Annotated in this window: 49 protein-coding genes, 1 pseudogene and 1 riboswitch; of the genes and pseudogenes, 33 read left to right on the top strand and 17 right to left on the bottom strand. The window is 39.0% G+C overall.

What is annotated here, in order from left to right:
- The first annotated feature begins 135 nt into the window (after window positions 1-135).
- Entirely contained in the window at window positions 136-1518 is a 1383-nt protein-coding gene (locus tag A3O17_RS00240) for a class II fumarate hydratase (protein WP_064213102.1), read from the top strand.
- 328 nt (window positions 1519-1846) lie between these two features.
- On the opposite strand, the gene A3O17_RS00235 is transcribed toward A3O17_RS00240, so the two are convergent.
- Window positions 1847-3019: an SAM-dependent methyltransferase gene (locus tag A3O17_RS00235; RefSeq protein ID WP_064213101.1), complete on the bottom strand. Its 1173-nt coding sequence runs from the start codon at window positions 3017-3019 to the stop codon at window positions 1847-1849.
- A gap of 186 nt (window positions 3020-3205) precedes the next feature.
- On the opposite strand from A3O17_RS00235, the gene A3O17_RS07850 reads away from it, so the two are divergent.
- From A3O17_RS07850 to A3O17_RS00190, 11 genes are all read left to right on the top strand, one after another.
- The gene (locus A3O17_RS07850; protein WP_155728916.1) at window positions 3206-3379 is read left to right on the top strand and encodes a hypothetical protein; all 174 of its coding nucleotides are present in this window, start codon (window positions 3206-3208) and stop codon (window positions 3377-3379) included.
- Between the two features lie 19 nt (window positions 3380-3398).
- On the top strand, window positions 3399-3890 hold the full coding sequence (locus tag A3O17_RS00230; RefSeq protein WP_064213100.1) for a hypothetical protein: 492 nt from the start codon (window positions 3399-3401) through the stop codon (window positions 3888-3890).
- A 69-nt stretch (window positions 3891-3959) separates the two neighbouring features.
- Window positions 3960-4053, top strand: a riboswitch (SMK box riboswitch).
- The gene (metK, locus tag A3O17_RS00225; protein WP_057827456.1) at window positions 4051-5247 is read left to right on the top strand and encodes a methionine adenosyltransferase; all 1197 of its coding nucleotides are present in this window, start codon (window positions 4051-4053) and stop codon (window positions 5245-5247) included. (Overlaps the previous riboswitch by 3 nt.)
- Before the next feature lie 178 nt (window positions 5248-5425).
- Window positions 5426-6730, top strand: a complete 1305-nt coding sequence (locus A3O17_RS00220; protein ID WP_064213099.1) for a uracil-xanthine permease family protein — start codon at window positions 5426-5428, stop codon at window positions 6728-6730.
- A gap of 183 nt (window positions 6731-6913) precedes the next feature.
- The gene (locus A3O17_RS00215) at window positions 6914-8146 is read left to right on the top strand and encodes a NupC/NupG family nucleoside CNT transporter (protein WP_064208759.1); all 1233 of its coding nucleotides are present in this window, start codon (window positions 6914-6916) and stop codon (window positions 8144-8146) included.
- 109 nt (window positions 8147-8255) lie between these two features.
- Window positions 8256-9632 (top strand): DHA2 family efflux MFS transporter permease subunit, encoded by a 1377-nt coding sequence (locus A3O17_RS00210; protein WP_064213098.1) that lies wholly within the window; start codon window positions 8256-8258, stop codon window positions 9630-9632.
- Window positions 9633-9653: 21 nt separating this feature from the next.
- Window positions 9654-10271: an NADPH-dependent FMN reductase gene (locus A3O17_RS00205; RefSeq protein WP_064213097.1), complete on the top strand. Its 618-nt coding sequence runs from the start codon at window positions 9654-9656 to the stop codon at window positions 10269-10271.
- A gap of 206 nt (window positions 10272-10477) precedes the next feature.
- A complete protein-coding gene (locus A3O17_RS00200) occupies window positions 10478-13327 on the top strand; it encodes a DUF3427 domain-containing protein (RefSeq protein WP_081255652.1) in 2850 nt (949 codons plus the stop codon).
- 167 nt (window positions 13328-13494) lie between these two features.
- Window positions 13495-13695, top strand: coding sequence for a helix-turn-helix domain-containing protein (locus tag A3O17_RS00195; protein ID WP_057827462.1), 201 nt, complete (start codon window positions 13495-13497; stop codon window positions 13693-13695).
- A 134-nt stretch (window positions 13696-13829) separates the two neighbouring features.
- On the top strand, window positions 13830-13997 hold the full coding sequence (locus A3O17_RS07845; protein WP_155519394.1) for a hypothetical protein: 168 nt from the start codon (window positions 13830-13832) through the stop codon (window positions 13995-13997).
- A gap of 88 nt (window positions 13998-14085) precedes the next feature.
- On the top strand, window positions 14086-14589 hold the full coding sequence (locus A3O17_RS00190; protein WP_064208755.1) for a YbhB/YbcL family Raf kinase inhibitor-like protein: 504 nt from the start codon (window positions 14086-14088) through the stop codon (window positions 14587-14589).
- Between the two features lie 179 nt (window positions 14590-14768).
- Here A3O17_RS00190 and A3O17_RS00185 read toward each other — a convergent pair whose 3' ends face one another.
- From A3O17_RS00185 to A3O17_RS00175, 3 genes are all read right to left on the bottom strand, one after another.
- On the bottom strand, window positions 14769-15662 hold the full coding sequence (locus A3O17_RS00185) for a DMT family transporter (protein ID WP_225354709.1): 894 nt from the start codon (window positions 15660-15662) through the stop codon (window positions 14769-14771).
- A 76-nt stretch (window positions 15663-15738) separates the two neighbouring features.
- Window positions 15739-15969, bottom strand: a complete 231-nt coding sequence (locus tag A3O17_RS00180) for a hypothetical protein (RefSeq protein ID WP_064213094.1) — start codon at window positions 15967-15969, stop codon at window positions 15739-15741.
- 67 nt (window positions 15970-16036) lie between these two features.
- On the bottom strand, window positions 16037-17659 hold the full coding sequence (locus tag A3O17_RS00175; protein ID WP_064213104.1) for an APC family permease: 1623 nt from the start codon (window positions 17657-17659) through the stop codon (window positions 16037-16039).
- Window positions 17660-17896: 237 nt separating this feature from the next.
- Here A3O17_RS00175 and A3O17_RS00170 point away from each other — a divergent pair, with 237 nt between their 5' ends.
- The 3 genes from A3O17_RS00170 (at window position 17897) to A3O17_RS00160 (ending at window position 21090) form a co-directional block, all read left to right on the top strand.
- Window positions 17897-18580, top strand: a complete 684-nt coding sequence (locus A3O17_RS00170) for a response regulator transcription factor (protein WP_064213093.1) — start codon at window positions 17897-17899, stop codon at window positions 18578-18580.
- 126 nt (window positions 18581-18706) lie between these two features.
- On the top strand, window positions 18707-19393 hold the full coding sequence (locus A3O17_RS00165) for a PepSY domain-containing protein (RefSeq protein ID WP_064213092.1): 687 nt from the start codon (window positions 18707-18709) through the stop codon (window positions 19391-19393).
- Window positions 19394-19851: 458 nt separating this feature from the next.
- Window positions 19852-21090, top strand: a complete 1239-nt coding sequence (locus A3O17_RS00160; protein WP_064213091.1) for an L-lactate MFS transporter — start codon at window positions 19852-19854, stop codon at window positions 21088-21090.
- 53 nt (window positions 21091-21143) lie between these two features.
- Here A3O17_RS00160 and A3O17_RS00155 read toward each other — a convergent pair whose 3' ends face one another.
- Window positions 21144-21578 (bottom strand): hypothetical protein, encoded by a 435-nt coding sequence (locus tag A3O17_RS00155; protein WP_143453708.1) that lies wholly within the window; start codon window positions 21576-21578, stop codon window positions 21144-21146.
- 131 nt (window positions 21579-21709) lie between these two features.
- On the opposite strand from A3O17_RS00155, the gene A3O17_RS00150 reads away from it, so the two are divergent.
- The 11 genes from A3O17_RS00150 (at window position 21710) to A3O17_RS00100 (ending at window position 32643) form a co-directional block, all read left to right on the top strand.
- The gene (locus A3O17_RS00150; RefSeq protein ID WP_064213089.1) at window positions 21710-22111 is read left to right on the top strand and encodes a GNAT family N-acetyltransferase; all 402 of its coding nucleotides are present in this window, start codon (window positions 21710-21712) and stop codon (window positions 22109-22111) included.
- Between the two features lie 189 nt (window positions 22112-22300).
- On the top strand, window positions 22301-23602 hold the full coding sequence (locus A3O17_RS00145) for an ammonium transporter (RefSeq protein WP_064213103.1): 1302 nt from the start codon (window positions 22301-22303) through the stop codon (window positions 23600-23602).
- A 93-nt stretch (window positions 23603-23695) separates the two neighbouring features.
- Entirely contained in the window at window positions 23696-24259 is a 564-nt protein-coding gene (locus tag A3O17_RS00140) for a peroxiredoxin (RefSeq protein WP_064213088.1), read from the top strand.
- Between the two features lie 131 nt (window positions 24260-24390).
- The gene (locus A3O17_RS00135; RefSeq protein WP_064213087.1) at window positions 24391-25590 is read left to right on the top strand and encodes an MFS transporter; all 1200 of its coding nucleotides are present in this window, start codon (window positions 24391-24393) and stop codon (window positions 25588-25590) included.
- Between the two features lie 135 nt (window positions 25591-25725).
- Window positions 25726-26670, top strand: a complete 945-nt coding sequence (locus A3O17_RS00130) for a glycosyltransferase family 8 protein (protein WP_064208746.1) — start codon at window positions 25726-25728, stop codon at window positions 26668-26670.
- 106 nt (window positions 26671-26776) lie between these two features.
- Entirely contained in the window at window positions 26777-27445 is a 669-nt protein-coding gene (locus tag A3O17_RS00125) for a response regulator transcription factor (protein ID WP_064213086.1), read from the top strand.
- Entirely contained in the window at window positions 27433-28395 is a 963-nt protein-coding gene (locus A3O17_RS00120) for a sensor histidine kinase (protein ID WP_064213085.1), read from the top strand. The genes A3O17_RS00125 and A3O17_RS00120 overlap by 13 nt, the downstream gene beginning before the upstream one ends.
- A 95-nt stretch (window positions 28396-28490) precedes the next feature.
- Entirely contained in the window at window positions 28491-29258 is a 768-nt protein-coding gene (locus A3O17_RS00115) for an ABC transporter ATP-binding protein (protein ID WP_064213084.1), read from the top strand.
- Window positions 29245-31167 carry an FtsX-like permease family protein gene (locus A3O17_RS00110; RefSeq protein WP_064213083.1) on the top strand — a complete coding sequence of 641 codons (1923 nt, stop codon included), beginning with the start codon at window positions 29245-29247 and terminating at the stop codon, window positions 31165-31167. Before A3O17_RS00115 ends, A3O17_RS00110 begins: the two co-directional genes overlap by 14 nt.
- A gap of 71 nt (window positions 31168-31238) precedes the next feature.
- Window positions 31239-31898: an HD domain-containing protein gene (locus tag A3O17_RS00105; RefSeq protein ID WP_064213082.1), complete on the top strand. Its 660-nt coding sequence runs from the start codon at window positions 31239-31241 to the stop codon at window positions 31896-31898.
- Between the two features lie 19 nt (window positions 31899-31917).
- Window positions 31918-32643, top strand: coding sequence for an alpha/beta fold hydrolase (locus tag A3O17_RS00100; protein ID WP_064213081.1), 726 nt, complete (start codon window positions 31918-31920; stop codon window positions 32641-32643).
- A gap of 42 nt (window positions 32644-32685) precedes the next feature.
- Here A3O17_RS00100 and A3O17_RS00095 read toward each other — a convergent pair whose 3' ends face one another.
- Window positions 32686-33573 (bottom strand): cation diffusion facilitator family transporter, encoded by an 888-nt coding sequence (locus A3O17_RS00095; protein ID WP_064213080.1) that lies wholly within the window; start codon window positions 33571-33573, stop codon window positions 32686-32688.
- A gap of 184 nt (window positions 33574-33757) precedes the next feature.
- Between A3O17_RS00095 and A3O17_RS00090 the strand changes: the two genes are divergently transcribed.
- Both A3O17_RS00090 and A3O17_RS00085 read left to right on the top strand, forming a co-directional pair.
- Entirely contained in the window at window positions 33758-34861 is a 1104-nt protein-coding gene (locus A3O17_RS00090) for an ATP-binding protein (protein WP_064213079.1), read from the top strand.
- A 51-nt stretch (window positions 34862-34912) separates the two neighbouring features.
- Window positions 34913-36340 carry a C69 family dipeptidase gene (locus A3O17_RS00085; protein WP_064213078.1) on the top strand — a complete coding sequence of 476 codons (1428 nt, stop codon included), beginning with the start codon at window positions 34913-34915 and terminating at the stop codon, window positions 36338-36340.
- Between the two features lie 86 nt (window positions 36341-36426).
- Here the strand turns inward: A3O17_RS00085 and A3O17_RS00080 are convergent, their stop codons facing one another.
- A complete protein-coding gene (locus A3O17_RS00080; protein WP_064213077.1) occupies window positions 36427-37803 on the bottom strand; it encodes an MFS transporter in 1377 nt (458 codons plus the stop codon).
- A 90-nt stretch (window positions 37804-37893) separates the two neighbouring features.
- Between A3O17_RS00080 and A3O17_RS00075 the strand changes: the two genes are divergently transcribed.
- Window positions 37894-38289 (top strand): MarR family winged helix-turn-helix transcriptional regulator, encoded by a 396-nt coding sequence (locus A3O17_RS00075; protein ID WP_064208739.1) that lies wholly within the window; start codon window positions 37894-37896, stop codon window positions 38287-38289.
- Window positions 38290-38540: 251 nt separating this feature from the next.
- Here A3O17_RS00075 and abc-f read toward each other — a convergent pair whose 3' ends face one another.
- From abc-f to A3O17_RS00060, 3 genes are all read right to left on the bottom strand, one after another.
- Window positions 38541-40040, bottom strand: a complete 1500-nt coding sequence (gene abc-f, locus A3O17_RS00070; RefSeq protein WP_064213076.1) for a ribosomal protection-like ABC-F family protein — start codon at window positions 40038-40040, stop codon at window positions 38541-38543.
- Between the two features lie 290 nt (window positions 40041-40330).
- Entirely contained in the window at window positions 40331-40687 is a 357-nt protein-coding gene (locus tag A3O17_RS00065) for an arsenate reductase family protein (protein ID WP_064213075.1), read from the bottom strand.
- An 18-nt stretch (window positions 40688-40705) separates the two neighbouring features.
- Window positions 40706-41545: an SDR family oxidoreductase gene (locus A3O17_RS00060; protein ID WP_064213074.1), complete on the bottom strand. Its 840-nt coding sequence runs from the start codon at window positions 41543-41545 to the stop codon at window positions 40706-40708.
- A gap of 157 nt (window positions 41546-41702) precedes the next feature.
- Here A3O17_RS00060 and A3O17_RS00055 point away from each other — a divergent pair, with 157 nt between their 5' ends.
- Both A3O17_RS00055 and xerS read left to right on the top strand, forming a co-directional pair.
- On the top strand, window positions 41703-42365 hold the full coding sequence (locus tag A3O17_RS00055; protein ID WP_064213073.1) for a hypothetical protein: 663 nt from the start codon (window positions 41703-41705) through the stop codon (window positions 42363-42365).
- A 110-nt stretch (window positions 42366-42475) separates the two neighbouring features.
- The gene (xerS, locus tag A3O17_RS00050) at window positions 42476-43528 is read left to right on the top strand and encodes a tyrosine recombinase XerS (RefSeq protein WP_064213072.1); all 1053 of its coding nucleotides are present in this window, start codon (window positions 42476-42478) and stop codon (window positions 43526-43528) included.
- A 99-nt stretch (window positions 43529-43627) separates the two neighbouring features.
- Here the strand turns inward: xerS and A3O17_RS00045 are convergent, their stop codons facing one another.
- Window positions 43628-45007, bottom strand: a complete 1380-nt coding sequence (locus A3O17_RS00045) for an MFS transporter (RefSeq protein WP_064213071.1) — start codon at window positions 45005-45007, stop codon at window positions 43628-43630.
- A 182-nt stretch (window positions 45008-45189) separates the two neighbouring features.
- Here A3O17_RS00045 and A3O17_RS00040 point away from each other — a divergent pair, with 182 nt between their 5' ends.
- A complete protein-coding gene (locus A3O17_RS00040) occupies window positions 45190-46419 on the top strand; it encodes an MFS transporter (RefSeq protein WP_064213070.1) in 1230 nt (409 codons plus the stop codon).
- Between the two features lie 40 nt (window positions 46420-46459).
- On the opposite strand, the pseudogene rihA reads toward A3O17_RS00040, so the two are convergent.
- From rihA to A3O17_RS00010, 6 genes and pseudogenes are all read right to left on the bottom strand, one after another.
- Window positions 46460-47384 (bottom strand): annotated as a pseudogene (gene rihA, locus A3O17_RS00035) (pyrimidine-specific ribonucleoside hydrolase RihA).
- 151 nt (window positions 47385-47535) lie between these two features.
- Entirely contained in the window at window positions 47536-48126 is a 591-nt protein-coding gene (gene lepB / locus A3O17_RS00030) for a signal peptidase I (RefSeq protein ID WP_064208731.1), read from the bottom strand.
- A 25-nt stretch (window positions 48127-48151) separates the two neighbouring features.
- Window positions 48152-48544 (bottom strand): hypothetical protein, encoded by a 393-nt coding sequence (locus A3O17_RS00025; protein ID WP_064208730.1) that lies wholly within the window; start codon window positions 48542-48544, stop codon window positions 48152-48154.
- Between the two features lie 19 nt (window positions 48545-48563).
- Window positions 48564-49397, bottom strand: coding sequence for a TIM barrel protein (locus tag A3O17_RS00020; protein WP_064213069.1), 834 nt, complete (start codon window positions 49395-49397; stop codon window positions 48564-48566).
- A 94-nt stretch (window positions 49398-49491) separates the two neighbouring features.
- Window positions 49492-50358, bottom strand: coding sequence for a DegV family protein (locus A3O17_RS00015; protein ID WP_064208729.1), 867 nt, complete (start codon window positions 50356-50358; stop codon window positions 49492-49494).
- 22 nt (window positions 50359-50380) lie between these two features.
- Window positions 50381-50818, bottom strand: a complete 438-nt coding sequence (locus tag A3O17_RS00010) for a MarR family winged helix-turn-helix transcriptional regulator (protein ID WP_057828066.1) — start codon at window positions 50816-50818, stop codon at window positions 50381-50383.
- Between the two features lie 160 nt (window positions 50819-50978).
- On the opposite strand from A3O17_RS00010, the gene A3O17_RS00005 reads away from it, so the two are divergent.
- Window positions 50979-52697, top strand: coding sequence for an NFACT RNA binding domain-containing protein (locus A3O17_RS00005; RefSeq protein WP_064213068.1), 1719 nt, complete (start codon window positions 50979-50981; stop codon window positions 52695-52697).
- Window positions 52698-52748 lie beyond the last annotated feature (51 nt).

Genomic DNA, 52748 nt, shown 5'->3' with positions numbered 1-52748 from the left:
TAGAACAATCCCATTTAGGATTTCCTATATGACTATTATCTCAGGTACCACACAGTACTAAAACAAAGAATTTAATTTTTAAGGAAAATCATCGTGAGATGATTACAAAATATATATTACGAGGGAGAATTGAAAATGACAGACTATCGAATTGAGGCCGATACGCTTGGTGATGTTAAGATTCCGCAAACGGCATTGTGGGGTCCGCAAACTGAACGGAGCCGGCATAACTTTCCAACAGGAGCTTTAATGCCGTTGGACGTGATCAAGGCAATGTTAAACATCAAGAAAGCCGCCGCCTTGGCCAACCTTGAACAGGGAAATATTGAAAAGGAAAAGGCAGATTTGATCGTTAAGGCCGTGGACGCTTTACTGGCCCAAAATGATGCTGAATTACGGCAAGAATTCCCGCTTCACGTTTACCAAACGGGTTCCGGAACACAAACGAACATGAACGTTAATGAAGTCGTAGCGCATAAAGCGGCTCAAATTGACGATTCAGTTGAAATTTTGCCCAACGATGATGTTAACCGCAGTCAAAGTTCAAATGACACGTTCCCAACCGCAATGAATATTGCAGCGCTTGAAAAGGTTAGTGAGCTTGAAAAAGCTGCGCACCACTTGATCACGGTGTTGGACGAAAAGCAACGTGAATTTTGGGACGTTGTTAAAATCGGGCGGACGCACTTACAAGACGCAACCCCGTTAACGTTTGGCCAGGAAGTCAGCGGCTGGAAGAGTATGGTTCAGCATGACGTTGACTACTTATCCGAATTGAAACCAACCTTGAACGAATTGGCAATTGGCGGAACGGCGGTGGGGACCGGTTTGAATACCCCAGACGGGTTTGCCGATCAAATTACTAAGCACCTGAATCAGATCTATGGCGGTAACTTAACGGCCAAGTCCAACAAGTTTTATGGATTAGCCGCTCATTCGGGACTTAACGTTGTTCATGGTGCAATTAAGACATTAGCCAGCGATCTATTGAAGATTGCAAATGATGTTCGCTTCCTCGCAAGCGGTCCGCGCGCGGGTTACAATGAATTAAATATTCCAGCAAACGAACCGGGATCATCAATTATGCCCGGAAAGGTCAATCCAACTCAAGCTGAAGCCATCACGATGGCTGCTGCGCGGGTCATGGGCAATGATACGACGATCACGATTGCTTGCTCGCAAGGTAACTTTGAAATGAACGTTTATAAACCGGTTTTGATTGCCGCATTCCTTGAATCATGTGAGATTCTTACCGGAACGATCATGGGCTTTACGGACAAGATGGTTGCCGGATTGACGGTCAACCGGGAACGGATGCAAGCCTTAGTCGACAACTCGTTGATGACTGTTACCGCATTATCACCGCATATCGGTTACCATGCAAGTGCTGAAATTGCCCAAATGGCAGAACGCGAAGGAACCACTTTGCGGGAAGCCGCATTGAAGTCTGGCAAAGTAACCGCTGAACAATTCGATCAATGGGTCGATCCGTTGAAGATGACGAATTATGATAAATAAAAATTGAGAAAGGAATCCATTGAGGATCGAACAGGCAGCGATCGCACCCGTGAGGTATACAAAAAGAGATGTGGGCGGGCCGTCCACCAATGGATTGCTAATGAAGGAGGTTGTGATATAAGTCGCAACCTCCTTTGCTATATTCGCATAATCGGGTTCCAAAACAAACGAGCTGAGTGGAAGTTCGAAAATCTCCGAATCTATGCTGACGCGATTCATTCGCTTTTCTGCTTCCACCACGCTCGTTTTTAAAGTTTTGTCACACCTTCCTTTTAGTATAAAAAATGACAAGGTTCTTGACCTTGCCATTTTGTTATTTTTATTCAGTTTAGTTCATGTATTCGCGGGTCATTGGCATGTTGATTCCGCTTGGCCCCTTGGTTAATTGGAACTGCATGACATCAATGTTGCCGGATTCAAATGAAGCGGCACATGCTTGCAAGTACAAGTCCCACATCCGTGCAAACCGTTCACCCATTTTCGCAACAATTTCTTCACGGTGCGCGTTAAAGTTCTTGTCCCAGATTTCAAGCGTCTTTTGATAATGCCGCCGCAAACTTTCAAGATCAGATAATTGAAGTTCGGCTTCGACAATGTTAGTCATGTTTTCAACCAATCCTGGAATGTAGCCGCCAGGGAAGATGTATTTATCAAGCCAGGCATTGGAAGCCCCGCCTTGTTGCCGCGTGATTCCGTGGATCAAGGCGATTCCGTCATCTTTAAGGTACTTATTGATGATCTTGAAGTACCGCGGTAACTCATCATGGCCGACGTGTTCGAACATCCCGACGCTTGTAATGTAATCAAACGGTTCGTGTTTCAGCTCACGGTAGTCTTCAAGGATTACTTCAGCTTGACCTTCAAGTCCAAGTTCCTTGATTTGTTGGTTAACGTAGTTGTACTGTTCCTTACTCAAGGTAATCCCAGTAACTTTCAGGTTATATTCCTTGGCGGCCGTCAACATCAATGTTCCCCAGCCACAACCAATATCAAGCATGGTCTTGCCCGGTTGCGGATCGAGCTTCTTTAAAATGTGGTGAACCTTATTCATTTGTGCTTGTTCCAAGGTATCATCTGGATTTTCAAAGTAGGCACATGAGTAAGTCATCGTTGAATCCAGCCACAACTTGTAAAAGTCATTTCCGATGTCGTAATGGCTTTGAATATCCGCCTTATTTTTGTTTTCAGAATGATCTTGGTGAGGGTGGTACTTTTTCAGTTTGGCACTGCGCAAAAAGCTGCCTTCTGAACGATATGCAGAGGCAATGATCTTTTGGATCGAGCCTTGGATATCAATAATGCCATCCATATATGCTTCGCCAAGACAGACGGATGGATTCTTGATCAATTCCTTAACAGGGATATTATCACGAAAGGTAATCACTGCTTCGGGAGTTCCATCGCCACCGTATTGTTTGCTTGAACCATCAGCATAGTTGACTTTGACCGGAAAATCAAAGGAATGCTTCAAAATGGTTTTAAAAAGCATGCTATCAAGCATATAAATGCCCCCAATATATAATAATTAGCAATTATAGATATCAAGATATATCTAATAGTTTAAATTTTACCATTCCTGACATTTAGATACAAATTGATTGATTTGTTTGTAGCTTGCCAAATTAAAAAATATATGCTAAGAATACAATTAAATTTGGCACTGTACGTTTAAATAAAGGGGAAAACGATGAAATTAATTCATAACCACACTTCATTAGACGAAACAGCATATTTATTAGAAAATAAGCAAAGCCGTGAATTTTTACGCGAATCAATTCAACAACTTCAAGATGGAAATGTGAAGATTCTTACTCCTGATGATTGGGAAAATTTAAAAAATACTTGGAATATAAATGAGTAGAATTGGAGACGTTACTTAGTTGATTAAAAAGATAGGTACATGGATCAAAAAAATAATCAAATGGGGATTTATACTATGGCTAATGTTTGATTTGATTGCTGGTGGAGTCAGAATTGTTTTGTTTAACAATTTTTATAATGTTGAACAAAAAATGACATATTTATACAAAAATTGTAATTGTGGTCTCCCACAATCAAACTATGATTTAATTGAAAAAAGTGGTGGAAGTTCTGAAGAATACGAAGATACTTTTTGGTATTCATATACGATTAAGGTTAATTCCTCTAGATATCTCTATGTTATGAGTGACACCCCTAAAAATGCTGGGGGTTGGGAGGTAATTGATAAAAGGAATCATCAGGATTATTTTTATGACATCGAACAAAAAGACTATGAAACGGAGTCAGGGAAAAAGGTTAGTTTAAGTAAAGATAAAGATATAAGGCGGCAATTAGACTTAACCCTTAATAAAATTGGCAAGAAAATGAATTATCAGTTTAAGTTGTTTTAATTGATTTATCTTATCGCACATTCTTATTGCGCGTTTTGTTAAAAATGATAGAATAGCATAGTACACTTAAATAGTTACAATTCATTCCCGATAGGATTCACGTTTGTGAAGATGCCTTGTAACCATTTAAAATTATTAATTCAAATGGGGGACGTTTTTTATGTCAGAAAAATATTTATTTACTTCAGAATCTGTATCTGAAGGGCATCCAGATAAGATTGCTGACCAAATCAGCGATGCCATTTTAGATGCTGTTTTAAAGCAGGACCCGCAAGCCCGGGCTGCGATCGAGACGACTGTTACAACTGGATTAGTCGTTGTTGTCGGTGAAATGTCAACTTCCGCATACGTTGACATTCAAAAGATTGCCCGTCAAACGATCAATGATATTGGTTACGTTGATGGTAAGTTTGGGTTTGACGGTGATTCATGTGCGGTCTTGACGGCCATTGATGAACAATCACCTGATATTGCGCAGGGGGTTGATGAATCAATCGAACGGCGCGAAGGCGATCAAGATGAATTTGATGAAATCGGTGCCGGCGACCAAGGAATGATGTTTGGTTACGCCATTAACGAAACACCGGAATTAATGCCAATGCCGTTAATGTTAAGCCACAAGTTGATGCGTAAACTTGCTGAAATCCGGAAGAACGGGATTTTAACTTACCTTGGACCGGATGCTAAAGCCCAAGTTACGATCGAATACGATGAAAACCACAAGCCAAAGCGGGTTGACACGGTTGTTCTTTCAACCCAACACTTGGCTGATGCATCACTTGAACAAATTCGGAAAGATGTTATTGAAAAGGTAATTAAGAAGGTTATCCCAGCTGACCTGTTGGATGACCAAACCAAGATCTACGTTAACCCAACTGGCCGGTTCGTAATTGGCGGTCCTCACGGGGATTCAGGATTAACTGGCCGGAAGATCATCGTTGACACGTATGGTGGAGCTGCTCACCATGGTGGCGGAGCCTTCTCTGGAAAAGACGCAACCAAGGTTGACCGTTCAGCAAGTTACGCTGCCCGGTACATTGCCAAAAATATCGTTGCTGCCGGCTTCGCTGACGAAGTTGAAATTCAACTTGCATACGCGATTGGGGTTGCTCGTCCGGTTTCAATTTCAGTCAACACCTTTGGCACCGGCAAAGTCAGCGAAGACAAGTTAGTGGCTGCAATTCGCAAGGTCTTTGATTTACGTCCAGCCGGCATCATCAAGATGTTAGACTTGCGCCGGCCAATTTACAAGCAAACCGCTGCTTACGGCGCATTCGGCCGTGATGATCTTGACCTTCCATGGGAAAAGACAGATAAGGTCGATGAATTAAAGAAAGTAATCGCTAACGAAAAATAATTGATTTGACAATCGCTCGAATGCCAAGTATACTGAATGACAGTTTAAAAGAGTCCTTTAATTTGGTCCTGTGAGGCCACAAAAGACATTCGGGTTTATTTGAGAAAATCAAATTTGAAAATAGCTTTTGTGTATCACAGGATATGCAAAGGCTATTTTTTGTTAGGAGGAAGTTTTTATGGCTGAAAAGAAACACGATGTTGTCTTAGATGTCAATGAACGGCCGAAACCAGGGCAATGGGTCGGACTGTCAATTCAGCATATGTTTTCAATGTTTGGCTCAACCGTTTTGGTTCCAATTCTGGTTGGACTAAATCCAGGAATCGCCTTATTCAGTTCCGGGGTCGGAACGTTGATGTATATCCTGATTACGAAAGGCAAGATCCCCGCATATATGGGATCGAGTTTTTCATTCATTGTGCCGATGGTTGCCTTAATGAAGACGGTCGGTTATCCGGGAATCGCCCAAGGAACGATTGCCGTTGGGTGTGTATACCTGATCGTGTCGCTGATCGTCAGCAAAATCGGTTCGGATTGGATCGATAAGATCTTACCGCCGATCGTTGTTGGGCCGATCATCATGGTAATTGGGTTATCGCTCGCGGGAACAGCTGCAAAGGATGCAACGATCAACGCTGCTGGTCACTATGACTTGCGGTACTTCTTAGTTGCATTGTTAACCTTAATGATTACGATCTTCTTTAACATGTATCTCAAAGGATTCATGGGATTGATTCCGATTCTTTTAGGAATCGTCTTCGGTTACGGAATTGCATGCTTATTCGGTCTGGTCAACTTTGCGCCGATTGCCAAGGCACACTGGATCAGTTTGCCAGCATTCCAAATTCCATTTGTGACGTACCACCCGCATATTTTCTGGGGTGCGATCTTAAGTATGGCGCCAATTGCGTTCGTTACCATGACGGAACACATGGGGCACATTATGGTCTTGAATGAATTGACTGACCGGGATTTCTTCAAGGATCCGGGATTAAACCACACACTTGCTGGTGATGGGACGGCTTCAATTATTGCCGGGCTTGTAGGGGGTCCGCCGGTTACAAGTTACGGTGAAAACATTGGGGTTCTTGCAATCACTAAGGTTCACAGTGTTTACGTTCTTGGCGGAGCGGCATTATTTGCAATCCTGTTCAGTTTTATCGATAAGTTAAGTGCGTTGATCCAATCAATTCCAAGTCCGGTAATCGGTGGGATCTCATTCCTGCTTTTCGGGGTAATTGCCTCAAACGGATTAAAGGTTTTGATCGATAACAAAGTTGATTTAGGAAAGAAGCGTAACTTAATGGTTGCCTCAACGATTTTAGTTATTGGGATCGGAAATGCTTACCTTCAACTTGGGCAATATCAATTCTCTGGCTTAGCTGTTGCATCAGTCATCGGGGTTATTTTGAACTTGATTTTGCCAGATAAAGCCAATAGCGAAAAAGAAGTTGAAGCCAAAGCGGCCAAACGCAATGACTAAAAATTAAATTGGAGCTTACCAATTAATAAAATTAAACGAATGATTTTAGATATTAGAACCGATTTACAAACAATAAGGTATTATTTTTAATTAATGTTAATATTTTGATTGAATTATCGAATTTAATTGGGTACAATTAGATTGTTATAAATTTACTAGCAATTATATTGAGGAGGAGAACAATTGTATCTCGCAGTTAATATTATTGGTTTACTTATATTCCTTCTGATCGGCTGGCTCTTTTCAAAGGACCGCAAGAAGATCGATTGGAAGGGTATCGGCATTATGGTAGTCTTCAACCTTTTGATGGCGTTCTTCTTGGTTAAGGTTCCGTGGGGACGTGACATCGTTAAGGGCTTAGCTGCCGGATTCGACACATTGATTCAAGTCGCATACAAGGGGATTGCATTCTGTATCCCAAGTATGGTTCACGTGAAAAACATGGACTTCTTTGTCAGCGTCTTATTGCCAATTCTTTTGATCGTTCCATTATTTGACATCTTAACTTACATTGGTTTCTTACCATGGGTTATCAAGTGGATCGGAAAGATTTTGGCATTCATCACCCGGCAACCGAAGTTCGAATCATTCTTCGCTGTCGAAATGATGTTCTTAGGAAACACTGAAGCCTTAGCTGTTTCATCTCTTCAATTGAAACAAATGAAGGCATCACGGAACTTGACCCTTGCGATGATGTCAATGAGTTGTGTTACAGCTTCAATTTTAGGTTCATACATGCAAATGATGCCGGCTCAATTCATTTTGACCGCTGTCCCGATCAACGTGATCAACGCTTTGATCGTCACTGCAATGCTTAACCCGGTTGAAGTTTCAGAAGCCGAAGATACAATTGCCACAATGAAAGGCTCAGCAGCCAAAGAATCAGGCGATGTTGAAGCTGACGGCAAGAAAGAACCATTCTTCTCATTCTTAGGCGACTCAATTTTGGGTGCTGGCCGTTTGGTATTGATCATCGCTGCCAACGTTATCACTTTCGTTGCTTTAGCTGCTTTGATCGATAAGATTCTTTCATTAGTACATATTTGGTCAATGGAAAAGATCCTTGGCTACATCCTTTATCCATTTGCATGGCTCTTAGGGGTCGGTGGCGATCCGCACACTGTCTTGCAATTAAGTCAGTACATGGGAACAAAGCTGATCACCAACGAATTTGTTGTTATGGGTAAGGTTTCACCAATCATCCATACTTTTGCACCACACTTTAGAGCTGTCTTGACAGTCTTCTTAACATCATTTGCTAACCTTTCAACAATCGGAATGATCATCGGTTGCTTCAAGGGAATCGTAAATCGTGAAAAGAACGACTTGATCTCAAAGAACGTTGGATACATGCTTCTTTCAGGAATTCTTGTATCCCTTCTTTCAGCTGCAATGGTTGGATTATACGTTTGGTAATATTTTAAAAAAAAGCTTGAAGAAGGTCGCATTGAGTGGCCTTCTTTTGTTTTAACCGCTTTGTTTGCTATAATAATCAACTGTGATATTTTTTACGGAGGATTATTGAATGAATTCGAAAACTTTACGAGCGGTTACCGCAACGGGGATTTTATCGTTTGCTGGAATTGTCGTTGAAACCGCGATGAACGTTGCTTTTCCAACGCTCATGCGGGATTTTCACGTTTCAACATCTGCGGTTCAGTGGTTAACGACCGGGTACTTACTGATTCTTGCACTCGTAATTCCAACATCGTCATTTTTAAAACGCAGCTTTAAGACAAAAAGTTTATTTGTAATTTCAAACTTATTCTTTATTTTAGGAACGGTAGCAGCCATGATTGCGCCATCCTTTGCAATTATTTTGCTTGGACGGTTGATTCAAGGAATTGGAACCGGAATCGCATTGCCGTTAATGTTTAACATCATTGTTGAACAGGTACCGATTTCCAAGACCGGAACGGTAATGGGGTTTGCGAACCTGATCATTGCAATCGCGCCGGCAGTTGGACCGACAATGGGCGGTTTCATTGTTAAAATGTTTGGTTGGCGGGTCATTTTTCTGGTATTATTACCATTGCTAGTGATTTCATTGATTCTTGGAATAACATCCATTACTCAAAAATCAGCGATTGAACATTTGAAATTTGATTTTGTCAGTTGGATCATTTTGGCAATTGCGTTCAGCAGCCTCGTGTTTGCAACGAACCAGGCTTCAATTTCTGGGTGGCTTGACTGGCGCGTAATTGTTCTATTGCTGGTGAGTGGGTTTGCCATTCTTGGATTCTACAAGTATTCAAAGAAGCCGCATCATCCATTGATTCGGACCAACGTATTCCTAAATTGGCGGTTTGATTTAAGCACGATCGCACTGATGATTTCCCAGTTCAGTATCCTCGGAACAAGTTTCTTGTTACCAAACTTTGCGCAGTTGTCACTTCATCGAAATGCCTTCGTTGCTGGTTTACTGCTTTTGCCAGGGACAACACTAGGAATTTTCCTGTCACTGCTTGGCGGAAAATTGTACGATGTTTGGGGAGCACGGAAACCGATTATGCTTGGATTCAGTTTGTATGCAATTGCAACCTTACTTTTCAGCATCTTCATGCCGCAAATGACGATTTGGATGATCGTTATCTTCTTTGCGATTGCAATCATGGGACAGGCATTTAGTTCCGGAAACACGATGACAAGCGGGCTTCATCAAGTTGAAGACCAATTCAGTACCGATGCAAATGCGGTTTTGAATACCGTTCAGCAATTAGCCGGCGCATTGGGAACCTCAATTGTTGCGACGATCGTTGCCGAACATCAAAGTGCAGCGCACCGAATTGCCTTGGGGACGATGACCGGTGTACGGACTGCATTTTGCCTGCTGTTTATCCTGCAGTTAATTGCATTGTTATTTACATTTTTAGTTACTCAAAAATCAACAGCAAAAAAATAAAAATCGAAATGAGGCGATAAAATGGTTACAGTTAACGTTATTTTAGGAAGCAACCGTCAAGTTGCGATTGGTAAGCGGTTGTTTAAATACCTTGAAAATCAAATTGCACCATTGGTCGGTGAACGTGATGAAATCAATTTCAAATTCATCACGTTAGATCAATATCATTTGGATTTCTTCCATGAAGATTTACCCCCGATCAATAATCCAGAACGGGAACTTGCGCCCAATGAGCAACAATGGATTGATGACATGCAAGCCGCTGACGGATACATCTTCATTACTCCGGAATATAATCATTCAATTCCAGCGGTTTTAAAGAATGCAATTGATTATTTAGCATTTGAAGGCAATCGGAAGCCGACTAAAATTATCAGTTATGCCGATAGTATGCGCGCTGGTCAATTTGGCGGCGAAGCTTTGCGTGAAGTGATTAATCGGTTAGGCTTTATCACATTGCCAATGATCACCACGGTCGGTAAGGTTACAGCAAACTTTTCAGCAGATGGCTTTTTGCTTGAAGACGCGCCATCTGGAGCATATTACCAGAAGAAGTTACTTGAAACTTTGCATGAAATTGGCTTTTACAGTCGCATTTTAAAGGACCATCCATACCAGGAATTTAATAGCAAGGTGTGAAAAAACAATAAAAACGAGCGTGGTGGAAGCAGAAAAGCGAACGAATCGCGGAGCATAGATTCGGAGGTTTTCGAACTTCCAAATAGCTCGTTTGTTTTGGAATCCGATTATGCGAAAAAGACAAGGAGGTTGTGATATAAATCACAATCTCTTTCTTACTACCATGAGGAGTGATTGAGTTGGAAAAACAATTTTTTAACCAAATTTTGACTAACAGTTTGATTCAAGAAAATTCAAATCATTCTAACCAGTACCTTGCGCCGCAAATTATTACTAATCAGCCGCATGATTGTTTGTGGCAGCACCTTAAATACGAACTGCTGCACTGTAAAGAATTTAAATGGGCGGTCGCTTTTATTACCCGTGATATGCTGACGCCGTTAAAAGTGATTTTAAAGGAACTGGCAGATAAAGCCGTACATGGAACTTTGATCACGGGGACATACTTAGGGTTTAATGAGCCCGCTGCTTTTCGCGAGTTAATGAAGATCTCTAATCTTGATGTTCGCATTGTGAATACTCCCGGATTTCACGCGAAGGGATATTTCTTTGATTATGATGAATACCAAACGGCGTATGTTGGAAGTGCAAATTTTACACGCAGTGCATTGATTCAAAATCAAGAATGGAACTTACGGCTGACTTCAATGCATCAGGGGCAGTTTGTTAACCAGCTCAACCAGGAATTTGACCGGTTATTGCAGCAAAGTTTCCCGTTAACGGATGATTGGATCGATGAATATCAAGAAAATTACGTTAAACCGCAGCGGCCGGGTTCATCATCACGAACCGGTCAGCCAGCGCCGATTGCTCCTAATAAAATGCAAACAGTAGCGCTGAGTGAATTAGAAGATTTGTATTATCAGCAACATGCTTCTCGGGGACTGATCGTTTCAGCGACGGGAACGGGGAAAACGTACTTAGCGGCTTTTTGGACGAAAAAATTTAAGCCGCACCACTTTTTATTTGTCGTTCACCGTGAACAGATTTTGTTAAAGGCTAAGGAAAGTTTTTATAAAGTAATCGGCGGAGCGAAATCTGATTTCGGAATTTTGAGCGGTAATCAGCACCATGCAGAAGCCAAATACGTTTTTGCAACGGTCCAAACCATTTCACAAATGGAAAAGATGAAGCAGTTTGCTTCTGATGAATTTGATCTTATCATTATTGATGAAGCGCACCATGCCGCTGCCAAGAATTACCAAGCATTATTAAATTACTTCAAACCGCAATTTTGGCTGGGAATGACCGCAACGCCTGAACGGATGGATAATCAGGACGTTTTTCAGCTTTTTGATTATAACTTAGCATATGAAATTCGCTTGCAAGATGCCTTAGAAAATAACATGCTATGTCCGTTTCACTATGTTGGCGTTGCAGATTATGAAATCAACGGCCAGTTGATCGATGATACGACATCATTAAAGCATTTAACGGCAAATGACCGGGTCGATTATGTTTTAGATCAGTTGAACTATTATGGTGATACCGGGCAACCGATTGCCGGATTAGTTTTTTGCAGTCGCACGGCTGAAGCCACCGAACTGGCGCAGATTTTTACGCAAAAAGGCCATCCGGCAGCGGCATTGACGAATCAATCAAGCGCAACGGAGCGGGCAAAGGTGATTGCATTGCTTGAAAACCATCAGATTGAATATATCATTACGGTCGATTTATTTAATGAAGGAATCGATATTCCGTGCTTGAATCAAATCGTAATGCTGCGCAGCACGCAATCAAGCATTGTCTTTACTCAGCAACTCGGCCGTGGTTTGCGAAAGTATCCCGGAAAAAATTTCGTAACGGTCATTGATTTTATCGGCAATTACCGAAATAACTATTTAATTCCGATTGCTCTTTATGGTGATAACGACGGTGATCCGGACCATTTGAGAGCTGAACTGCTGACTGAAGATCTTGTCGGCGTTTCGACGATCAATTTTACGTCAATTTCAAAGCAGGTTATTTTGGATTCGCTGGCAAAGGTCAAACTAAATTCGCTTCAAACGTTAAAGGGTGAATACTTAAACTTGAAGCACCAACTTGGACGCCCACCGTTATTGATGGATTATCAAAAATTTGGAACCGTTTCGGCTCGTCCGTTTATTGAAAATCCACGGCTAAACAACTATGCGGAATTTTTAGAGAAAATGGGTGCAAAAATTCAGCTTTCAGAGTACCAAAATCAGGTTTTGACGTTCATCACAAAAGAACTGGCCAATGGGAAGCGACCGCATGAACTGATCGTGTTGCAGGAATTGATCGAGCATGGGCATATTGCATTTGATCAGTTGAAGCAAATTTTCAATTCGCGGCATATTTATGTCAACGATGCGGTCATTCAATCGATTATTCAGGTCCTTTCATTAGCGTTCTTTGACGTTAAGGCTGGAAAGACGACCCGCAAAGCGCAATACGGGAACCATTCATTGATTCAAACTGACTTATTGGAAATCAGTTTAAGTTCAACATTTAAGCAGGCATTAACTCAAAACGCATCTGATTTTAAGTGTCTTGTAAGCGATGCAATCAATGTTGGATTAGATTTCAATCAGCATTACGCCAACCAGAAACAATTCACGCTGTATCAGTCATACTCGCGCAAAGATGTTTGTCGGCTTTTGAATTGGGAAAAGGATGTCAGTGCACCGCTTTACGGTTACCGGGTAACGGATGAAGTGTGTCCGATTTTTATTACATATCATAAAAGTGATGACGAACATCAACGCAGTGCCCGTTATCAAAATGATTTTACGGCAAATTCCGTAATCAAGTGGTATACACGCAGTCCGCGGCATTTAACCTCAGAAGAAGTTCAAAAGTTATTGCGAGGAGTCGATCAAGGAAAGCAGCAAACGCGGATTGAAATTTTTATCAAACGCAATGACGCAGCGGGAAAAGAATTTAGCTATGTTGGTGAAGGGGAAATCATTCCAGGCTCCGCGCATGAAGAAAAAATCGCTTCAAATCGGGGGCGTGAAAAGGCGGTTGTTGCGATGGAAATTCGATTAAAAACGCCGTTAACACTGGCCGCAGCGCAGAAAATAACCGATTAGTCTATATTATTTATGAGCAATTATCCATAATGAAATTCATATAGAAATTATAATAATAATTTTTGACGCAATTTAAAAAAATCGATACAATGAAGATGTTGATAGGAGATCGGTGATGATAGCAAAGAACTACAAAGCAATCTTAAAAAGAAAGGCGATGTAGGAGGATGCAGTTAGGTAAAAACCTGAAAATTGCTCGTCAAAATTCGGGATACACCCAAGAAGAAGTGTCAAATATCTTATTTGTTTCCCAACAAACGATTTCAAATTGGGAAAAGGAGATCAGCACTCCGAGTGTAAGTGACTTGGTCAAGATCAGTAATTTGTATCAAGTCTCAGTCGACACACTTTTGAAGGATCAATTGTAGTGCACATCAAAATTGTATCCAAAATATTTTCTATTAATTGACGACTTTTTATGGCAAAATAAAGAAAAAGGTTAAGCGAATTGGAGAATGAATCAGGGAGATTTGGGGAATTTTAATTAGAAAGAGTGATTGAGATGTGGTTAATGGTCGGATGTCAGTCAGGAAAAGTATATTTGAAAGCGTCAACTAAAGCTGAGCTTAACCAGCTTGCAATTACCAAGTACAAACGGACAGACAACGCAACAACCCGTTTCCGTCAAGAATTATATCCGGAACCGATGCGTTATATGAAAAAAGCATAATGATGAAAGGATCGTGCAGCATGCACGGTCCTTTTTTTGCCCATGATGTTATAATAATGACAGAATTTAAAAGAAATAGGGTGAAAAAATGAAAGTTAATGTTCCATTAGATCACGGTTTTTTGCCTGATAAATATGCTAAAAAAGCAGCGCCTGAATTCCAATTGGAAGATCATCCAATTGTTTCTTTCCCAATTGATATTCAAGATGCGCCTGTTGGAACCCAAACTTTTGCATTAACGTTAGTTGACTTTGATGCGATTCCAGTTTGCGGCTTCGCATGGATTCACTGGACTGCAGCTAACATTCCGGTTGAATTGAATCATTTACCAGAAAACGCTAGCCGTGAATTACATGACTTTATTCAGGGAAATAATAGTGCTGCCGGTTACCTTGTTGGCGGCGACCAAACGATTAGTCGCAACTATCTTGGACCGCGGCCACCAGAAGGCGTTCACAACTATACATTGACTGTTTACGCCCTCGATACCAAACTTCCACTGGAAAACGGCTACTGGATGAACGAACTGTTAGATACCATGAAGGGGCATGTTTTGGAAAAGGCAAGGGTTGAATTACCTTATGAAGGATAATTTGAATTAGAGAACTAAGATGGATGCCTTAGTTCTCTTTTTTTTTGCAAAAAATGCAAAAAATGCAAAATCAAAATTTTATGCAAAAAATGCAAAAACCAGCCAAAATAAGCAGAAAAAATTTTTTTGAGAAACATAACTTTAAAAAAATAGATTGCGAAAAATTTCGCAATCTATTTTTACGATTTCTTCGGCTGATAATTTAACCCAATCACCGCAATAATAATCAAAATCGAGCCAATGATTTCAGCAACGCTAAGCGTTAATCCCATTAAGATGACTGAGCCAAAGGTTGCCGTAATTGGTTCAAAGGCATCCAATAAACTCATAATCGTTGGGTTGACGTGTTTAAGTGCCACCGAGAATAACAGAAATGGAATGATCGTGCCGATTAAAATTACACCGATGATCTCAATAAAGTTTACCGGCGCTAAACTTACTTTGGGAACCACCGGATGGATAATTGATAACGCAATTCCTGCAATCAAAATTCCCCAACCCGTAACCGTAAGGGCGTCATACTTTTGAAGTAACTGACGGGGGCTAACCGTCGTTGTCATTACCCCAACAGCAGATAAGATTCCAAAAAGAAGGACTGCTGGTGTAATTGCAAGGTGGGTAAACTTTCCGTTCGTTGCAACCGTTGCGACTCCAATAAAGGCAACGACCGCACTGATGATTTCGATTCGGCGGGGAAGTTGATGATGAACCAATGCCATGTAAAGCATTACAAAAAACGGTCCAACAAATTGAAGAATCGTTGCAATCGACGCGTTGCCATAATTCACCGTAATAAAATAAAACAATTGATCAGGAATCATTCCGATCACGCCGTAGACCAAAAGTTGACAAACGGCATGCCAATCGCGAAAGACGGCAAAAGGGTGACAACCGCAAAGCGCAGCCAACAACACCATGATTCCTCCAGCACAAATCATTCGAATTTGAGTAAGAAACACGGGAGTCATTTGCGGAACTTCAAACAAAAACTTAGCAATGATTCCTGACAATCCCCAAAAGATCGAAGCGACCGCGCCAAAAACGATCCATCGGCGCTGATTATTAACTTGCAATCCAATTCTCCTTCTTTCCATAAAGAAAGCCGTGACGTTCAGCCACAGCTTTCATTCTCTTTCCACTTACGAAATTTTATTCAAAGTCATCTTCAGTCGCAGTGATTTTAACGATTTTCAATCCTAAGCGGTTAGCTAATTGAACTGGATACCAACTATCGTCTTTATCGCCGTCAAAATCCATAAACGGTTTTGCATCCATCCAAAAATCACTGAAAGTTACTTTTTCGTGGCCTTCTTCGCCACTAACTGAACTAACATAACCTTTTTCTTCACTTTTAAGTACGAATACACTATCTAAATTCATGGTTAAAATCTCCTTTACTACCTTTATTGTAAAAGATAATTCATTAATATCCAAGAATTTTCATGCACTATTTTTCAGCAGTGTATTCCTTTTTTCCAATCAAAATGATCAAAATAATTCCAACAAGGGTCAGCCCGCCAATATACCACCAGCGCATTGCAAGGTGTGTGCCGCCAAGGTAGAAGTTCCCGATCATTGCGATTAACAGAACACTGACCATTCCAATCCATTGCGGCTTCGTGAAGGCTTCGCCAATTGAACTGCGTTGTTCGCGCCGCGTTACGTATGGCATGATCGCACCTAAGCCAATCAAAACGATGATTGCGATGATATTGATTGCTAATTCATACCACCATGTTCCTGAGAATTGACTGACATCTTGCGGAGCAATTCCTAAGATCGTCGCAACCGCAGTAACGATCAGCATCCACCAGCCGACTGCTAACGCAAATTTCCGGTTTTTAATAAAGACGTATTCTGATGGGAATTGGTCTTCCTTTTCACGAATCTTAATAAATGCGAAGAAGATCCAGCAGGTAACCCCAGGGGAAACGATGCCGTTAAGGTTCAGTAACCAGTTGAAAATGTCGTTCATATCCGGAAGGAAGATTCCAAGTCCGATAATGAAGGCACTTAAAACGCAGGTTAAGATGTAGCCGTTAACAGGCAAACCATTGGCATTTGTTTTCCGTAAAAACTTCGGCATGTATTTTGAACCCGTATCGGAAATCAAAATCCGCGTCATCGCATCCAATAAAACGGCTAATAAAGCACACATGTAGAAGACTTCCGTCCATGCAAAGCAATACATGAAGAAGTTTCCAACGTGGAATTGCCGTCCAAGAGCTTGGAAGGCATAGTATGAACCATTCATCTTAAGGTCATTTGGCAAGTGGTGGGCATTAAAGAATACTCCCAGTGAGAATGAACCAAAAATCGTTAAGAAGGCTGTCATGACCGCTAACATAATCATGGCCTTCGGAAAGTCTGATTTCGGTTTCTTCATCCGGGTAACGAATGGGGCAACTAATTCCGCACCGTTCATTGCATAAATCAACATCCCAATCGTTGCAAAGTATTTAAAGTTAAAGGTTGGAAGAATTGCATGCAAGTTAAACGGTTGGGTCGCAATGTGACGGCCTTCAGCCAAAGCCCCAAATGTCATGATTACAAAGAGAACCGTCATTCCAAACATGGCAACCCCGCCAATGGTACTTAAGACTTCAAGTGAATTTTTGAAACGCGATTGAATAAAAATGAAAATTACAAAGACTAATAAACTTAATAATGCAAATCTAGCATTTGAAAGGTGATTTTCAAGGGAATCATTCCCGTTAAAACACCAGCCAAGCCCGACAACAACCGAGTTCGCCGTATCAACAACATACGGGATCGATGCGGCCCAGTATGTCCAGGCAGTAAAATAACCGAGAAACTCGCCGCTTGTTCCGCGAACCCACGAGCTTAACCCGCCGCCTTCCTTACTGAACGCCGATCCAAGCTGACCGACCATTAATGAGTAGGGAATCACGTAAATAAATAACATGATCACCCAACTTGAAATTACACTTAATCCTTGATTTTGAAAGTTATAAATCAAATCATCAAAGCCAATAACGGTTACAAAATCCATTAACGCCAGTACTGGCCAGGTGATATATGACTTCTTCGGTTGATTAACATCCTCCATCATAATTGAATTCGCTCCTTTAATTTAACGTATCAAGTTAATTTTACCTTAAATTCAGAACGAAGAGAATAAGGAATTCAATATCGTTGGAATTTTAGAAAAATTTCTTTACTAAAATCGAATATAAACTTCAGAATATTTTAAAAATAATTCTTATTTTAGTCTTTTTTTTCATTGACATCTTTTGGTATTATTTAGTTGTACAGTGAAAATAATATAAATAAAGGGTGTTGTTGCATGACAAAAAGAGAAGTTTTACTTGTCACCAACAAAAAAGGATTGAGCGATTCATTAGTTTCAGTATCAACTGATTTAGAAGTTTTATGGGCTGGGGACCATAAACAAGCACTTGCAATTTATCAGCGTGAACGCAATACCATTCAAGCAGTGATCATTGACTGGGATGATCCGGCAATCAACGCTGCTGATGTGATTGGACAAATCCATCATGAAAGTACCGTTCCGGTAATTGCAATGATCAGCAAAGAGAACGTTAACGCCGTGGTCGGCAATCCTGCCGTTAATGACTACGTAACGAAACCATTTGGAACAGAAGAGCTATTGGCACGGACACAAGTTGTGATTCGGCGGAATAAGACCAAAACAACGGTCAATGATAGTATTTACCGCATTCAAGATCTTACATTGAATTTGAAAACCAGTCAGGTATACCGGAATGGTGAAAGTATCCGGTTAACTCACCGTGAATTTCAAATGTTATTGCTTTTATTTGAACACCAAGGCGATGTTCTTTCACGGGACATGCTTTTAGATCAAATTTGGGGTAAGGACTTTAAGGGCCAACAAAACATTGTTGACGTTTATGTCCGGCTCTTACGGCAAAAAATTCACGATGATGACCGGTCAAACCGGCTTATCCGGACGATTCGCGGAGTTGGATACGGCCTGGCTACCAAGTAATTTGGTAACTTTCACATATTTTTCTTAAATATCAAAAATATTTCATAAAAAAACTAAGGCTTAGTAACTGATTAACCTAATTATCCTTCTATAATTTTATTCGTTAAGTTATGGGAGGTAATTCGAATGAAGAAAAATAATAAGTTAGTTCTTTTAGGCGCTGCATTAACAATGACTGCAGGCTTAAGCATGGTAGGTGCAAGTGTTAATGCTGATCAAGTAATTAATGCAGGTCAATATACTGAAAGTGCACAACAATTACAACAAATCTTTACAAACAAGAACAAGAACTTCTCATTAAAGGAAGTTTCTGTTGAAAATCATAATGATAACAAGCAAGAACCAGTATATGAATTAGAAGGGTTCAACGCTAAGAAGACTCAAAGTGCAAAGATGGTTGTTAACGCTGAAAAGACAAACGAAGTCATCAAGAACAAGACAAAGAAGATGTCTTCAAGCGATAAGAAAGATGCAAATGCATTAAACGTTAATGATGTAAAGAAGAGTCCAGTTGACGCAATCAACTTGGCTAAGAAGTACGCTAACGTAACCGGCAACCCAACATCATGGAAACTTGAAATGACAAAGGTTAACGGTAATGAAACTCCAGTTTATGAAGTTGAATTTGATGGAACAGCAACTGCTACAAGTTCATCATCAGCTTCATCAGCTAAGAGTTCAAGCGTAAAAAATGCAAAGGCCAAGAAGAGCTCAAAGGCTTCATCAAAGAAAGCCATCAAGAACGCCAAGAAAGTTACTGTTAAGTTAAATGCAACAGATGGTAACAAGATTGCCGTTGAAAATGACGACTAATTATTATCACTAAAGGTTAAATTTATACGATTTAAGGAGACTGTGATTGAGTTCACAGTCTTCTTTTTTTGCTCAAAAATTAAATTGTTAGTAATTTAATCAAACGTTTTTAATAACTTTGAAGTAAATCAGCAAATTTGCTAAATGTTAAATTTTAAACCCCCATTTCGATACAAAATTCCAAACATTAATTCCTATATCAGGTCCATCATTGATCACCATCTTATTTTAGATATTGTTCGTATTCATAAGATTAAAAAGCGTAATAATTTATTTTAAGATTTATTTGTGGGATGAAATACGTATATTTATATTGAATACAGAAATATCGTATGATATTATTTTGAACATACAGGAAGGAGTTGTTGTAAATGAAGAATATCGTGCAGCTTTTTAATTGACGAAATAGGGTAAATCAGAGATAATTAACGTCCATCGCAAATTTTGAAGGAAAGAAATTGAAAAAGAATCGAAATGTTGTTGCATTTGCAGGAGTTATGTTTCACTTAATGATCGGATCAGTTTACGCATGGAGTGTTTTCTCAAAACCAATCATTGCGCAAACCCATTGGAGTGAAGCATCCGTATCATTCGCATTTAGTTTAGCAATCTTTTGTCTAGGGATGTCAGCTGCCTTTATGGGAAAGGCCGTTGAAAAGTTCGGGCCAACTGTTACCGGAACGGTTTCAAGTATTTTATTCGGTTCAGGCATTGCTCTGACCGGATTAGCAGTTCATTTACATTCACTCATTTTACTTTATTTAGGTTACGGGGTGATCGGCGGAATTGGTTTAGGTGCCGGGTACGTTACACCCGTATCAACGATTATCAAATGGTTCCCTGATCGGCGCGGGTTAGCAACCGGACTTGCAATCATGGGATTTGGTTTCGCCGCATTATTGACCAGTCCAATTGCTCAAGCTTTGATCAAGGCGGTTGGAATCGTTAAAACCTTCTATATTTTAGGATTAGTATATTTCGTTGTAATGATCATTTCGGCTCAATTTATCAAGCGGCCAAATGAAGATGAAATTCCCAAGGTTGAAAATGCCAAAACAACGATCAAGTCAACGTTCCTTGATGGCAAACAATTTACAGCTAACGAAGCCGTTAAAACCCGCTCATTCCGGTTATTATGGTTAATGTTCTTTATCAACATTACATGCGGAATCGGCCTTGTTTCAGCTGCCTCACCAATGACTCAATCAATGACTGGAATGTCCGTCGCAAAGGCCGCCGTCATGGTTGGAATCATCGGATTATTTAATGGTTTCGGCCGCCTCGTCTGGGCAACATTGTCAGACTACATCGGTCGGCCAAACACGTTCTCGTTGATTTTCATCGTCGATATTTTAATGTTAGTTTTAATGCTGATTTTCAAATTACCATTTATCTTTACAATTGCTCTTTGCCTGTTGCTTTCATGCTATGGTGCAGGATTCTCTGTTATTCCAGCATATCTTGGCGACGTCTTTGGAACCAAGGGACTCGGGGCGATCCACGGTTACGTATTGACTGCCTGGGCCGTTGCCGGAATGGTTGGACCAGTGTTATTATCCGTAACGCATGAACTATTACATACATATACCGTTACGATCATTGCGTTTATTATCATTGATGTGATTGCCTTATTCTTCTCATATCATATTCGGAAAGACTTTGTTCGCGAGATTCGAAATTTGAAACAAGAAGCATAAAACTTTAATAGTAAGAAATGGAAGGCCTGTGTCTGAAAGGATGCGGGTCTTTTTTAGTGATTTGATAGGTCAATGGTATATTCTAATTTTCCCTTATCCGCAGTAACAATTAATTCCATATTAGGATCGTCAGCGTTAAAGTATATTTTTGAATGTGTTTGCATACTTACTTCCTGTGTCACAGGAATAATTACATTCCTTAAAAATCCACTCTTGTCATTATCACGAATATCTTGAAGCAGTGACTGATTCTTTAAATGAACAGAATATCCATCATTAAAAGAATGAATATCAATAGACAAATTATGATTCTGATAATCATTTACAATTTCATTCATTGTCATTTTTTGTTGCGGAGAATCCTGTTTTATTGTAAATCGATGTTCAACAGATAACGATGTTGAATGACGATGCATAACTACTTGTTTATTTTGAGAACATGCAGTTAGTAACATTATCAAGGGTAAACAAATAAAAAATTTCTTCAAAAAAATCACATCCAACCTTGCACGTTTACATACTTTATAGTTATTATACACTCTAAGGATAACCCATACGGTTTCATGATGTATTTAAAACTAAAAAAACAAAAGGACTTCAACAAAATTAGGAGAGTTTTATGGATTTTAAATTTGGAAAATTCAATAACGAGGGGCAAATTCTTTCTTTGTATCGCTCAGTAGGATGGACAGAATACACTAAGGATCCTTCAAAATTATTTCGCGCATTGAAAAATTCATTAGAAGTATTAACCATATGGAATAATAATGAATTGATCGGGTTAATCCGCGTAATTGGAGATGGAGAGACAATTCTTTATATTCAAGATCTGCTGATAAGACCCGATTATCAAAACCAAGGATTAGGGTCAATCTTACTGCAAAAAGTGTGTGATCGTTATAAAAACGTTCGCCAAAAGGTACTGATAACGGATAACACTGATAAAACTAATTCCTTTTATGAAAAGAATGGCTTTGTAAAGACTGATTGTCTAAATCTTAATTGCTATTATTTTAAATAAATTTAGTTTGTTTGGTCTCAGATTAATTTTCCCAATGTTAGCCAAACTCGAAAAGAAAAAACAACGAGTTTAATTAAAAAAGGATCGTTTGGTCCTTTTTATTTTGCAAAATAATGGCAATGATATTAACTCCCTTTCAACTTAATGTTACAATATCTAACATAAGATTGAAGGGGAGTTATTTGAATGATCAATTTAACAAATGCGCTTTTTGTTTTATTCGCTAGTATCCTTGTGTTTTCGATGACACCCGGATTAGCTTTTTTCTATGGGGGACTTGTATCAGCTAAAAATGTTGTCAATACCATGATTTCAATTTTTTCAATCTGCGGAATTGGAATTTTGCTATTTATCGGCTGCGGATACGGGCTGTGCTTTAGCGGGAATCACCTTGGAATCATCGGGAATTTCCATCATTTCTTTTTGGCGGGCGTTAATTTAATGAAGCCCTTTGGTGTTACCCATATTCCATTAGGGGTTTACCTTATTTTTCAATTGATGTTCGCTTTAGTGACACCAGCATTGTTTGTTGGAGCGACGGTTGGTCGGATGAAGTTCAATTATTTCATCACCTTTGTCTGTGTTTGGACCTTAGTCGTTTATTATCCGCTGGTTCATATCGTGTGGTCACCAGCTGGTCTATTAGCTCAACACGGTTTGTTGGACTTCGCTGGTGGGACGGTCGTTCATATTAATGCGGGCATTACGGCCTTGGTTCTTTCAATCCTGCTTGGAAAACGCAGCCGGCCATCAAAGAACGATGATCACTATAACCTTCCATGGATTTTACTCGGAACAACTTTCCTATGGATCGGCTGGTACGGTTTCAATGCGGGTTCGGCTCTTGGAATTAATCATGTTGCTCTTCAAGCATTTATGACAACCACGATTGCGACTGCATCCGCAATGGTCAGCTGGATGATTTTTGAAACTCTTCATGGGAACCATCCTGACATGGTCGGAATCTGTACCGGAGCATTATGCGGCCTGGTTGGAATTACTCCGGCCGCAGGGTATGTAACAGATATCGGGGCCACCTGGATTGGAATTTTGTGTACCTTTGTAAGCTTTACTTACATTACTTTTATTAAACCGCATTTAAAATACGATGATCCGCTTGATGCGTTTGGCTGTCACGGCGTATCCGGAATTATCGGTTCAATTTTAGTTGGAATTTTCGCAACTCAAAAGGTCAATCCAAGTATTCATGAGAACGGCTTGCTTTATGGTGGAGGCTGGCATTTATTAGGCATCCAATTTGGCGGGACCTTATTTACGATTATTTTTGTTGCCATCATGACATGGGGATGTGCGAAATTGATTGCTTTAATTATCCCAATGCGGGTCAGCAAACAGGCCGAAGATATGGGACTTGATCAAAGCGAACATGGCGAAAGTGTTGACTACACGGTCCAGAACATTCGCGACCTTGAGCTGTATCGAAATGAATTTAAAGGGCAGTTGAGTCATCTGTATCATGACCGGAAATAACAATAAAGGTATTCCTAAATAATTTAAAATACATTGTACAAAACATTTGTTTTCAAACTGACTTGCAGATATAATAAACATGAGGTGAGATTTATGAATTATATTGGTAAAGAAATTGATGACTTTAAAGTTAAAGCCTTTCAAAATGGCGAAACAATCGATGTTACAAAAGAAGATATGTTAGGCCACTGGAGCATTCTCTTGTTCTATCCAGCAGATTTTTCATTTATCTGCCCAACTGAATTGGAAGCTCTTCAAGGTTTATATGACCAATTCAAGAATGCCGGTGCTGAAATTTACTCATGTTCAGAAGATACTGAATTTGTACATAAAGCATGGACGGATGCATCTCCTGAAATTGCAAAGATTCAATACCCAATGTTAGCTGATCCAGCCGGAAAGTTAGCCCGGGCATTCGATGTTCTTGATGAAGAATCTGGTCAAGCATACCGCGGTGTCTTCATCATTGATCCCGATGGCGTAATTCAATCATACACGATCAACAACATGTCAATTGGTCGGAGTGCGGATGAAATGTTGCGGACTCTCGAAGCCGCTCAATTCGTTCGCGAACACGGTGATCAAGTTTGCCCTGTAAATTGGAAACCAGGCGACAAGACATTAAAACCAGGAATGGATCTTGTTGGTAAACTTTAAAATTGAATTTTGATATAGAGAAGAAGATCTTCACGATAGTGTGAGGATCTCTTTTTATTTTGAAATGAATATTGAATTTGCTAAAAAAATTGAGATATAATAAAAACATTATATTGAGAGAAGCGAGTTTTATGCGGACAAAAATTCCGGGATGGAAGAAGAATTTATATATCTTATGGGTGTGCGATTTCATTATGGGAATGGGATTCCAGCTAAGCATGCCATTTATGTCGCTGTACATTAAAACGCTTGGTCACTTTAACCGGTTCCAGCTTAATATGTGGAGCGGACTGGCATTTTCAGCGACATATTTAATTTCATCATGGATGGCGCCAATTTGGGGAAAGATCGCCGACCGTCACGGACGCAAGAAAGTCATGCTGATCTCAACGATCGGTGACGGCGCAATGGTTTTATGCATGGCCTTTGTACAGCACGCTTATCAGCTGGCTTTGTTTCGCTTGCTCCAGGGATTCTTTGCTGGATACGTCGCAAATACTTCAGCATTGATTGCATCCGAAGTTCCCACCAAACATAGCGGGAAAGCATTGAGTACCTTGTCGACGGGAACGACTGGCGGAATGCTAGTCGGTCCGTTGTTTGGCGGGGTGATTGCGAGCCTTTGCGGCTATCGGCTAACGTTCTTCCTGACCGGATTGGCATATTTGATCGTCTTTGGCTTAACGATCTTCTTTGTTAAAGAACATAATTTTACGCCGGTTCCTAAAAGCCAGACGCTTTCAGCTCGCAAACTTTTCCGGCAACTCGAATATCCGCAAGTTGTTTTGGGGATGCTGATCACCACGCTGATTATTCAAGCAGGAAATAATTCGATTGCGCCAGTCATTAGTCTTTACGTCCAACAACTGCTGCATGGAAAAGGGCAGGTTGACTTAATGAGTGGATTGATTGCGGCTTTACCAGGAATCGCCACGATCATCATTGCTCCGATTTTTGGTGAATGGGGCGATCGAATCGGAACCCAGAAGATTTTAATTGGCGGATTGATTTTTGCAATCCTCGTTTACATTCCGCAAGCCTTTGTTACCAATGTTTGGCAGTTAGCTGTCCTCCGATTCTTAGTCGGAATTTCAGATGCCGCATTACTCCCACAAGTTCAATCCTTACTTGCGAAGTATTCACCAAATGAATATTCTGGGCGCATCTTCAGTTATAACCAATCAGCCCAATTTCTCGGAAACATTTTTGGCCCACTGATTGGATCAACGATTTCCGGGATTTTCGATTATGGCGGCGTATTCTTGTCAACGGCGTGCCTGGTTGGCGGAAATTTAATTTGGGTAAGATCAAGTACCCGGAAAATTCGGTAAATTTAAACAAAAGTCAAATTTTAAAGATAATTTCCAATTAAAAAATTCGGATTTTTAGCGGTCATTTTTGCGATGGTCGCTATTTTGTTATATCATATAGGTGTTTCGATTTATTATAAGGAGAGATTGACTATTATGAATAACATTATTCCCATTTTTTATGGAATCGATGATTACTATGCGCCATTATTATCAGTTAGTTTGGGGTCAATGATCAAAAATGCAAGTAAAGACTACCACTACCAAATCGTCGTTCTTTACCAAACCCTTTCAGATGAAAATCAAGCAAAGATCAAAGCTCTTGAAAACGAAAACTTTTCAATTTCATTTGAACCAATCGATAAAAACTTCAAGGAACGTTTCGGCAACGATAATAATTCCCTTCGGTGCGATTACTTTACGTTGACGATTTACTATCGGTTATTTATCGCCGATATGTTCCCGCAATATGATAAGGGAATCTACTTGGATGCTGATACAGTTGTTCCAGGTGACATTTCAAAACTTTATCAAATTGATTTAAAGGATAATTTAGTTGCTGGATGTTCGGATACCTTCGTTGAAAGTGACCCGGTTTTAGTTAACTACGCCGAAAAGTGTTCGGGAGTTCCCGTTGAAACGTATATCAATTCCGGCGTGTTATTGATGAACTTAAAGCAATTCCGTGATTTGAAATTTACTAAGCGGTTCTTAGACATCTTGAACACTTACCATCCAAAAACGGTTGCGCCTGATCAAGATTACTTAAACGCAATCGCAAATAACCACGTATTAAAGATTTCTCAAAACTGGAATGCCATGCCGGCAAAGAAGGAAAATGATCCGCAAATCATTCACTATAACCTTTACCTTAAGCCATGGCATTATGAGAATGTATTATACGGCGATGTCTTCTGGAATTATGCGAAGGAATCAAATTACTACGATAAATTAGTAAACATTCAAAAGAATTACTCTGACAAAGATAAACAAACCGATAAGGAAAAGATGGACACCTTGATGGAACAGGTGCAAGAAATTCCTGCTAAGGAACTTACATTGTACAAACTTAACCAAGAAGGAAAACAAATTCGTCTTTAATTAAATTGAGTCCTCGTTGCTGAAAAGCGGCGGGGGCTTTTTTGTGCTGCAAGAATTGTTAAATCTGATAGAATAAGGTTAATTAATTCAAGAATGGGGAGCAAAAATGGCTAAAATTTTTGTAATTGAAGATGATAAGGAAATTGCGGAAGAAGTCATGCAAACATTAAATAAATGGAATTATCAAACTGAAACCGTAAATGATTGGCAAAATATTCAGGCAGAAGTATCCAAGGCTCAACCTGATTTGATTACAGTGGATATTTCTTTACCATCTTTTGACGGCTTCTATTGGACTGAGCAAATTCGCCAAATCACCAATGTACCAATTATCTTTATAACAGCACAAAGCATTAATAATGATGGTGTTCGCGCACTGGCCGCCGGTGCAAGTGACTTTATCGAAAAGCCATTTGCAATGGATTATTTGATTGCTAAGATTCAATTATTGTTTAAAGAAAAGGCCATTCCATCATCAACAATGGTCGAAGCAGGTGATTTTCGGCTGAATTCATTAACGAATACCGTAAAATATAAAGACGTTTCTGTTCGACTAACCCCAACCGAAGCTATTATCTTGAAAATCCTTTTTAAAAGCCCACATGAAATTGTTTCTAAGAAGAAATTTATAAAATTTTTATGGGAAAATGATCAATTCATCAACGAAAATATTCTTGAAGTTAATATTAGTCGGTTGCGTCAAAAGCTATCACAACTTGATGATCAAAAACATATTGTGACCATTCGCGGAAAGGGATATCAATGGATAAATTAAAAGAAGCGATCAAAGTTAGTATCCCATACATCATTACGTATTTAATCCTTATTTTAATTTTTGCTTTCTTTGTTTACCTTTACAACCTAAAATGGGTTTTGGTTCTGGCGTTTGTCCAATTTACATGGCCATTTGGATTATTACTTATTTTCGTTGCTGAATACAGGTATTTTTACGTCAGAAAAAAGCTACACCATCATGACTACCGTCAATCAGATGTTTTTATGCGTGATCAACTTTATTTAAAAGAACTCCAAAGTTTAAAGCAAAAAGTAAATGATGAACGAAATCGAGAATTGCTTAATCAAAAGGAACGTGAAGACTATATTCGTTTATGGTCCCACGAAATCAAAACTCCATTGACGCGCATGAAACTGATGCTTGATGATGATCATCAAAATTCAAACAATAAATTGCAAAAACAGGTTAGAATTATTCAAAGTCAATTGGACTTGCTTCTAACATATGAACGGATCAAAAGTTTCAATAGTGATATTCATTTTAAAGAGGTCAATTTGAAAGATGAATGCAACCATTGTTTAAAGAACTTGATGGAAATGGCAATTGATAAAAATTTGACGGTTCAAAATAATCTTCCAAGCGTAACTTACCTTACCGATGAAAAATGGCTAAAAATAGTGCTTGAGCAACTGTTACTGAATGCGATTAAATATTCAAATGATAATGGACAGATTAAAATCGAACTTCAAGGTAATGTTTTAAAAATCATCGATAATGGTATTGGAATTCAAGCTGCCGATCTGCCGGAAATCTTTAAAGCTGGATACATTGGGAAAAATACCCGCCAAAATGAAAATGCTAGTGGTTTAGGATTGTACATCGTTAATCAAATTTGCCAAAAGCTTAATATCGGAATTAATATTCAATCAGTTGAAAATCATGGAACGACGGTTAATTTATCGCTCGTTTCCAAACTAATTCAAAAATAACAAATTGTAAGGTTCTTGCTAAAACTGTAAGTACAAAGCTAGCAAGAACCTTTTTATAATAATTAATGAAATCAAGGTAGAAATGGGGTTTTAAAATGAATCTATTAGAAATCAATCATCTTCAGAAAATTTTTAATGAAAATCGTCCTAATCAGGTTGAAGCATTAAAAGACATTAGTTTAAATGTTGAAACGGGAGATTTTATTGCTATTATGGGCGAATCGGGAGCGGGGAAATCAACCCTTTTAAATATTATTGCTACTTTGGAACAAGCGACAAGCGGACAAATCGTCTTGAATGGAACAGACTTAATGACGCTTAAAGAAAAGAAACGAGCCCAGTTTCGGCGGGAGCATCTTGGATTTATCTTTCAGCAGTTTAATTTACTAGATACTTTAACCAATAAGGATAATATTTTCTTGCCCCTTGTTTTATCTAAGGTTAAGTACCCAGAAATGGAGAAACGGATTACTCCAATTGCGCAACAGCTCGGAATTAATAAGTTATTAGAACGGTATCCTTACGAAATCTCTGGTGGACAAAAACAACGAATTGCAATTGCCCGGGCATTGATTACCAATCCAGAATTAATTTTGGCAGACGAACCGACCGGGGCTTTAGACTCAAGTAATTCAGAACGGCTTCTCCGACTTTTTCAAACGATCAATCAAAATGGTCAAACAATTATGATGGTAACGCATAGCGCATTAGCTGCAAGCTATTCCAAAAAGGTAATTTTCATCAAAGACGGAATTGTATTTCATGAATTAAATCGCGGTCAAAATTCTGAAAACCAATTTTTAAGTCAAATATCACAAGCAGCATTAGCAATTCAAGAAGGGGATCACAATGACTTACATTAAACTCGCAACGGATGGAATTTGGAAAAATAAGAAATATTACTTTCCATACATTATCGCAACATCCATTCTGTTCGCATCCAACTACATTTTATTTTCGATTTTACAAAATCAAAGTATCAAAAATTCAATGTTTGGCAGTCAGCTACAAGGATTAATCAAATTAACACTTTGCTTATTAATTTCAATATCCGTTATCTTTATGATTTATGTTGATCATATTTTGTCAAAATCTGAAACACGTGAATTAGGGTTGTACAACATTTTAGGATTTACAAACCAAAACTTGAAAGTCGTCATCACAATTCGATTGATTGCTAATTACTTAATCTCCGCCGTCATCGGATTAATTCTTGGAATCAATTTTAACCGTTTTTCGTTTATGACATTACAGCGGATGCTTAATATTAAAGAATTCAAGTACTCTTCAGTAACTGGGGCTACTCAAATTACGCTCATAATGTTCTTCGTAATTTTTCTGTTACTCTTATTTATTCGCTTTTCTCAATTAAAAAAGGTTAATCCGCTTGATCTTTGGAAAGCCGCTTCAAATCAAGAAAAGGCGATTAAAGCTCCCGTGTTTTCAGGAATTCTTGGAGTTATTATTCTAGGAAGTGGATATTATTTAGCCGTAACAACGCAACCAACCATGATGGCAATTGCTAAATTTATGATGGCCGTTTTTCTGGTTGTTTTTGGAACTTATCTAGTATTTAGTTCTTTCAGCATTTTATTGCTTAAATTACTTCAAAAGAACAAGCACTTTTATTATCAATCACGGCATTTAATTTCAGTTTCAGGAATGCTTCATCGAATGAAATCAAATGGCATAAGTTTAGCTTCAATTTGTTTATTATGTTCTGCAATCATCGTTGTTTTAATCGGTAGCGTCAGTATGGAAGTCGGGAAAGAAAGAATCGTTAAATTGTGGTGTCCAAGTGACATTACACTTACAACCAATCGTCCATTAACAGCAGGTCAACGGGAAACAATTGCAGAATGTTCAAAAACATACCACGTTCAGGCTCATGTTGAGCATCAAGCCAAAATGACAACTCCAATTTGGGGAAACTTAAAGGGAGGTCAATTTGAACAAGGCGATATTCAATCTGCAAAATATCAGTTAACGTTTGTTTCACTTGCGGATTATAACAAAGCACAACATACCAATATCAAATTGAATAAAAATGAGGCGTTATTCTATTGTCCAGATGTAAAAACCAAACCAACAACTCTAAATATTGGTGGTCAACGTTTAAACTTACGGTCAATTAAAACATTTAACTTGTTTGCAAATTATGACCATAGTATCGTGCAACCAGCATTTGTAATTGTTAAAGACATCGATGGTTTTCAAAAATTAACGAACGAGCCCCTAATCTACTTAACATTCCTCAATACAAAGGGAACAACTCGTGAGAATTTACGCTTTGCTTCGATTCTTCAAACTAAACTTGGGCTATCAAATACTGAATATACTTCAAAGTATTTAACGGAAACTCAACTTACGCCAATTTTTGGTAGTTTCTTGTTCTTAGGAGTAATTATCAGTATTATTCTTCTAATCATTACAACCATGATGATTTACTACAAACAAATCGCTGAAGGGCTTGAAGATCGTCAAAATTTTCAAACAATGCAACAAATCGGATTAAGTCAAAGGGAAACAAGTCAAACCATTCATAGCCAAATTTTGATGGTTTTTGGATTCCCGATTTTAGGAGCAATCATAAATGCCTGCTTTGCATTTCCAGCAATCCGCAGTATTTTAAAGCTTTTTTCAATTTACAATTTCAAAATGGTTCTTGCTGTAAGCAGCAGCGTGATCGTCTCAATGATTGCCTTTTATTTGTTGATCTATCTCTTAACAACCCGGATTTATCGGCAAATTATTAATCAACGAATTTACTAAATCAAACAAAGGAGCTTTAAAGTTCCTTTGTTTTTTGTTTTAATAGGAATAAAGATAAGGGGAGGTTGACCATGAGTTACGATTTAACTGAAATTAAAACCTTTGCGAAAAATTGTTTAGACGGCGATATTACCGGTCACGATTATTTTCACGTGGATCGGGTCGCTCGGATCGGTGTGCAACTGTATACTGCTGATCATCCTGAAGGGGATGCTCATGCAATTTTTATCATTCAAATTGCATCATATTTGCATGACACGATCGATGAAAAGATTACGAATAACGTTGAACACCGCTTAGAAGAAATCCATCACCTGACAACGATTCAAGCATTATCTAGTGAAGACCAAAATAATATTTTTGACACGATCCAAAACATGTCATTTTCAAAAAACATTGAACATCATCATCAATTATCGCTTGAAGGACAGTATGTCCAAGATGCCGACCGAATCGAAGCACTGGGAGCAATCGGCATTGCCCGGGCATTTGCATACGGCGGGAAACATGACAATCTAATTTACGATCCGCGAATTCCGGTTACCAAACTTACTTCACATGATCAATACCGGACAAAGCAGGAAACAACGATCAATCATTTTTATGAGAAACTCTTTACCCTTGAAGACTTGATGAATACGCCAAGTGGCAAAAAGATGGCTCACAAACGCACTCAGGTAATGCGGAATTTTGTCGATGAATTTTTAGCGGAATGGAATTTGGAAGATTAGGGAAAGGACCGTCTTTTAAATGTTAACGTATAAAAGTTATGGTAATTCTGAAAAGCCAGTCTTATGTTTGTTACCAGGAGCTGGATTAGGAGCATGGGCTTATAATCAAGTAATCCCGTTAATTACAAAAAATTTTTATGTGATCATTCCGGATGTATTATCTAACTTTAAAACGATCGATAATGCGATATATCAACTCCATGAGCTAATATCTATAAAATTTAACAGGAAAATAAAGATATTAGCCGGGTTAAGTCTTGGCTCACAAATCGCTTTAGCGTTAGTAGCAAAATATCCTGCAATCTGTGATGATTTGTTACTAGAAAGTTGTGCTGCTTTCCCTCAGTCCATTTCTAAGGTGATCAAGCCGTTTACCAAATTAAGTTATCCGTTAACGCGTTTTAACTGGTTTAATAAATTACAGGCAATGACATTACATTTACCACCCAAAATGAATCGTTTTTACAATCAAGAAGTAAAGAAAATGTCAGAGCAAACCTTAGTTAATATGTTGTCGGCCAATACAGCATTTGATATTCAAAACCTTATTCCGATTAATTTCAAAGGAAAAGCTATTATTGCATATGGAACTAAGGAGGAAAGGCTAATCATTAAATCAAGTAAGTTCCTTTCCAAAGAGTTTATAAATTCTAGAATTATCCCTTTAAAAAATTACCGCCATGGGGAACTTACATTAAGCCATCCAGACCGGTTTTGCCAAATTATAAATAGCTTTCAAAATTAATGAACTAAAAAAGTATCCCAACGAATTGGTTGAGATACTTTTTTAGTCGCGATCAATATCAAACATCTTCTCATTAATTCCGTGCTGGCATTCGGCTTGAATCGTAACGTGCGAGATATGATATTTGTCTTGAAGCAATTTGCTGATTTGGCGATAAATTGGCTCAACTTCGCTTAACTTAATATCTTCACAGTTAATGTGTGCTGAAAACATTGTATGATGTTCATCAACGAGCCATGCATGAACATGGTGGACCGAGTTTACTTGCGGAATACTTGTGATGTCTTTTTTGATTGCATCATAATCGATATCTGGGGCAGCCTGCATCAAAATGTTGATCGTCTTTTGAATGATTGGCAGGGCCTCATATGCAATGTAGAGGGCAACCAAAACCGAAACAACTGGGTCAAGCCATTTAATGTGCCAGAAAATCAAAATAATCCCGGTAATTACAACTCCAATTGATGACAGCCCATCCGCCAAAATATGAAGATAGGTTGCTTTAATGTTTAAACTGTGGCGGCTTCCCGCATGCAACAAGCCCGCTGATATAAAGTTGGCCAATAAGCCGACAACCGCAACGACCGTCATAATATCACCGTTAACGTGATCCGGATGCATAAACCGTTTGACCGCTTCGATTACGATAAAAAGGGCAATTACGATCAATAATCCTGCATTTAAGAGCGCTGATAGGATTTCAGCCCGGCGGTAACCAAACGTTCGCTGGGGCGTTTCAGGCTTAGTCGCAATTCGTTGCGCAATATAACTAATTACGATCGAAGCTGAATCGCTTAAATTATGGAATGCATCAGAAAGTAAAGCTAAACTGCCTGAAAGAAGCCCACCTAAAATTTCAACAACGGTAATCAAAACGTTTAAAACCGTTACCCAGAAGAAACGGTCCGTACTTACATTTTCAGTTTCCATTCAGATCCTCCTTTTCTTTGAGTTCCTAATTCCATAATACAGGCACGGTCAAGGTTAATCAATTAATGTTGACCGTTTCACAATAGTTTCTTTAATTGGCAAAAGTTATAAAAAGTTATAAAATGAAACCAAAGTTATAAAAAGTTATAAAACGTTAATTAGAGTTATAAAAGGAGGTTCCGCGATGAATCCGTTCAATCCAAACTTTGGAAAGGTACCGCAACTTTTCCTTGATCGCAATCAAATTGTTAACGAGTATATTAGTGAGCTTGACTCAAATCTCGACTCTCCATTACAAACATCCGTCATTTACGGTGTTCGCGGTTCTGGAAAAACATCACTGTTGACCGATATTAGTAATCAGCTTCGTCAAAAAGGGCACTGGATCGTCATCGACTTAACAACTAATCAGGATTTGATTCCCACCCTTACGTATAATCTTTACCAAGAAGCAACTTCAAAGTTTGAGCAATTAATTGGTAAATTAAAGAGCATCAAAGTTTCAGGGGTTGAATTTCAGTTAAAAAATGATGTTCCTCAAAGCATCCAGTATCAAATGATGCTGAAGCAAATTTTAAATCAGCTTGCTGAAAAGCAGATCAAGGTCTTAGTTACCCTTGATGAAGTGAAGGCAACAAAAGAGGTTCGTGAATTTGCCTCGTTATACCAATTACTAATTCGCGAAAATTTACCAATTGCACTTATCATGACTGGATTACCGGAAAATATTTCTGAATTACAAAATAACAGTGTTTTGACTTTTCTTTTAAGAAGTAACCGCATTGAACTTAGTCCGTTAAGTCATGAAGCGGTAATTAAGGCGTTCGCTGAAAAATTTAATGAAGGCAATCGTCAAGTCGCAAATCCGATTTTGCACCGCTTAACCCTTTTAACTCGCGGTTACGCTTATGCCTTCCAGTTACTCGGATATCTTGTATGGAAAAACAGTGCCGCAGGAGATGTAATCAATGACCAATTGATTGACCAGTTATTGCCTGAATATCAATTAGCCCTTAGTCGAAACGCATATACGAAAATTTACCAAGACTTGTCATACCAAGATCGTGAATTTGTCCGGGCAATGGCGAGCAGCGCCGACGATAAGGTTAAAATGAAATATATCGGTGAACAGATGGAAAAACCAAGCAATTACATTGCAAACTACCGTCAACGCTTACTTGATAGCCAACTGATTCGGATTGCTGGCTATGGTTACGTTTCATTTACGTTGCCACTATTTAAAGATTTTGTTCAATGGTATGCTCAATATGACGATGCTGGGTTTTAATCAATCACATCTGTGCTACAATCAAGTTAAACATCAAAGGAGGAACCTTTTATGATCGATCGGATCGAAAAATCAGCCTGCACATCTGTCATGGTTGGGAAAAAAGCATCATTAAACGGCTCAACGTTTATTGCCCGTAATGAAGATCGGCTCGTTGCCATCTATCCTAAGCGCTTTTTGATTCAACCTGCAGTCAATGGTCGCAAAGAAATTTACAAATCAACTTATAACAAACTTGAGGTGCCGTTACCTGAATCCGGCTACCGGTACTCTTCAACTCCAAACGTCACGATGGAAGATGGAATCAATGAAGAAGACGGCTTCAATGAAAAGGGCGTTGGTGAATCAGCAACCGAAAGTGTTTACGCTAACGAACGCGTCTTAGCATGTGATCCATATAACAAGGATGGGTTGGCTGAAGATTCAATGACGACCCTTGTCCTACCATTTATTAATTCAGCTCGTGAAGGCGTTCAATATTTAGGTAAATTAATTGCCAAGTATGGTGCCGCTGAAGGGAACGGGGTGCAATTTAACGACCGCGATGAAGTCTGGTATATGGAAATCGCAACTGGTCATCATTGGGTTGCCGTTCGCATTCCTGATGATTGCTATGCGGTTGCAGCTAACCAAATCGCAATTGAAGAAATCGATTTTAATGATCCGGACAACTTTATGTGGTCTGACGGCATCCAGGAATTCGTTGAACAAAACCACTTAAATCCGGATGAAGAGAAATTCAATTTCCGTCATATTTTTGGAACGGATACCGAAAAAGACCACCATTACAACACACCCCGGGTATGGTTTGCTCAACGGTACTTAAATCCGGAAATCGAGCAGGAACCTGAATCACCAAACATGCCGTTTATCTGCAAGCCAAGCCGGAAACTTTCGCTTGAAGACATTCAGTATATTTTAAAATCGCACTACAACGAAACAAAGTATGATCCGCTTGGAAACGGTGATCTTCGTGACCGGAAGAAATATCGGGCAATTTCACTTTCGCGGACTGCCAACTCGCACATTCTTGAAATGCAATCAAATGGCGAAGGAGTCCAATGGCTTTCGTTGGGTGTCCCTGCATTTTGTCCGCACATTCCGTTCTTTACGAACGCCAACGATACGGATCCTTCATACAGCAATACGCCCGTAAAGATGGATCTGCAAACTGACAGCGCTTACTGGTTATATGAAACATTAGCAATGGTCGTTGAAAGCCACTATGCTGATTTCATTCAAGATGATTTAGATTTTCAAAAAGAACTTTCACAATGGAGTCATGCTAAAGTCAACGAAATCAATGACTATGTTGATGCGCATGATTTAAAGGGTGAAGAGTTAACGAAGTTCTTGACGAATCAAAATCACGAAATCGTTGCGCACTGCAACCAACGGACAAAGGAATTTATCACGGAATTGATCACTCGCGGAACTGAACTATCCGGCTTAACATTCAAGATGGATCCAAACTTATAATAAAGAAACAAAGAACCGCATGAAATCAACGTTCATGCGGTTTTATTAAGCCTTTAGATAGTTAAATGGTCGCAAAATGGTCGCGTCTAATTATGCTTTTTCTTCAACTTAAATGCGGTTAACACGGCAATGAAGCCAATAATTGTTGTAACCATTAAGAAACTAAGGGAGAAGCGGCTTCCTAACCGCATTCCAAACGTCCCGGGATGAGCGTTTTTTCCCAAATTCATTAAAAATGAAACGATCGTTGTCCCAATTGCCCCTGAGTATTGCTGGAACGCATTGAAAATGGCATTCCCGTCTGATTGGATTTCCTTTGGCAGAGAATTAATTCCAAGGGTCATCGCATTACTAAATGTCAGGGAGAAGCCAACATTGTAGAAAAGGTAAGCAACCATTACCCAAATAGGAGTCAACTTTGGAACGGCCGTTACTAATGCAATGAAGAAAATAACATTAACTGTAAATCCGATAATCATCGGTTTGACCGGTCCTTGTTCGTCTAAAATTCGTCCAGAAAGGGGAATGAAAACCAGCCGCAACAGACTCCCCGGCAAAACGATCAAGCCGGCAACCATTGCCGTGGCATGCATTGCAAGTTGTGCCATATTAGGAACAACGAAGCCGCCAAGACTAATATTTGTTAATTGAAGCAGGAAATAGGTTGCAAAAAACAACGTAAATAATTTGTTTTTGAAAACGCTGATGTTAAATAATGGCTTGGTAACTTTCTTAGAATGGCGAATATATAGCAGCAAGAAAATCAGACTTAAAACAAGTAAAATAATATTGCCAATGACTGGAATATTTAATTTACTGATTCCTAGAAGGAAAAGAGTTACAAAGCCCGCCACTAAGCCAAAACCGGCCCAATCAAATGTGATTGCTTGAGTTTTTTCAGCTTGCGGAATGTTAATTGCTCCGAGAATCAATGAAAGAATCGCGAAGGGCAAAATAAAAAGAAAAATCCATTTCCAATTAAAGTAATTAATAACTAGCCCGCCAAATGTCGGTCCAATCGTTGGCGCAACCGCAACGGCAAGGGATCCAAGCGACATGTATCTTCCCGAAAATTCAGTCGGAACATTTTGAATAATTAGTGTAAAAATTAAGGGCGTACATAACCCAGTTGAAATTCCACCAATAACCCGAGCAAGTAAAAGAATTTCAAAATTCGGCGTTCCAAGTGCTAAAATAATGTTAATAATGAATAGTGAAACGGTAATTTCAAAAATCGTTTTTAGCCTAATCTTTTTATATAACATCGCCGTGGTAAACATTGTGATGCATGAGGCTAACATTGTTGCGGATGTTAACCACTGAACGGTTGAAAGCGAGATATGAAACTGGTTCATCAGCGTTGGGAAAGCAACGTTTAAGGCGGTCATCATCAATGCTCCGCAAGAGCTTAAAATGCCAGTTCCAAGAATTGCCAATTGAACTTTACGACTTACTTTTGACATAATAATCATTCCCTTTCAAATTTAAAACCAATGATTATTATATAGGTTTAGTGTTTACTTGTAAATGCTAAAAATAAAGGAGCTACTTTTATGTATGATCTAACGGCATTGATCGCCATTACAAATCGCTTAATTACCAATGAAACCCGGGAACAATTTGAAAAACTGGGAATCAATAAAAGTACTGGAGCAATTTTATTGAGCATTGAACGCCAGGGCGAAACGTCGCAAGCCAAAATCGCAAAGGACTTGCATATCAATAAGGGACTTGTTAATCGCGAAGTCCAGAACTTATTAAAAGCCGGAAACATCGAACAACACGTTTCGCAGACTAACCGGTCGCATTCAGTGATCACCTTAACGTCTTCTGGAAAGAAATTAATTAAACAAGTCCAACAAATTCGGAATCAATGGTGGCAGGAAAATAGCCATGGAATTGAGCAAGAAGAGTTACAAAAACTTTTAGAAAAGTTGATTCAACGGTAAAAAAATAAACACTTCAGCAAAGAATGGGTGTATTTTGAAAGTAGCTGGAGTGTTTATTAGTAATTTTAAATTACAGAGATAAATCTCTATAAGTGTAGAATAATTAATTATGTAAAGGTTGTCAATAAAAAGCGCATCTTTTTTTCGAACTTATCCAAAAATTAATGGTTAAATATTTTGAAGGTTCAAAATTACAAATCATTTAATTTATAAAGAAGAGGGCTGTGACCGACATCACAGTCCTCTTTTAACTATCGTTTCAAACATTTTACAAATTGCGGATCAAACGAATTAATAAATTTTTGATCATGTTCAACAATCAGCATTGTCGGTGATTTTTCTTTGATCATTGTCAAGATTTGTTGCTGGTTTTCAATATCTAAGTAATTTAATGGCTCGTCCCACAAATATAAGTTTGCTGGTTCAACCAAAGATTTCGCCAATGCGACTTTCTTTTGCTGTCCCTTACTCATCTGCTCAATTGGTAGATTAAACACTTCACGCGGCATCCCCAGCTTACGCAAAAGGTTCAAGATTTCATTGAAATTCAATCCATTCTGATCTGCAAGCTGCATAATCGTTCCGTTCAATTTTACCGATTGGCTCAAATAACTAATTTTAGCGTGCGGATTGACGTGAAAATCACCGGTCGAATTCATTCGAACCTGGTTTAAAATAAACTTAAATAGCGTAGACTTTCCAATTCCGTTCTGACCGGTAACAATCAGCTGCTCATTACACTTTAAGGTAAACGTGACTGGATCAAAAAGCGGGAAATCATACCCAAGCTGAAAATCTTTAAAAGATAAAATTTCGTCTTTTCTTGAAGGAATATAGTTGATCGTTAGCGGCGAAGTCTCAATTATATTATTGAAAAGTGCTTGTTTTTGCTTAATTTTCTGATCAATTCGCTTTTGAATTGCCTTTGAGCGTTTCATTGAACGTTTCGCCCGGGCACTTGTAAAACCACTATGACCAGTTCCGCCGCTTCCTTTGACATGCGGGTTTCCATAGTTATCTTTTTCACGTTGCACAGCCCAGTCCTTCTTTTCTCGTGATGTTTCCCGTAGCCGCTTGATTTCACTTTTTAATTTTTGATTCTCTTCCAGATAATTTTGATCCTGATTTTCCTTTTCAACTTTATAGGTGTCAAAGTTTCCATGAAATTGTAAAATTGTATTTCGCTCAATTGATAAAACATGGTCGATTATTTGATTAAGAAACGCAACATCATGACTTACAACAATAAATCCTTGTTTCTTGTGTTTTAAGTAATCCGCAATTTGTTTTCGACTTTTGCCGTCTAGATGGTTAGTCGGTTCATCAACTAATGGAAAAACGTCATCATTCTTAAAAAGGGTTGCCAGCTGAACCTTCGTTTGTTCGCCGCCACTTAATTCGGCATATGGCCGCCAAATCAACTCATCTGAATTTGAACACATCTTTGACAGTTCTTTTTTTAATTCCCATTCTTCAATTGGATAGTTGTCCTGAATTGCCATAATTGTTGGATAAGAAGGATGGTTAATTTTTAATGGAAAATATTGGAAAGTGGTCTGACGTTCAATTTGACCATCATTCGGGACAAGTTCGCCAAGAAGTAATTTTAAAAAGGTTGTTTTTCCTTGACCATTCCGTCCAAGTAATCCCAATTTCCAATCAAGGCCGATGTTTAAATTTACCTTCTTGAAAAGGGGTGTAAGTTGACCATCATATGCGAAAGTTAAGTTTTTGACTTTAATATCTGCCATTCTAATCCTTCCTTTCAAAAAAGGACCCGTACACTTTTACGTAATACAGGTCCAAATATCGTCAGGGAATACCATCATTTCAGGTTTAAAGCCATGTATTACGATCAATTTTCAGAATTAAAAAAATGCACAAAAGTCCCGTCTAAAAATAAATTAAACAGTTATTTTTGCAAATTAATAATCCTAAAAAATCAATCGAAACACCTCCGAGTTAAGTTGTTAAATAAAGTATACACCTATTTTGATTAAAATGTTTTATTATATTTTAATTCAACCTTATCAAATTTCATTTATTTATCCCATACTTCTTCGTACTCAGCTTCCTTAAAGCCCACCGTAATCCGGTTCCCATCAACCATAATTGGCCGCTTGATCAACATGCCGTCATTTGATAAAACGGTACATGCTTCGGTGCATGACATCTCGTTGACTTTATCCTTTAATCCTTGTTGCCGGTAGTGTTGACCGCTCGTATTAAAGAACCGTTTTTGCGGTAAGTCCGTCATCTTCATCCATTTTTCAAGTTGCGCTGCAGACGGGGGATTTTTAACCAAGTCATGCGGCGTATATTGAATATGGTGTTCATCAAGCCATTTCATTGCTTTCCGACACGTTCCGCATCGTGGATAGTAGTAAAAATCAGGCATCTTAGTCGACCTCCTTAATTAGTCATCAATGCTCATACTTAAGTCGATGTTTTGGTTAGTTGAGTTAACAACTTGTTGGACTTTTTGCTGTAAAGCAGCCAATGCAGGCTGTCCTAAATATAATCGTACAGGAGGTTGTTCCATTGATGCAAGTTTCAAAATCACCTTAGCAACTAAAACCGGATTCCCGCTTTGATTATGATTTAAGTGAGCAAGTCCCACCATTGTTTGTGAAACTGCAGTGTTATTATTCGTTTTATTTTCGGGTTCCTTCATTGATTCACCCAGAAATTCTGTCCGGACACCAGAAGGGCAAATTGCAGTGACGTGAATTCCGTCAGCGGCAACTTCATCTTGAAGGGCCTCGCTCATCATAATAACGGCCGATTTCGTTGCCGAATAGATTCCTTGCGCCGGGCCAGTGACCGTTCCTGAAATCGATGCTAAATTAATGATCGAACCAGAATGTTGCTTCTTCATTTGCGGCAAAACCGCTTGCGTAACTTCAAGCAGGCCAAAAACATTAACATCGAAATTTGCCCGCACTTCATCCATTGCGACCTCGTCAAGCGCACCTAATAAAGCATATCCGGCATTATTTACCAAAACATCAATTCTTCCAAACCGATCAATAATTGATGCAATTGCTTGATGGATGTCACCTTCATTGAATTGCATTTCAACCGGATAAAAATTATCCAAAAGGCTTGAATCAGCTAATTTGCTAGCTACAATTTCTTTTAATTGAGCAGCATTTCGTGAAGTTGCTGCAACCTGATAATCATTTTGTAATCCCGCAATTGTCGTTGCCAATCCAATTCCTTTTGAAGCACCTGTAACAACCATTACTTTTTTCATATTTATTCGCTTCCTTATCACTTAGTAAAAAGAATTTTGCAAAATATATTTTGATTATCATAACAAAAAATAATCAGAATATCAATCGCGTTAAGCAAAAAGCAAATTAAAGTGTATAATAGTTTTAATAACCAACATCAAAAAGGATGAGTTTTCTATGAAGACAAACGACATTAGCAAGCTTGAACTTGCTGTTTACTTTGGATTATCAATTATCATTAACAGTTTTGGAAACGCACTGACCGTCGCATTGAACTTAGGAAGTCCATTATGGACCGCAACATGTGTCAACGTCAGTCAGACGATTCATTGGTCACTCGGAAACATCATGGTGATCTGGGGCGCATTATTGATCATTATTAATACCATTTTGATTCAGAAAATTGATCTAAAGCGCATTGGTAAAAGTATCATCTTTATGGTATTATTTTCATACCTTGTAAGTTGGCTCAGCAGCGTTTTAAAACACTCATTAGTGATGACCATGAATTTACCAATGAGAATTATCTTTGATTTGTTTGGAATATGCTTAGTGTCATTAGGTGTTTCAATGTATCAACGCGTAAACTGGATGCTGCATCCCGCAGATGATTTAATGCAGATCGTCCGGTTTAAGTTCTTTAACGGAAATTCAACCAAAGCAATGTTTGCCGTTTATTTGCCAGCAATCATCATTGTCGCAATTACATTTTTGATCAGTCATCAAATTGTCGCCATCAACATCGGAACAATTTTTGGATTATTATTCCAAGGACCAATGATTGGAATTTGCGATCGAATTTGCTTTAAACGGTTAAAGCATCATAATTTGGATCATTAAGAGCCCCTCTTTGGAGTTGTATATGTTGGTCATTAAAACTATAATTTTAATAACAGGTTAAATCAAAGAATTAGCTATCCCCTTTATCAAGCTTTAGAAAGGATTTGTTTATGGATCACGATCGTTACTTACCATTAATTCAAGCTGAACTAAAAAAACTTCCAGTTTATATCCGTGATTTTTATTTGCAAACTAATCATTCAATCACAACGATTTATCAGTATCTGACTGAATTTCGACGATTTTTTAATTGGTTGCGCGAATCAGGCATTTCAGATGCTAAGGAAAATCAGGCAATTAAAGTTGAAACACTTGCTAAGTTGCGCCGTTCAGACATTATGTTATACATTGATTTCCTTAAACATTCTAAAAACAAACAAGGACGCGTTAATTCACCAACATCCATTAACCGGTCAATTAACGCGTTACGATCATTGTTTAAGTTTTTGACCGTTACGGCGGATACTGAAGACGGAAAGCCGTATTTTACCAATAACGTGATGCTTAAAATTGATTCATTAAATACCACGGAAACGTTGAATTACCGGGCTCACAACCTTGAAACGCACATGTACACTGGTGACCGGAAATATGAGTTTATTGATTTTATCGAAAATGAATATGAAAAAAACTGTGATCCGCGGGCTTTAACCGCGTTTAAGAAAAATAAAGAACGCGATATTTGTATTGCTGCGATGATTCTCGGGACTGGAATTCGGGTTTCAGAAGCAGCCAACGTTAATGTTGAAGACCTTCATCTTGAAGATGTAATGCTTGATGTTACGCGGAAAGGCGGCATACGGGACTCGGTTCCAATTGCACCATGGGTCGTTCAATACGTCGAACGCTATGCTAAAATCCGCCAAGACCGGTACAATCCGCCGAAGGATCAAAAAGCATTCTTTGTCACTGAATATCACGGTGAGGTCCGCCGTATTACGTATAATTCAATTGAAAAACTGATCAAAAAGTATTCTACGGCGTTCGGGCATCCATTAACGCCCCACAAATTACGGCATACTCTCGCATCGGAATTATATGAAATCACCAAAGACCGGGTCTTAGTATCCCAACAATTAGGGCAAAAAGGGACATCCGCAACTGATTTGTATACCCACGTCAATCAGGAAGCTCAAAAAGACGCCCTCCGGAAGTTAAAATAAGCCCCTTTTGCCCTTCTCTTACTGGTCCCCTTTCAATTTGGAAATTAAAAAAGCTGAAGTCTTGATTATTAAAATTCAAGATTTCAGCTTTTTTTGTTTTTATTTTTCTAGTTGACGCACATAAACCGTAATTCCAATTAAAGCAATGGCAATGATAACTAAAATTGTCAGGCCGATTCGACCACCAGTAAGGATCGCACTGGCTTCGCTTAGGCCTAAACCTTCAAAAATCGTAATGATCGACGACATCAAACTGGTTCCAATCGTTCCCGAATATTGCTGGAAAGTATTGAAGATTGAACTGACAAGCGAATGGTCAGCCGCTGAAACATACTTTCCGGCATCTGACATAATATTGCCAAATCCAAACGTGTAACCTAACCGGAAGATGATGTAAATCAGCCCAATTAAAAATGCCGTCAGAAATTTAAAACTGATCAAATAAAGAGCAACGCCTGCAAACAAGAAACCACTTGAAAGCGTTAGTGTAAAGAACGCCCCCTTTTTATCATAAATTTTCCCTGAAACGGGCGATAATAATGCGCCGATTACCGCTCCCGGAAGCAGCAACATTCCCGTGACCAATGAATTATAGTGCAAAACCTCTTCGGCATAAAGCGGCAAAATAAATACCAAACTCAAATTCATAAACTGTAAGCTGAAAAATGAAATCAACCGGAAACGAACGATTTTATTTTTGATAATTCGGAAACTCAGATATTTCCGCTTTGTATGCTGATTTTCATAAATGAATGCTCCTAGAAAAACAACACTGCCAATTAAAAGTCCAATCAACGATCCCGGATGATGAATTTGCGTTCCAAGATTACTGATTACCAGGCTAAACGTAATAACCGTTGCTCCAAACAAGATCAATCCAAGATAATCAAAAGGCGTTGAAGCCGTTTCAACCTTTTCCTTTTTAAGCGAATACATTCCCATTCCAAAAGCAACCAACAATAGCGGCAACACAATAATAAAGATCATCCGCCATGAAATCAAATATGTCAGTAACCCGCCGTATGTGGGACCGAATGCCGGGCCAAATGATTTGATCATTGTCACAATTCCGTTGTACTTACCAAACTGATCTTGCGGAATCGAATGGAAAACAATTTGATACATCAGCGGCGTTGCAATCCCCGTTGCAAATGCATTGATCATACATCCAACCAGCAGCATTCTAAAAGACTGGGCAAACGCACTGATCAGACATCCAGGAATAAACGCCAATGCTGCTAACATAAAAATTCGCCGAAGCGGAAAATGTTTCATTAAATAGGCCGTCGCACTCATTGTGATCGTTGCAACTAAATAATAGCCCGATGCCAACCACTGAACGACAGCTAAACGCGTATTAAATTCATGAATTAACGTTGGAAAAGTGACAACCAGGGAAGTTCCAATCAAAATTCCGATAAACCCCAGACAACTTCCACTGATCACACTTAGTTTTTCCTTCGTTGAGACGTTTTCCATTAAAATCACCTTCAAGTTCCATTTTATCACGAATGAAAATCAATCATTTTCCAAAACTTTGATTTTAAAGCATTTTTCGCTAACCGGACATTTTTTAGCGATAAGTGGTCAGTTATTTTAGTATTTACATCTTTGGAATTTTAGTTTTAAATAGTAAGTATACTAACTTAGAGATTGAGAAGATGATCAAATTGAATATTAAGGAAATGCCTCAATGGCGCAAAAACTTATATGTTTTAGCGTTTGGGGATTTTGTTTCCGGGACTGGCTTTAGTATGAGTTTGCCGTTTTTGCCGCTGTTTATCAGCCAAATGGCGCACTTTACAAACGTCCAATTAACTTTCTATTCCGGGTTAGCGTATGCGATTGCCTTTGTTAGTCAGGCGATTGTTTCACCATTATGGGGGAAACTCGCTGACCGGACTGGTCGGAAACCAATGATTTTACGGTCAGCATTTGGAATGTGTATTACAGGATTTCTCTGCGGACTTGCGCATAACATCTGGATTTTAATTTTTTGGCGATTTGTATACGGGTGTTTCTCAGGATACAACAGTAATTCGCAAGCCTTAGTTGCAAGCGAAGTTCCGTCGAATCAAGGCGGAAAAGCAATGGGAATCTTAACAACTGGCCGGGTCGGCGGACAGCTGATCGGTCCAATCATCGGCGGGATGATTGCCGGTATTTGGGGTTATCGGATGACCTTCTACCTTTTCGGAATCATTATGTTCATTGCTGGAATTTTAGCTTTGGTGTTCGTTAAAGAAGAATTTACTCCACATGAAATCGCCAAAAATGCTTCCCGAAAAGAAAAATCAGCTCTGGCTCAAGTCAACAGCTTGCCGATCGTCATTGCAATGTTCATTACCGCAATGCTTGTAAATGCCGTTACCAAGTCAATTAACCCGGTCATTAGTTTATTTGTTCGGCAGTTATTACATGGCCATGGCAGTGTATCAGTTGTCAGCGGAATCATCACTGCCCTTCCCGGGTTTGCAACCATTATGGCTGCTCACCGATTAGGCGATCTTGGTGACCGCATCGGGGCACGAAAAGTTTTGGTTGCAGGATTGATTTTCTCCGGATGCGTCTTTTTCGCAACGAGTTGGGTCGGAAATGTATACACATTAGGAATTTGCCGGTTCTTAATCGGAATTTCGGATGCGGCTTTACTTCCGCTTGCTCAAACTGTTTTAATGAATAATGCTCCTGACGCGGTTGTCAGCCGGGTCTTCAGTTACATGCAATCTTTCCAAGCCATTGGAAGTATCATTGGCCCAATGCTTGGCTCTGTAATTGCTGGTCATTTTTCATATCCAGACGTGTTCGTAATGACCGCAATTCTAGCTGCAATCAACCTGCTGATTGTCCTAATTAGTTTTAAAATAGGAAATAAGAAAAAGAATGCATAATGGTATTCAAAAAAGATCGCATTGAAACGATCCTTTTCTTTTAATCAAATTGATGAAGCAAATCAGTAATTAAACCGACAAACCGTTGGCGATTAAGATCCATTAAAACTTTCGCATTTGGTTTCCGATTCATTAACCCTGCAAAGTCAACAACCGTTTCTCCCGCCGTTAATTGTCCCTGAGTTTCAACATCAAGGAAGGCTGAATGACTTTCAAAAATCTCAGGTTTCAATAAATAAGCAATGGTGCATGGATCATGGACTGGCGTTCCGGCCAAACCAAATTCGTCTTGACCATACCATTTTCCATAAAATTCCATTTGTCCGGTAATTGCTTGAGCAACCGGATTATTAATTTGACGGATTTTTTCAAGATCATCTGGACAAATTTGCGCTTTTAACGTGACATTCAATCCGGCCATTACCAATGGAATACCTTCATTAACAACCATTTTAGCGGCTTCCGGGTCAACTGCCATATTGAATTCCGTTGTCGGATGGACGTTTCCTTGGCCGGCTGCGCCACCCATGAAAACAATTTGTTTAATTTTATTTTCTAATTCAGGATGAACTCTTAAAAATAAGGCGATATTCGTCATCGGTCCCGTCACAACCAACGTGATCGGTTCCGTTTGTGTGCGTAAAATATCCGCAATCAATTCGACTGCGGGCTGGTGAACTGGTTCAAAAGCTGGTTCCGGTAAATCAGCCCCATCTAATCCAGTTTCACCGTGGACATAATCTGCGATCTTTAAATTCCGCATCAACGGACGATGATTTCCACCTGCAACCAGGATGTTCGTTGCACCTCCGTAATGCATTATTTAACGTTTTATCCGGCGTTTGATTACCGGCAGACGTCGTTACTCCCAATAATTCGATTTGCTCACTCGCAACAGCCATCGTTAACGCTAAAGCATCATCATGTCCGGGATCACAATCAAGAATAATTTTTTCAGGTTTCATTATCCTCACATCCAATCATTTTGAGTATGACTAAATTATATCAGGAAAATCCCTGAAAAGGAACTTCCACAAACACCATCATTAAGACAATGGAATCGCATTCAATCATGGCAATTAAATAAGGTGATGACTTTCATCATCACCTTAATCTTTAATTAGTTGCTGGATAATAATCATTAATCAGCTTATGTTTACTGTTCCAGAATGGTGCTTTCGCAATTCCAACGATCTTATCTTTAGGAACAAATCCATAATACCGGCTATCATTTGAATCTGCCCGGTTATCACCAAGAACGAAATAACAATTCTTCGGAACGGTAAATGTTTTTCCTGTTCCGAGAGTGACGCCCTTCGCTTCTGGTAAAAGCAATGTTAATGTTCCGCTTGTCCGTTGTTGCTTGGTAATGTAATTTTGTGGTTGGTACTTGCCGTTAACATACAAATCACCATTGTTTTTGTATTCAATCTTGTCACCAGGCATTCCGATTACCCGCTTAACGTACTTTGTGTTCTTTTGAACATTCGGATTGTTTTTATCAACGCCATATGCGTCAAAGACAACTACGGAATCTTCCCGCACCTTGCCTAACTTCCACACAATTACATGTTCGTTATTTTGAAGGTTCGGATACATTGAAGTTCCGTCAACCTTTACGATTCGAAATACAAAAGTTACGATGAACGCTGCAATTGCCAGTCCCGTCAAGATTGGAGCGACAACGTTTTTAAAAAATGATGACACAACTATTAGCCCCTATCGTTTTAGATTAATTTTTACCATTAATTAATTTAGATTTTCTTATTGTAGCTAAGTATAACCCAAACAAAATTAAAAATACACCCTCGAAAAGAATTGTTAGATGATTCTTAATGTGTAAGAATGGCATAAAAATGCAAACAATATTAAAAATCAGGCGTAACCCTAAATGGGACGTTTGAAATTTGATAAAGTTTGCAACCAATGCCACACAGCCGAAGATTACTAATAAAAATGCCATAAAAATCACCCAATCAAAGATAATTTTATGACTATCAGCAACCGTTGCAGCGTGAATATAGCCGAGCGTACTTAGCAACTGGACAAAACCATAATAGGTAACTTGTCCGCAAATATATAAAATACCAATCGTTCCAATCAGAACGTTTAATATCTTTGCCAAAATCTTACCTCTTCTTTATTTAATCAGTTAGTGTTTTGGCTAATTCAACCAAATAACGATGGCTTTCCATCTGTTCCTTAGCATCAGTTGGATCTGCCAAATTGATTTCATAAATGCTCGTTGCTTTTGAATTTTCATTAAGGAGCGGTAAAACTCGCCGCCAGTCGATCTTCCCAGTTCCGAGAACTAAACTGTCATGATGCTCACCCATCGAATCAACGAGGTGATAATGAACCGTCGCATCCATTAAATGTTTGATTGAAGCAACTAACTTATCATTGTCACCGTGTTCAGCAATAAAACAGTGCGAAGTATCGAATGCCAGCCGGTATCCATGAGCTAAAATTCGCTCTTCAAACTGCGGATCACCGTAATAAAAAATCGGTGAGATACTGTTTTCAAACATGATATGATTGCCGCCCATTTCATTGAACCGATCCATCCGTTTGAAAGCCGCATCTTGAGCGGCATCAAAAGACGGATACATTGCAATGTATTTAGGGGTTTGCCGTAAATATGCCCCATGGATCAATACTTGAACGTCAAAATCATACGCAACTTGTAACAAGTCAATTGTACTTTGTTCGACAAATTTATAAAGATCCGGACAGCGGCTTTCCGGGGCAATCAATTCCGTAAAAATTGTTTTTTGATACCGCATCGGTTGATGCAGCACAATTTTACTTGTTGCTTCATTTTGCACTGCTTGAATCGCATACCGTAACTTCTGCAATCCGTCAGTCGTAAAGTCGTCTTCTTGGGTAAAAAACTCAAAAACATCCGGATGATATTGCAACCGATCCCGGTATTGGCTGTCATCGGTGCTCCCTTTTAATCCTAATTGAACTCGCATTTAATCATCATCTTTCAATTAATATATAATCTATCCTTTATATGTTATATTCTCTCACAAAATTGAAAAGAAAGTGATGAATTTGGCTTAAAATTTAGTCTTTTTCTATGTCACGAATAAATCCTAATGCCAATGCCCCTTCACCAAGGTGGACCGCAATTACTGGGTCAAATTCATCAAGTGAAACCGGGATCCCGGGGAAGGCTTCCTGGACTTCCTTAGCCCATTCTTGACCGCGTTTTTCATTATTAGCGTGAATCACTAGCAAGCGGAACGGATAATCTGCCTTATCCGTTTCTTCCTTAATGATTTCTTGTGCCCGTTTCATTGCCTTTTTCAATGAGCGAACCTTTTCAAAGGCGACGATCTTGTCACTTTCCTTATCAAAGTGAAGTAACGGTTTAATTTTTAAAACGGTTCCGATAAATGCTGAAGCGTTTGATAACCGTCCACCATGAGCCAAGTTTTTCAAATCGTCAACAACAAAGACCGCATCATATTGTTTTTTAAGCTGTTCAACGGCCGCAACGATCTTTTCGGCATCTTCATTTTGAGCCGCCATCCGTGCAGCTAACTTAACCATCCATCCCATTGGAACTTCAGTAATTGATGAGTCGATCGGGTAAAGCTTGATATTATCAAGTTGACCCTTTAAGTTATTCAAAGTCGTCATCAAACCGGAGATCGTTCCTGCAATGTGAATGCTAATAACTGCATCGTAACCTTCATCAGCTAATTGATTATACAAGTTAATCATTTCGCCAACTGGCGGTTGCGATGTGGTCGGAAAGTCCTTTGCATTCCGCATTTTTTCATAGAATTCAGGACGGGTAAGATCAACGCCGTCTTGATATTCGGTTCCATCAATAATGTAAGGAATCGAAACAACTTTAATTCCGTACTTATCAATCGTTTCTTGATCTAAATTTGCTGTACTGTCGGTTACAACAGCAGTTTTCATAAAACTACACCTACTTTATCAATTAATTTAATGTTACTTGACGCATACTTTGAGTCAGACGATTGATTAAAATCTTTAAAAAATTCTTCTCTTCGCCAGTCCACTGCGCAAATACTTTTTGTCCAAATTCTTTAAAATCCGTATTCATTTGTGAAAGAACACGTTGACCAATTTCACTGAGATGGTATTGATAGCTTTTCCGGGTTTTAACGTTGTTTTGATTTGCAACCTTACTGATCTTAACAAACGCCTTGGTCGTTAGTTTACTTAGTTGACGACTCAGCGTTGAAGTATCAAGCCGCAAATCTTCTGCAAGTAATTCTTGCGAATTTTTCCCGTCAGCGATCCGTTGAAGAAGCTGCCATTCGGCAATGGTCAGTTGATTATTCTTTGCCATTTTTTGAACAAACCGTTGATATTCACGTTGTAAATCAAGCAAATTGTCTAATGGTTCTTTCAAAAAGAAAATCACCCCTTCTTTCGTACCTTATTGCATAATACAATCTTTGTAAATATTTTTCAAGACTCTGAAGGCGATTTGTGGATTTTTCTTTGCTTTTTTTCATCAGAACTTTACAATAATAAGTAGCATATTATTAATTTTAGAAAGGATGAGAATCATGGCATTTGACGGAATGTTTACCCACGCAATGGTTAGCGAACTGCGCGCAAAAATCCTTAACGGCCGGGTAATGAAGATCTCGCAACCATACCCGAATGAAGTGATTTTAACGATTCGGTCAAACCGGAAAAACTACCCGTTGCTTTTATCTGCTCACCCCAACTATGCCCGGATGCAAATTACACAAATTCCATATAAAAATCCGGCGGTTCCAACTAAATTTACAATGATGTTACGTAAATATCTTGAAAACGCTAAGGTAACTGACATTCAACAGTTGGAAAATGACCGCGTCGTTTACTTTAGTTTTGAAACCCGCAATGAAATTGGGGACCGTCTACCACTCTTGCTTTCAATCGAAATCATGAACCGGTATAGTAATGTCATTTTGATCAATCAGCAAACCCAAACGATCATTGATACTATTAAACACGTTGGAATGGATCAAAACCGTTACCGGACATTGCTTCCCGGTGCAACCTATCGGCAACCGCCGAAGCAGGAAAAACTTGACCCGTTTGCTGCTGAAAATTCTCAACGGTTGATTGCCCTTGGTCAACAATTTCCTAATCGTGAAGTCCTTGCGCAAAATATTCAAAAAGAATTTCAAGGATTCGGTAAAGTCAGCGCCTTTCAGCTTGCGGATGTTTTTCATCAAAACGATGGTCAAAATGATTCCGAACATTTAACGAGCTTTCTTAAAGCTGCGGATGCCCCAACCCCAAGTTTAACCACCAGTAAACGGCTTGATTTTACATTTACAGCACTTGGAAATGATATTCAAAACATGAGTGTTCAATTTGGTTCTTTAAGTGGACTGCTTGATCATTTTTACCGTGAGAAGGCAACCCGTGATCGGGTCCGGCAACAAGGAGCTTTACTGATCCATGTTGTAAACCAAGAATTGAAAAAGAACCGCAATAAACTAAAAAAATTGCAAAAAGAATTTACCAATACCCAGCACGCGGATGAATACCGGATAAAAGGCGAATTGCTAACAACTTACTTGTATCAGGTTAAACGCGGAATGACTGAAATCACGTTACCGAATTTTTATGATAATGAAAAGCCATTGAAAATTGCGTTATCGAACCAAATCGGTCCTTCGCAAAATGCCCAAAAATACTTTAAAAAATATCAAAAACTTAAAAACGCGATTTCATACTTGAAGGAACAAATTAAACTTACTGAAGATGAAATTGCCTATTTTGAAGAGATCCAAACTCAAATTGAGCTTGCTGAACCACAAGACTTAACTGATATTCAAGTTGAACTTGAAAACGGCGGATACTTACGGAAAAATACCCACCATAAGAAAAATAAACGCCGGGTTAAGATCAACCAACCGGAAACATTCTGGGCAAGTGATGGTACCCGAATCAAAGTTGGTAAAAATAATCTTCAAAATGAGAAGTTGACCTTACACACCGCTTCAAAGAATGATTACTGGCTTCATGTAAAAAACATTCCAGGATCCCATGTAATCGTTGAAAGCAGTGACCCAAGCGATGAAACGCTGGTTGAAGCCGCTGAATTAGCAGCATACTTCTCAAAATCACGAAACTCCGCCAACGTTCCAGTCGACTATGTGCAAGTTCGGCGAATTCGCAAGCCAAACGGGACCAAACCTGGGTTTGTGATCTATGAAGGCCAAAAAACATTGTATGTTACTCCGACTGAGGAAAAAGTTAATCAATTAAAAACGAAAAACGAGTAATTAAAAAGACTGAGATTTCAAAATCTCAGTCTTTTTATTATGTCTTTAGAC

Source organism: Ligilactobacillus aviarius (genome assembly GCF_001654615.1).
GTDB lineage: Bacteria > Bacillota > Bacilli > Lactobacillales > Lactobacillaceae > Ligilactobacillus > Ligilactobacillus aviarius_B.
Note: the sequence above shows the minus strand (reverse complement) of the source record. Positions and strands in the feature narration are given on the sequence as shown.

Coding starts and splice junctions, on each gene's coding strand:
- A3O17_RS00120 (WP_064213085.1), top strand. CDS start 27,433: ATGGATAAATTAAAAGAAGCGATCAAAGTTAGTATCCCATACATCATT.
- A3O17_RS00140 (WP_064213088.1), top strand. CDS start 23,696: ATGAATTATATTGGTAAAGAAATTGATGACTTTAAAGTTAAAGCCTTT.
- A3O17_RS00210 (WP_064213098.1), top strand. CDS start 8,256: ATGAATTCGAAAACTTTACGAGCGGTTACCGCAACGGGGATTTTATCG.
- A3O17_RS00020 (WP_064213069.1), bottom strand. CDS start 49,397: ATGCGAGTTCAATTAGGATTAAAAGGGAGCACCGATGACAGCCAATAC.
- A3O17_RS07850 (WP_155728916.1), top strand. CDS start 3,206: ATGAAATTAATTCATAACCACACTTCATTAGACGAAACAGCATATTTA.
- A3O17_RS00150 (WP_064213089.1), top strand. CDS start 21,710: ATGGATTTTAAATTTGGAAAATTCAATAACGAGGGGCAAATTCTTTCT.
- A3O17_RS00110 (WP_064213083.1), top strand. CDS start 29,245: ATGACTTACATTAAACTCGCAACGGATGGAATTTGGAAAAATAAGAAA.
- A3O17_RS00080 (WP_064213077.1), bottom strand. CDS start 37,803: ATGTCAAAAGTAAGTCGTAAAGTTCAATTGGCAATTCTTGGAACTGGC.
- A3O17_RS00115 (WP_064213084.1), top strand. CDS start 28,491: ATGAATCTATTAGAAATCAATCATCTTCAGAAAATTTTTAATGAAAAT.
- A3O17_RS00235 (WP_064213101.1), bottom strand. CDS start 3,019: ATGCTTGATAGCATGCTTTTTAAAACCATTTTGAAGCATTCCTTTGAT.
- A3O17_RS00090 (WP_064213079.1), top strand. CDS start 33,758: ATGAATCCGTTCAATCCAAACTTTGGAAAGGTACCGCAACTTTTCCTT.
- A3O17_RS07845 (WP_155519394.1), top strand. CDS start 13,830: ATGTGGTTAATGGTCGGATGTCAGTCAGGAAAAGTATATTTGAAAGCG.
- A3O17_RS00060 (WP_064213074.1), bottom strand. CDS start 41,545: ATGAAAAAAGTAATGGTTGTTACAGGTGCTTCAAAAGGAATTGGATTG.
- A3O17_RS00055 (WP_064213073.1), top strand. CDS start 41,703: ATGAAGACAAACGACATTAGCAAGCTTGAACTTGCTGTTTACTTTGGA.
- A3O17_RS00125 (WP_064213086.1), top strand. CDS start 26,777: ATGGCTAAAATTTTTGTAATTGAAGATGATAAGGAAATTGCGGAAGAA.
- A3O17_RS00195 (WP_057827462.1), top strand. CDS start 13,495: ATGCAGTTAGGTAAAAACCTGAAAATTGCTCGTCAAAATTCGGGATAC.
- A3O17_RS00170 (WP_064213093.1), top strand. CDS start 17,897: ATGACAAAAAGAGAAGTTTTACTTGTCACCAACAAAAAAGGATTGAGC.
- A3O17_RS00135 (WP_064213087.1), top strand. CDS start 24,391: ATGCGGACAAAAATTCCGGGATGGAAGAAGAATTTATATATCTTATGG.
- A3O17_RS00015 (WP_064208729.1), bottom strand. CDS start 50,358: ATGAAAACTGCTGTTGTAACCGACAGTACAGCAAATTTAGATCAAGAA.
- abc-f (WP_064213076.1), bottom strand. CDS start 40,040: ATGGCAGATATTAAAGTCAAAAACTTAACTTTCGCATATGATGGTCAA.
- A3O17_RS00220 (WP_064213099.1), top strand. CDS start 5,426: ATGGCTGAAAAGAAACACGATGTTGTCTTAGATGTCAATGAACGGCCG.
- metK (WP_057827456.1), top strand. CDS start 4,051: ATGTCAGAAAAATATTTATTTACTTCAGAATCTGTATCTGAAGGGCAT.
- A3O17_RS00190 (WP_064208755.1), top strand. CDS start 14,086: ATGAAAGTTAATGTTCCATTAGATCACGGTTTTTTGCCTGATAAATAT.
- A3O17_RS00040 (WP_064213070.1), top strand. CDS start 45,190: ATGATCAAATTGAATATTAAGGAAATGCCTCAATGGCGCAAAAACTTA.
- A3O17_RS00045 (WP_064213071.1), bottom strand. CDS start 45,007: ATGGAAAACGTCTCAACGAAGGAAAAACTAAGTGTGATCAGTGGAAGT.
- A3O17_RS00175 (WP_064213104.1), bottom strand. CDS start 17,659: ATGGAGGATGTTAATCAACCGAAGAAGTCATATATCACCTGGCCAGTA.
- xerS (WP_064213072.1), top strand. CDS start 42,476: ATGGATCACGATCGTTACTTACCATTAATTCAAGCTGAACTAAAAAAA.
- A3O17_RS00130 (WP_064208746.1), top strand. CDS start 25,726: ATGAATAACATTATTCCCATTTTTTATGGAATCGATGATTACTATGCG.
- A3O17_RS00065 (WP_064213075.1), bottom strand. CDS start 40,687: ATGCCTGATTTTTACTACTATCCACGATGCGGAACGTGTCGGAAAGCA.
- A3O17_RS00100 (WP_064213081.1), top strand. CDS start 31,918: ATGTTAACGTATAAAAGTTATGGTAATTCTGAAAAGCCAGTCTTATGT.
- A3O17_RS00105 (WP_064213082.1), top strand. CDS start 31,239: ATGAGTTACGATTTAACTGAAATTAAAACCTTTGCGAAAAATTGTTTA.
- A3O17_RS00005 (WP_064213068.1), top strand. CDS start 50,979: ATGGCATTTGACGGAATGTTTACCCACGCAATGGTTAGCGAACTGCGC.
- A3O17_RS00165 (WP_064213092.1), top strand. CDS start 18,707: ATGAAGAAAAATAATAAGTTAGTTCTTTTAGGCGCTGCATTAACAATG.
- A3O17_RS00075 (WP_064208739.1), top strand. CDS start 37,894: ATGTATGATCTAACGGCATTGATCGCCATTACAAATCGCTTAATTACC.
- A3O17_RS00085 (WP_064213078.1), top strand. CDS start 34,913: ATGATCGATCGGATCGAAAAATCAGCCTGCACATCTGTCATGGTTGGG.
- A3O17_RS00205 (WP_064213097.1), top strand. CDS start 9,654: ATGGTTACAGTTAACGTTATTTTAGGAAGCAACCGTCAAGTTGCGATT.
- A3O17_RS00240 (WP_064213102.1), top strand. CDS start 136: ATGACAGACTATCGAATTGAGGCCGATACGCTTGGTGATGTTAAGATT.
- A3O17_RS00180 (WP_064213094.1), bottom strand. CDS start 15,969: ATGAATTTAGATAGTGTATTCGTACTTAAAAGTGAAGAAAAAGGTTAT.
- A3O17_RS00095 (WP_064213080.1), bottom strand. CDS start 33,573: ATGGAAACTGAAAATGTAAGTACGGACCGTTTCTTCTGGGTAACGGTT.